The sequence below is a fragment of the Arsenicitalea aurantiaca genome (assembly GCF_003994485.1).
Lineage (GTDB): Bacteria > Pseudomonadota > Alphaproteobacteria > Rhizobiales > Devosiaceae > Arsenicitalea > Arsenicitalea aurantiaca.
The window spans coordinates 615099-668781 of sequence record NZ_RZNJ01000001.1; the positions used below are offsets into that span (position 1 = coordinate 615099).

Genomic DNA, 53683 nt, shown 5'->3' on the forward strand with positions numbered 1-53683 from the left:
TATCGCCTGGTTCGTCATGGCGCGTTCGCTTTTCGGGTTTCAGATCCGGGTCGTGGGCGCCGCGCCGCAGGCCGCGCGCTATGGCGGGTTTTCGGCCAACAAGACAATCTGGCTCGCCCTCATGGTCAGCGGCGGGCTCGCAGGGCTTGCGGGCATGCTCGAGGTCGCGGGCACCTTCCAGCGCATGGTGCCGGGCTTTCCGACCAATTACGGGTTTACCGCCATCATCGTTGCCTTTCTGGGCCGGCTGAACCCGCTCGGCATCATCTTTGCCGGGTTCGCAATGTCGGTTGCGGTGGTGGGCGGCGAGGTGGCGCAGACGACGATCGGGCTGCCCAATGCGGCCGTCGGCATCTTCCAGTCGATGATGCTCTTTTTCCTTCTCGCCAGCGACGTCCTCGTCCGTTACCGGTTCCGCCGGGTCGGCGCCCAGCCAGCGGGGAGCGCAGCATGACCACGGAAATGCTGATCGCGATCATCATTACCGTCATCGGGGCCTCGACGCCGATCCTGATCGCGGCGCTCGGCGAACTGGTCGTCGAAAAGAGCGGTGTGCTCAATCTGGGCGTCGAAGGCATGATGTTGATCGGGGCGGTCACCGGGTTTGCCGTGACCTTCACCACGGGCAATCCTTGGCTCGGCATTGCATGTGCCGCCTTTGCCGGCATGGCGTCCTCGATGATCTTTGCGTTCCTGACGCTATCGCTCTCGGCCAATCAGGTGGCCACGGGCCTCGCGCTCACCATTTTCGGCACGGGCTATTCATCCCTGTTCGGGCAGGCCTTCACCGGCAGACCGATTACCCCGTTCCGGTCGATCTTTCCGCCCGAACTCGCGACCGATCCTGTTCTGCGCCTCATCTTCGGGCACAGTCCTCTTGTCTATTTCTCCCTCATCATGGTCGTTGCGGTCTGGTGGTTCCTCACCCGCAGCCGGGCCGGGCTCATCCTGCGCGCCGTGGGCGAGAACGATCTTTCCGCTCATTCGATCGGATATTCGGTGATCGGGGTGCGCTATGCGGCCGTCGCCTTCGGCGGGGCCATGGCCGGTATCGCCGGCAGCTGCTTTCCGCTGCTGCTTACCCCGCAATGGGCCGAACGGATGACCGCAGGGCGCGGATGGATTGCGCTGGCGCTCGTCGTTTTCGCCGCCTGGCGTCCGTTCCGCCTCCTCGCCGGCGCTTATCTCTTCGGGCTCGTCATGACGCTCGAGCTCTATGCGAAGGCGTCGGGCGGCGCCTTCTCCTTCCTTCCCGCCGAGCTCTGGGCCTCGCTGCCCTATCTCGCAACGATCTTGGTGCTGGTCCTCATCTCGCTCCGGCGAGCGGGCCATTCCAATGCCCCGGCCTGCCTCGGCAAGCCATTCATGCCTGCCAGCTAACACTGATGTCATCCAGGGAGACGACCATGACAATCATCACCCGCCGCACGGCCCTCAAGATCGGCGGTGCCGGCCTCGCGCTGCCGCTGCTGGGCAGCCGCGCCTTTGCCCAGGACGAGCCGCTCAAGATCGGCTTCGTCAATGTCGGTCCGCGCGACGACAATGGCTGGACCTATGGCCACTATGTCGGAATGCAGGCGCTCGAAGAGGAATTCGGCGACCGGATCGAGACGACCTTCGTCGAGAACGTTGCCGAGGGTCCCGATTGCGAGCGCGTGCTGCGCGAACTGGCCCAGCAGGGCCACAAGCTGATCTTTGCGACCAGCTTCGGGTTCGGCGACTATGTCATCCGCGTCGCGCGCGAGTTCCCGGACGTGATCTTCGAGCACGCAACCGGTTACCAGCGTTCGGAGAACGTCGGTACCTACAATGCCCGCTTCCACGAAGGCCGCGCCGTGATCGGCACCATCGCCGGGCATATGACCGAGACCAACCTCATCGGGTATATCGGCTCGTTCCCGATCCCCGAAGTGAACATGGGCATCAACGCTTTCACGCTCGCGGCCCAGAAGGTCAATCCGGACATCGAAGTCCGCGTCGTCTGGCTCTCCACCTGGAACGATCCCGCTCGCGAAGCCGACGCGGCGCGTGCGCTGATCGATCAGGGCTGCGACATTCTCGTGCAGCATACCGACGGCCCGGCGGCCCTGCAGGTCGCTGAGGAGCGTGGCATCATTGGCGGCTTCGGCCAGGGTGCCGATATGAGCGCCTTCGCGCCCAATGCGCACCTGTCCGCCATCATCGATATCTGGGGCCCGCACTACATCGCGGCCACCCAGAAGGTGCTCGACGGTACCTGGGAGTCGGGTGACAGCTGGCCTGGATTGGCTGAAGGCGAAGTGGTCATCGGCGACTACAACGAGAAGATCCCCGCCGATGTCGTTGAAGCGGCAGAAGCCGTGCGTCTCGGCATCATCGACGGCTCGATCGATCCCTTCACCGGCCCGATCGTTGACAACACCGGCACCGAGCGCGTCGCCGAGGGCGAGACGATCGATGATGCGGGCCTCTGGGCGATGGACTGGTACGTGCAGGGCGTCCAGTCGTAGGACTGAAAGTACGATGAGGGGGGCGCCCCCCTCATCCGACCCCGCGGGCCACCTTCTCCCACAAGGGGAGAGGGAAGACGCGCGGGGCGCTCCCGGTCGACAACCCTCTCCCCTTGTGGGAGAGGGTGGATCGCGCGCAACGCGAGAGGGGTGAGAGGGGCGCCACATGCGTCCACGCACCCGACCCCACCGCCAGAAGCGGCACTAGAGTACAAGCATGACTGATTTCGCGATCTTCTGGGAATGGCTCAGCTTCGCCGCACGGTGGCTGCACGTGATCACGGCCATCGCCTGGATAGGCTCGTCCTTTTATTTCATCGCGCTCGACCTCGGCCTGCGTAAGACGCCGAGCCTGCCGCCGCTTGCCCATGGCGAGGAGTGGCAGGTGCATGGCGGGGGCTTTTATCACATCAACAAATATCTGGTTGCGCCCGATTTCCTGCCCGAACACCTGACCTGGTTCAAATGGGAAAGCTACGCGACCTGGCTTTCCGGGTTCACGCTGCTCGTCATCGTCTACTATGTCGGTGCCGACCTCTATCTCATCGACCGAAACGTTCTCGACGTGCCGCAGTGGGGTGCGATCCTGATCTCGATCGGTTCGATCGCCCTGGGCTGGGTACTTTACGACGCGCTCTGCAAGTCCCCGCTCGGCAACAGCCAGAACGGGTTGATGCTGATCCTGTTCGCCATCCTCACTGCCATGGCCTGGGCCTATACGCAGGTGTTCACCGGCCGTGCGGCAATGCTGCATATGGGGGCATTTACCGCCACGATCATGAGCGCCAACGTGTTCATGATCATCATCCCGAACCAGAAAAAGGTCGTGGCGACGCTGAAAGCCGGCGGCGTGCCGGACGCGATCTACGGGAAAATTGCCAAGCAGCGCTCGCTCCACAACAACTACCTGACGCTCCCCGTCATTTTCTTCATGCTCTCGAGCCACTATCCGCTGGCTTTCGCAACGCAGTACAACTGGCTGATCGCGAGCCTGATCTTCCTCGTGGGCGTCGTCATCCGGCACTATTTCAATACCCGCCATGCCCGTAAGGGCAACCCGCACTGGACCTGGGCAGTGGCTGTGGTGCTCTTTCTCGTCATCGCATGGCTCTCGACGGCGCCCAAATTTGACGCGGGCGCAAACAGTGTCGCTTCGGCCAGTGCGGAGCGGTTCATGCAGGCCAGCCATTTCGAGGCGGCGCGCGACACGGTCCTCACGCGCTGTTCGATGTGCCATACGGCCGAGCCCGTCTGGGACGGCGTCCATCAGGCGCCCAAGAACGTTCACCTCGATACCGAAGCGGCCATCGCCAATCATGCCCATGAGATCGTGATGCAGTCGGGCTGGTCGCACGCGATGCCGCCGGGCAATCTGACCGGCATGACCGATGCCGAGCGGGCGTTGCTGGTCGCCTGGTTCCGCGAAGGGCAGGGACGATGACCCGCACGCTACTGCGCGGGCGGGTGCTCGAATTTGTTGCGGAGCCGCAGGGGCCTGATGATCAGGCGAGCTATCGCCTGATCGAGGATGGCGCGATCCTGATCGAAAATGGCCGGATCGTGCAGACCGGGCCGTTCTCGACCGCGCTGGCCGAGAGCGCCGAGGTGATCGATCATCGGCCGCACCTCCTGCTGCCCGGCTTCATCGACGCCCATATCCATTTCCCGCAGATGCAGGTGATCGGTTCCTACGCCGCGGCACTGCTCGAATGGCTCGAAAAATACACCTTCATCGCCGAGCAGCGCTTTGCCGATCCCGAGCACGCGGAGCGGATCGCCTCCCGCTTTTTCGATGAGCTGATCCGGCACGGAACGACCACCGCGGCGGCCTATTGCTCGGTCCATCCGCAATCGGTCGATGCGTTCTTTTCAGAGGCCGGCAAGCGCAACATGGCCATGATCGGCGGCAAGGTCATGATGGACCGCAATGCCCCCGAGGCACTGCGTGACACGCCGCAGACAGGCTTCGATGACACCGTTCGCCTGATCGAGGCCTGGCATGGACGGGGCCGGGCGCATTACGCGATAACGCCCCGCTTTGCGATCACGTCGAGCCCGGAGCAGATGGAAATGGCCCAGGCGCTGGCCCAGTCCTATCCCGATTGCCACATCCAGACTCATCTCTCGGAGAATCTCGACGAGATCGCTTTTGCCAGGAGCCTCTACCCGAACCTGAGGGACTATACGGGCATCTATGAGCATTACGGCCTGCTCGGGCCGAAGACGCTGCTCGGTCATGCGATCCACCTCTCAGAGCGGGAGGTGAGCCTGCTCGCCGAAACCCGGTCGGTCGCGGTCTTCTGTCCGACCTCCAACCTCTTCATCGGTTCTGGCCTCTTCGATCTCGATCGCTTGCGGCGGGCTGACGTTCGGATCGCCGTTGCGACCGATGTCGGCGGGGGCACCAGCTACTCGATGTTGCGAACGCTCGACGAGGGTTACAAGGTCCTGCAGCTGCGCGGGCAGCGGCTGGATCCGCTCCGTTCGATCTATATGGCGACACTGGGAAATGCCCGTGCGCTGGGGCTCGAGGACGAAATCGGGACGTTGAGGGCTGGCTCGGCGGCGGACATCGTCGTTTTGGACGCGCGGGCGACCCCGCAGATGGACCTGCGGATGGAAACGGTCGAAACGCTGGCCGAAGAGCTGTTTCTGCTCCAGACCTGCGGCGACGACCGGGCAGTGCGGGAAACCTATGTGGCCGGCCGGCCGCTGAAGGGCATGCTCGCGCCCTGAGCCTTGCAGATCATGCAAATGACGCATTCCGGGCAGCGAAGGGCTTGAGCCGGGCGCGTCACTGTGTCACGACCCTGTTGCCGTACCGGCGGGGACGCCGGCGGGGTCATGCGCATCCAAGGAGTTTCGTGCCAATGCCCAACTATCTCGACAAGCGCGGCCTGAAGGTCGATGCGGCGCTCGCCGCTTTCGTGGAGACAGAAGCGCTGGCTGGCACGGGCGTCTCTGCCGAAGACTTCTGGTCCGGCCTCGAGAGCCTCGTTTCGCGCTTCTCACAACGCAATCGCGAACTGCTGAAGATCCGGGACCGCCTGCAGAGCGAGATCGACGACTGGCACCGATCGCACGGTCCCGCGACCGCGGACCTTGCGGGCTACGAGCAGTTCCTGCGCGACATCGGGTACCTCGTCGAGGAGCCCGGAGAGTTCACGATCGAAACTGAGGGTCTGGATCCCGAAATTTCCAGCCTCTGCGGTCCGCAGCTCGTCGTGCCCGTTTCCAATGCGCGTTACGCCCTCAACGCTGCCAATGCCCGGTGGGGCAGCCTCTACGATGCGCTCTACGGCACGGATGCCGTATCCCGCGATGGCGATCTCGCCCCCGGCCGCGGCTTCAACGCCGCGCGGGGAGCGGCGGTCGTTGCCCGCGCAGCGGAGTTCCTCGACGATAGCTTTCCTCTGGCCAAGGGCAGCCACCGGGACGTGACCGCTTATACCGTCCTCGATACGGCCGGTGTTGCGGCGCTCGTGCTCGATACGACGGCCGGTCCGACGACGCTCGCCGACAAGACCCAGTTCGCCGGTTATCGCGAGGACGGCGGGCGCGCAGGGATCCTGCTGGTGCATAACGGGCTCCACGCCGAACTCGTACTCGATCGGGAGAACCCGATCGGTGCGCACCACCCGGCAGGGCTTGCCGACATCGTGCTCGAAAGCGCGCTGACGACCATCCAGGATTGCGAGGATTCGGTTGCCGCCGTCGATGCGGAAGACAAGATCGGCGTTTACCGCAACTGGCTCGGGCTGATGACCGGCTCGCTCGTCGAGCGCTTCGAGAAGGGCGGCAAGACTGTCGAGCGGCGGCTGAACCCCGATCTCACCTTCACTGCGCCGGACGGAAAGCCGCTCGTTCTTAAAGGGCGCGCCCTGTTGCTCGTGCGGAATGTCGGGCATCTGATGACCACGCGAGCCGTGCTCGACGCCGAGGATCGCCCGATAGGCGAGGGCCTGCTCGACGCCGCGATCACCGTACTCTGCGCCAAGAGCGATCGCACCAATTCCCGCACCGGCGCGATCTATGTGGTCAAGCCCAAGATGCATGGGCCCGACGAAGTGGCGTTCGCCTGCGAGATCTTCGGTGCTGTCGAAGAGATGCTGGGGCTCAAGCCCAACACCGTCAAGATCGGGATCATGGACGAGGAGCGGCGCACCTCCGCCAATCTCAAGGCCGCAATCCATGCTGCGCGAGAGCGCGTCTTCTTCATCAATACCGGCTTCCTCGACCGGACCGGTGATGAAATTCACACCGCGATGGAAGCCGGCCCCGTGCTGCGCAAGGACGACATCAAGTCCGAGCGCTGGATTTCGGCCTATGAGGACCGCAACGTGCTGATCGGGCTCGCCTGCGGCTTTTCGGGCCGGGCGCAGATCGGCAAAGGCATGTGGGCGCGGCCTGATGACATGGCCGAGATGCTGAAGCAGAAGATCGGTCATCCGCGTTCGGGCGCCAATTGTGCGTGGGTCCCGAGCCCGACCGCCGCGACGCTCCATGCCCTTCACTATCATGCCGTCAATGTGTTCGAGGCGCAGAAGCGGCGGCATAACGAGCCGACCCCCGGTCTGGAGACGCTCTTTTCCATGCCGGTTCTCGATGCCACGACACTGGCCCACGACCAGATCGTGCGTGAACTCGAGAATAACGCGCAGGGCATTCTGGGTTATGTGGTGCGCTGGGTGCAACAGGGCGTAGGCTGCTCGAAGGTGCCCGACCTCAACAATGTCGCCCTCATGGAAGACCGTGCGACCTGCCGCATATCGAGCCAGGCGGTGGCGAACTGGCTGCGCCATGGGCTCGTCTCCAAGGAAGAGGTCACCGACACGTTCGAGAGGATGGCGAGCGTCGTCGACCAGCAGAACGCGGGCGATCCGCTTTACCGCCCGATGGCCGGCAACTTCCAGTCCGTCGCGTTTCAGGCGGCGCTCGATCTGGCGCTGCATGGAGCCGACCAGCCCTCGGGCTATACCGAGCCGATCCTCCATGCCCGGCGTGAAAAGGTGAAGGCCCGGGACGCCGTCTGACCGATTGCCCCTCCTCGCTCCGGGGAGGGGTCACTCCCTCAGATCATAAACCGGCAGGCTGATTGCGGTCGGCCGGGTGGGGTCGTGAAAGATTTCCATGAACGAAGGGACGAGGGTGGTCGTCGTGCCCGCAGGCTCGTCGGTGCCTGTGTTCCGGGCATAGCGCGGATGCGCTCCCGAAGAGATCTGCAAGCGCAGGGAATGGTCACGCTTGAAGCAATGGGCGGTGGCATGGAGCTTGAACTGCAGTCGCCAGATGTCGTCCGGCACGGCCGGCGCGGCCGACGTCATGCGTATGAAGCCGTCGCAGATGTTGGTCGATATGCCGTCCGGTGAGACGTCGCAGAGCTTCACGAAGAAATCGGCATTCGGGATGGATGCCCTCGCGTAAAGGGTCACCCGCACGTTTCCGATGACCGTCAGCGGCACGTTCAGCGGCTCGGAGGTATAGACCAGCACGTCCGCACGGGCTTCGAGCGTTTTCTGGTCAACTGGTCCTGCGCCGGTGAAGGCAAAGATCGCGCCGCCGAGATTGGGGGTCGGCCTGCGCGGATCATATCGGTAGCGATCGGGCTCCGACGCACGCACCGGGCGCCGCGACAGGACCTTGTCGGGATGGATGTGCCAGATCTGGTCGTCGGCGGGCCCCGGCGGGTAGGCGTCGAAGTCCCGCCATTCGTTCATGCCGGAAATCTCGAGCCGCACCGGCCTTTCGCGCAGGCCTTCCCGCTCACCCAGAAGGTGGGCCCGCATCCAGGTCAGCGTTTCCCGGATCGAGGCGCCCTGAAGCGCATTCGAGACGTGGTACCAGTTGCCGATCGTCAGGTAGGGCGTGTGCCCGCTATAGGTCAGCGTCTCGTAGTCACGCAGCAACTGGTCGACCATGAAATCGTACCAGCCCGAGATGAAATGGTTGGGCGGCGTGCGCGGCCCCAGCCGATGGGTGTGGTCCAGATCCTCCCAGAACGCGTCATTGCCGATGGCCTCCGTCATCCAGCGGCGCCAGAAGCCTACTTCTCGGCCCACCACGCGCTTGTCCGCATCGATGAGGGGAAGGGTCATGGAGGCTTTCTGTGTCCGCCGTTCGATGCCGCCCGAGAACATGCGCCGGGCGATGGTGGCGGGGTTTTTCCTCAGGCCCTCGACAGTCTGCAGCCAGCCCAGCCACAGCCCCAGATGGAAGGCCCCACCGGGAAAGACCACACTTCGAAACTCGGAGCTCGAAACCTTGGTCGCCATGGCGGCGCCCTTGGGGAGGGCATCGCAGATCGCCCATTGCGCATAGCCCAGATAGGATGGGCCGGTGGTGCCGAGCCGCCCATCGTAGAAGGGCTGGGCCTTGAGCCAGGCGAGGGTTGCAAGGCCATCGGCGCGTTCATTGGTCAGCGGATCAAACTCGCCCTCCGAGCTGCCCGTGCCCCTGCAGGCCTGCAGGACGACATTGAACCCGCGCTCGGCATAAGCCTCGGCGACGGTTGCAAAGCCCTTGGTGCCGTAGGGAACGCGCATGAGGAGGGTTGGATAATCGCCGGACTTTCGCGGACGATGGATTTCGGTGGAAAGCGAGATGCCGTCGGGCATCTTGACCATCTCCGTTTCGGGACGACGCGCCCGACCGGTCCGCTTGGGCAGATCGTAGAGCCGGGCTAGAAAATGGCTGGCAATGCTCATCGGGGCTCAGACGAAGTCGAAGGCGTCGACGTCGAACAGGCCCCTGTCCGTCATCTTCAGATGCGGGATGACCGGCAGCGCGAGGAAGGCGACCTGCAGGAAAGGCTCGGGGAGGGGGCAACCCAGATCACGGGCCGCGCTGCGAAGTGCCTCCAGGCCGTGGGCGACCGTTTCGAAAGGCTCGGTGCTCATGAGCCCGGCTATTGGCAAGGCCAGCTCAGCCGTGACCACTCCGTCATCGGCGACCGCGAAGCCGCCCCCCATCTCGATCAGCCTGTTCACCGCGACCGCCATGTCTTCATCACTGGCGCCAACGACGGTGATGTTGTGGCTGTCATGGCCGACCGAGGATGCAATCGCACCGCGGGTCAGCCCGAAGCCCGTAACGAAACCCCGGCCGACATTGCCGTTTCGCCCGTGGCGCTCGACCACGGCGACCTTGATGACGTCGGAGGCGAGATCCGGCATGAGGCCGGTCTCTCCCACTTCGAGCGTCGCGCTCTCGCGAAAGGTGAGGATGAGGCCGGGGCGGACCCCGATCACCGGGATCTCGTTGCGGCCGGGCCGGGGCGGCGTATCGAATGTGCGCGGTGTGACGGGTTTCGCCTTCATCGAGGACAGGCCGATAGGGGCAATGGAGCGGCGGGCATTGAACCGCTCCTGTGTCACCAGCCGCCCGCCCGCGACAACGTCCGAGACGGTGCAATCCTCCAGGCTGTCCAGCAGCACGATATCGGCTCGCCATCCGGGTGCGATGAGGCCACGATCCCGAAGTCCGAAGATGCGCGCTGCTGAGTGGCTTGCGGCGCGATAGACATGATGGAGCGGACAGCCCTTGGCGATGAGGCGCCTGATCGAGTTGTCGAGATGGCCTTCCTCGGCGATGTCGAGCGGATTGCGATCATCGGTGCAGAGCGCGACAAAGCTCGAACTATCGGCATCGAGGATTTCGGAGAGCGCGTCGAGGTCTTTGGAGACGGACCCTTCCCGGATCAGGATGGCCATGCCCTTGGCGAGCTTTTCGCGCGCTTCGGCGGCGCTCGTCGCTTCATGGTCGGTACGGATGCCGGCTGCGAGGTAGCCGTTGAGTGCGGTGCCCGAAAGCAGTGGGGCATGCCCATCGATGTGCCCGTCCTGGAAGGCTGCGAGCTTTGCGAGGATCCCCGGATCTCCAGCCAGCACGCCCGGAAAATTCATCATTTCGGCGAGCCCGAGCGCTTTGGGATGCTCGAGAAAGGGCAGGAGGTCGGCGATTTCGAGCGCTGCGCCGGAGGTTTCGAATCCCGTAGCCGGCACGCAGGACGAGAGATTGACCCTGATGTCCATCAGCGTGCGTTCGGCGCAGGCGAGAAACCAGGCAATGCCCTCCGCGCCGAGCACGTTGGCGATCTCGTGCGGGTCGCAGAGTGCGGTGGTGACCCCATGCGGCAGCACGCAGCGATCGAACTCCAGCGGCGTGATGAGCGAGGACTCGATGTGCAGATGCGTGTCGATGAAACCCGGAACCGCAAAGCGCCCCTTGCCCTCGATCACTTCGAGCCCTTCATAGCGCGCATGGGTGCCGACGATCCGATCGCCCACGATTGCGATATCCGTGCTTGTTATCGAACCCGTGACGACGTCGAGCAAGCGGACGTCGCGGACAACGCGCTCGGCCGGCTCACTGCCGGTTCCCGCCCTGATCATGCCGGCGAGGTCTTGGGGAGAAATCATCGTAAAATCCAGAGGCGACGCTATGCCCCCAGCGTCCGCCCTCACGTGCTCGTGGTCAAGCCCTGCTGGAACCCTACACAGGATTGTGGAGTTGAGCGGATGACACAAAAAGGGGCGTCACCATGGAAACTTACGATCCGAAAAAGAACACAACCGAGGTCCGGCAGGGCAACGCGCGACGGATGAACCTGCCGCCGCTGCTGATCGGGCTCGCAGCCGTGATCATCCTGTTTGCCATCATATTCTTCGTCTTCACGGCGAACACCCCGCCGACTGCCAACTGACGGTGCACCGAAAATGCCGAGGCTGAAGAAGGTCACGCGAGCTGAGCTCACGGTCGAGCGCAGACGGCGGGGCAAGGGCTACAGCTATCATGACTGTGATGGAAACCGGGTCGACGACCCGGCTTTTCTCGCCCGGGCGCGCGCGCTCGGCATTCCGCCGGCATGGAAATCGGTTCGCATTGCCCTTGCTCAGAATGCGCATATCCAATGCTGCGGCATCGATGATGCAGGACGGGTGCAATACATCTACCACGCCGACTGGGAAAAGAAGCGCAGCCTCAAAAAACATACGCGGCTTACCTTACTCACCCTCGCATTGCCTCGGGTGCGTCGGCGCATTGCCCGGGACCTGAGTGCGGAGGAGGGCAGCCAGGCTCTGGCGCTCGCGATCGGCGTGGCCCTCATCGACAGGACGGCAATGCGGGTGGGTCGCGAACGCTATCTCGAAGCGTCGGGGACCCGCGGTGCCGGTACGCTTTATGCGCGCGATGTCACAGTGGATGGATCTGAAATCTGCACGAGTTTTACGGCGAAGGGCGGCAAGGCAGCTCGATATTGCTTCGAAGACGCAAGGCTCGCCGCCGCCATTTCGCGCATCAAGACGCTGCCGGGCAAGCGGCTCCTGGTCTATCGCGATGACGCAGGGAAAGTGCGGCCCATCAAGACGGAATCCCTCAACGCCTATCTTCGCCAGATCGCGGGGGTGGACGTCTCTGCAAAGGATTTCCGCACGCTGCACGCGAGCGCCATGGCGGCGGAGGCTCTCGCGGCTCTCGAGCCCGGCGGATCGGAATCGGCTCGCAAACGGCAGATCGCGAGCGTCGCGCGGCAGGTGTCCGAATTCCTGCAAAACACGCCGATGATCTGCCGCAAAAGCTATATCGCGCCGTGCCTCTTCACGCTCTTCGATAAGGGGCGCCTTGCCGACCTCTGGAGTGCAGACGCTTCGGGACCTTCGGGATTGAAGCAGCGCGAGCGCAGGCTCGGCGCCGTGCTGGCAGCAATCGCCTAGCGGCCGCGTGCGGCGCGAGCGTCCCGCACCTGGGTCGCGTTCTTGAACACGGCTTCGATAACGTCCGCTGCAAGCGGGGGCGACAGTAGGTAGCCCTGGAAGATGTTGCACTGCATGCGGGTGAGAGCCGCAAGCTGCACATGGGTCTCGACGCCCTCGGCCGTCACGGCAATATCCATTGCGTGCGCGAGGCTGATGATGGCCTGGACGATCGCATTCGACACCCCGTCGGCAGAAAGCTGCGAGACGAAGGACCGGTCGATCTTGATCCGGTCGACCGGATAGCGCTTCAGATAGTTCAGCGAGGAATACCCCGTACCGAAATCGTCGAGGGCGATCTGGATGCCTGCGCTGCGGAACCGGCCGAGCGCTGCGGTGGTCGCCGGATCGTCCTCGATAAGTATGGATTCGGTGATTTCCAGCTCCAGGTCCGCTGGTGCCATCCCGGTTTCGGCGAGAAGCGACAGAACACGATCCGGGAAGTCAGGCCGCCGCAGCTGGGTCGGCGAAATGTTCACGGCGATCGTCATGCCCGGCCACTGGGCTCCCATTTCGCACGCGGCACGAAGGACGACCTCTCCGAGCTCATCGATCAGCCCTGCGCTTTCGGCAACCGGAATGAACCGCGCTGGAGAGACGGTGCCAAGCCGGGGATTGCTCCAGCGGGCGAGGGCCTCGGCCCCGCAGACAACGCCGCCGACCCGGTTGAAGAGAGGCTGGAACTCCACGCGCAACTGGTCGGTGTCGCGCAAGGCTTCACGCAACTCCGCTTCGATCGTCTGCCGGTCCTGCAGCACGTCGTTCATCGCCTCGGCGTAGATCACCGCCTGTCCGCGACCGGCTCCTTTGGCTTCATAGAGGGCAATATCCGCGCGTCGGGTGAGTTCGCGCCTGTCGATTCCCGGCTCGTCCGCGGCTGCAATGCCGATGCTCACACCCACGAAGGCTTCGCTGCCCAACACTTCGAAGGGTCGGCCGACAGCAGCGATCACCGCGTCGGCCAGCGACAGCGCGCCTTCGACGCCGCCCACGCTGCGGTGGATGATCGCGAATTCATCGCCCCCGAGCCGTGCGATCATGTCCTCGGAAGCGACCAGCTCGGCGAGGCGCTGCCCGACTGCGCGGATCAGATCGTCGCCGGCCTGGTGCCCGAGCGTGTCGTTCACCTGCTTAAAGCGATCAAGGTCGAGCAGCAGCACGACAAGCGTCTCGCCCTCCGGCGGCTCGGCCAAGAGCGACCGGCTCAGTACGCGATCGAAATATGCGCGGTTGGGCAGGCCGGTCAGCGGATCATGGCTGGCTTCATGATGCGCCTGACGCCGACCGCGTTCCAGGGCCTGCGAGGTGCGGCGCAGCCGGTCGATCAGGAGGAAAACGATGGCCGTGGCGACGAGAAATGCGATCGCCAGGACTGGGCCGGTCTGCTGCAGCATGATCGTGCCGGGCCGGTAGAGCGTCCAGTTGAGGAACGTTACGAACCGGCCGGAAGCGTTGCGGACCGGATATGCGGCGCGGTCGGCGCCTGCTTCCTCGGCCTGGGAGAAGCGCGGTGCATCGAGCATGTATTGTGCCGAGAGCCGGCCGGCGAACGCCGCGTCGAAGCTGACGAAACTGACGAGAAAATACTCGCTGCCCGAAACCTGCGGGATGGTGCGGGTGTCGGAGCGGATCGGCATGACGGACAGGACGCCGGGTTGGCCGGCAAGGTCAACGATGTCAACGATATGCGGGAGGACGGTATCTTCATTGCTGCGGGGTCTCTCCTGGGCCCCATTCAGGAGCATCCGGCGCAGCAGTTGCGCATGCTGGCGCACTATTAAGAGCTCGTCAGCGATTTCTTCGGGCGCGATCTCGACACCGCGCGCGCTGGCATAGATAGCAATGTCGTTGTCGTCGAGAACCAGAATGCGGTCATGGCCCAGATAGCCATGCATCCAGACGCCGAGATTGGCGTGCACCCACTCCCGGTCGAACCCGAGCCGCGTGTAGCCGACTGCCTGGTCCCAGAGGGCGAAGCTTTCCTGTCCGTGGGGGATCGAGCGCAGGTTCTCGGATATGGCGTTGGCGACCACCCGCGTCTGGCGGCTTGCCGAACGCGCATCGACCTCATCGGCTGACCAGAGGGCAAAGCCGATCACGACAATAGCCGTGGCAAGCAGCGTCGCCACGAGCGGGGCGAGTAACCCTGCCGTCAGCTGCCATTGCTTGATCTCGTTTGTCTTGGCCTGCATTGGCCTCCCTCAACGCAGCCAAAGAACAGCACTGTAGGGGGTGGGGACTTGCCGAGTGGTTACCGCAGACGATCGTGGGAACCGAGAGGGGCGCAGGCGGCTTAATTGCCAAGCGTCAGTAAGGATCTAACACTATGGACACGGGCAACGCCTACGGGTTCGTCGAAACCTATCTCCCACAGCACATCATCCTGATCCGGCTTGCGATTGCCGCGGTCCTCGGCGGCATTATCGGTTTCGAGCGGGAGCGCGTCCGCGGCGCTGCGGGCCTCAGGACACACATTCTCATTTCTGTCGGGGCGGCCCTGTTCACCATCCTAACCTTCGAAATCTTCCATACGATCGGCACGGATGCGCAGGCGGACCCGATCCGTGCCGTCGAGGCTGTAACGGCCGGGATCGCCTTTCTCGGCGCCGGCGCCATATTTCAGGCGCGAGGGTCGGTTCACGGCATTACCACCGGGGCTGGCATGTGGCTCGCCGGCGCCGTCGGCGTCGCGACCGCGCTGGGGCACTATACGATCAGCGCTGCGGTGGCGATCTTCGCCGTGCTGGTCCTGGCTGCCCTCCGCGCCTTTGCCCATCACGTCATTCGCGCGGATCCCCGCAATCCTGAGAAGGCCCCGACGGACCTTTGAGACCCTCCGGGAACCTGCGACCGACCTCGGATGTTTTTCGGGACAGGAGGATCTCAGCCATGCCAGCACAATCGAAAGCCCAGCAGAAGGCGGCCGGCGCTGCCCTGTCCGCCAAGCGCGGGGATACCAAGGTCAAGGATCTGCAGGGCGCTTCAAAGCAGATGTACAAATCCATGAGCGAAAAGGAGCTCGACGACCTCGCGAGCACCAAGCGCAAATCGCTTCCCGACAAAAAGGGCTAGTACGACCTCCACTGGGCCCTTTCTCCGCCCGCGCACCCAAATGCGCGGGCGGCTCTTCATTGTCGCCACGAAATCGTCCCTATCGGCTCTATCGTCACTGCGTCCGCGGACCTGAGCTAGACCCTAGCGGGTCTTGCCGTGGCGATGTATCAACGGGTTGGCACATGGGGGAAATTGTCGGGCATGGTCTTTCGCGCGCTGGTGACGGATCGGGACGAGGAGGGGCTCACCCGCAGCACGGTGCAGTGGGTCCCCGACGAGAAGATGCCGGCCGGCGACGTGCTCGTCGCCATCGAGTGGTCAGGTCTCAACTACAAGGATGCACTCTGCCTCGCTGGTCAGGGGCGGCTCGTGCGGGAGTATCCGCACATCGCGGGCATCGACTTTGCCGGGCGGGTCGTCGACAGCTCAGATGATCGCTATCGGCCTGGTCAGGCGGTGGCGCTGACCGGCTGGCACGTCGGGGAGCGCCGCTGGGGTGGTTTTGCAACCCGCGCGCGCGTCGCGGGGGACTGGCTCGTGCCGTTGCCCAAGCGGCTCGCCCCGCGCGAGGCGATGGTTCTGGGCACGGCAGGGTTCTCGGCGATGCTGGCGATCAACCGGCTCAAGGACGCTGGCATCACCATGCATTCGGGCGATGTGGTCGTCACCGGGGCAGGCGGTGGGGTCGGATCCATGGCCGTGATGCTGCTCGCCCGGCTTGGCTACAATGTCGTTGCCGTCTCGGGCCGGCCAGAACTCTACGACGAGATCAAGCGGCTTGGCGCGCACCGGATCATCGGGCGGGAGGAAATGCTGGTCGAGAGCGGCAAGCCGCTCGACAGCAGCCAGTGGTCCGCCGCCATCGACAGCGTGGGCGGACCGCTCCTCGGACAGGTTCTCAAGAAAATCAAACCCGGCGGTGTGGTCGCTGCAGTCGGCAATGCGGGGGGAATGGACTGGCAGGGGTCGGTTGCGCCCTTCATCCTGCGCGGCCTCTCTCTTTTCGGGATCAATTCCGTCGACCAGCCCTATGATGTCCGTGTCGAGGCCTGGGAGCGTCTTGCGAGCCTCTACCTGCCGACAGTCTATGGTCCGCTGGTGAGGGAGGCGGTGCTGGGCGAGCTCGAAGATCTGGCCGCCCTGACGCTTTCTGGAGGCGTCGGCGGTCGCGTGGTCGTCAATCCGCGCGATGACACACGATAGGGGGTGTTGATGATCGGCCGGCTCAACCATGTTGCGATCGCCGTTCCGGACCTTTCGGCTGCCATGAGACGATATCGCGATCTGCTCGGTGCGGATGTGGGCGAAGCGACCACGCTCCTGGAGCACGGCGTCAGGATCGCCTTTGTGACACTCGAAAATTCGGTAGTCGAGCTTATGGAGCCCCTCGATGGCGCCTCGCCGATCGCCCGGTTTCTCGAAAGGCGCCCACAGGGCGGGCTGCACCATATCTGTTACGAAGTGCCCGACATCGCCTCGTCGCTGGAGGCGATGAAGGATGCCGGAGTGCGCGTACTCGGCCCGGTGCGCGTCGGGGCACATGGACGGCCGGTGGTTTTTCTCGATCCGGCCGATTTCGACGGGGCCCTTATCGAACTCGAGGAAGTTCGGCCAGAGCTGCAGCCCGCCTGACTATCCGAAGATCTGCGAGGCAAGGGCGACGAAGCGCGTCCCGCGTTCCTCGAAATTCTTGAACTGGTTGTAGCTCGGTGCGCCCGGCGACAGGATCACCGCGTCAAAACGGTTCTTGAGCGTCCCGAGCGTCAACATGCCCTCTTCGAGGTCTGCAGCGGCGATGACCTCGATATGGGGCGCAGCAGAGCGGGTCGCCTCTGCGAGCCGGGCGCCGGTAACGGGAAGGCAGACGAGCGTCGTCACCCCGTGCGGCGCGAGGAGCGTGGCCAGCTCCGCATAATCCTGCTGGCGTTCGTGGCCGCCCCCGATCAGCGCGATGCGATAGCCGCGATAGGCGGCAAGCGCCGCTTTGGTCGCTTCCGGCGTCGTCGCTATGGAATCGTTGACGAAGACCAGCCCGCCGATCCGGTGCTCCTCGAGGCGGTGGGGGAGGGGCGCGAACGCACCGACACCCGCGACGATGCCATCGAGCGTCGCGCCCGCGGCGATGGCAAGCCGGGCGGCAAGTCGTGCATTGCCCAGGTTGTGCGCTCCACGCAGCCGCGATCCGGCGACGGTATCAACGATCACCTCGTCAACGGCAGGCGCCAGCGGGCGCAGGGCGCGGACGGGGCCGAGATCGGCGGCAATCCGGGCCAGAAGCCCGTCCTGTTCTCCAAGAGCGAGCTCCACTGGGCCGCGCGTGAAGAGGTTGAGCTTGTCGGCGTAGTAGCGCTCGACGCTGCCATGCCAGTCCACATGTTCGGGGTAGAGATTGGTGAGCCCCGCAAGGTCGGGCGAGAAAGCGATGTCGGCAGTCTGATACGAGGAGAGCTCGAAGACGATGGTGGGATGCTTGTCGGCGATCTCGAGCGGCGCCAAGCCCACATTGCCGGCAAGGCCCGTATCGACACCGGAATGATGGAGCATCAGCTGGGTCAACGTTGCCGTGGTGGATTTGCCCTTGGTGCCGGTGATCGCGATCACCTGCCGACCGGCCCGGTAGCGCTCGCCCCAAAGATTGAGGTTGGACGTGACCGGGATGCCGGCCTCGCGTGCTGCAGCAAAGAACGGCTTGTAGAGCGGCACGCCGGGGCTTTTGACGATCAGCGCGAGGGCGCCTCGTGCAACGAGCCGGTCAGCTTCATCGGGCGCGATCTGGGTAGCATCATCGATGTCGGCTGCGCCGCTGTCGACGGTGACGAACACCTGGGCGGCGGGCGCCTGGCGGGACAGGTACGCACGGGTCGACCGCGCTTCCCGGCCCGCTCCATAAAGCAGGACGGGTCCGTTAAGCTGCATCGAGACCCATCCGGGATGCGAGAGATGAAGGCACGAGGTGGTCCGGACTGTCCGCCATCAGCTCCTCATAGGCGCGCTCGAGCGCCGGCCTGCCGTAGTGAGTCAAGAGATCGCCCTTAAGTCTTGAAACAATGACGTCATCTGCCCATTCCGCTTGCTCGGAAAGCCGATATAGGCAGGCTGCAGCCTCGAGGATTTCTCCCACGCACTCCCATGGCTTCTGCCCGGCTAGGCCGGTCAGCTCGCGATAGGCCGCTTCCTTATCCGCGTCATCGAGGAGATTTCGCCCGAAAATGCCGAGAAGGCGCGGTTTTTCCATGGCGGGCGCAAGAATGAGGAAGACGAAGTGGCATTTCGGGCAATTGCCGCACCAAAGGGGGCCATCATGTCCCGACAGGCGGAAATTGCGGTTGCAGCTGGAAAATACGCGGTCGAACCGCGTCTCTCTGGCAAAGATCGCGGCGATGCGCGCCTCGGAAAAAGGCCGGAGGAGAGAAAAATAGCCCAGACCTCCTCCCGTCGCATCCGACAGCACACCAGCGATCAGCCGCTCGAAATCGAGCGATTTCGAGTGCTGATGATTGGCCTCGCGACCATCGAACACGACATTTCCCTCGCTCGCGGACCGCTCGTTGGAGAGGATGATGCGATCATAGGAATAGAGAAGTGCGACGAGGCTCGCGATCATCGAGTTGATCGCGGTCGAGGGCACGTGACCGTTGTAAAAGCCGGGGGTGCCGGAGAGACGGATCATCTCCGGATCGAGGGTTCGGGTGACGTAAAGCGGGGGCAGGCCGATCTTTTCGATGGACGTCAGGATTGGCCCCTTGGGATTGACCGCGAAGGGCGTGAAGGGAATTTCGGCACTTTCGAGCAGCTGCACGCTGACCAGAGAATCCTTGCCGCCCCCGATCGGAAGCAGTGTGCGCGCTGCAAGTTTTGGCGCGGGGACGGGCGCCGCCGCCGCATCGGGGGTCTCGAGCGCGATCTGGCCGAACCGCTTCAACCCGTTGCGGGCATAGAATTCGCCGAGACCGTTCTCGTAGATATCGAGGATGAAGGCGCGCTCGGAGGGCGTCAGCCCGATGGTGGGGGCGGATATGGTGAAGGGGGCCAGAAGCTTGAAATAGCTCACCCCGAGGACGAGCGCCGTGAGGTTGAGAATCCGGCCGAACGCCTCAGTGTGCGCGTTTTCGGCGTTCCAGCCCGGAGGGAAAGCGAGGCGCTCTTCGAAATGAAGGTCCCCCAGCGCATAGCCAAAGCGTGCAATCCCGAGCTCTGCATCGAAATGCGGCGCAAAGACCGTAAACACGGTCGGAACGGGCGCGTTCATCTAATAAATCCTCAGCTGCAGTCGCAGCACGATATCGGTGCTGAGGCGCTGAAAACCAAACTCCCGCATGGTGCATGACCAGGCCGAGCCATGCCGCTCGACCTTGAAAAGGTTGTAACGCGCTGGATCGTCACCGGCCTGGACGCTCTGCGCCGCCGCCGCGGCGGCAACCCCGACCACCGGCACGTCGCCGGTCTTGCCCGGTACCGCATAGATCGAGGATTTGTGGGTGTGCCCGTGCAGGATGAGCTCGGCGCCCTGCTGGGCGATCACCTGGCGGAAGGTGCGCGCGCCCCATAGCCCAAGCCGGGGGTGGCGCAGCTCTAGATTGGGCGGGTGATGGATGAGGACGACGCGGAAATAGCCCGCTTCGCCAAGCAGCGAGAGACAACGCGAAAGGCGCTCGGCCTGGGCATCGTCGAACTCGCCCCGTGCCATCAGCGGCGCCGTGGGCACCGCGCTCGAGCAGACGATGACCGCAAGCTCGCCATGCCGACGCACGAAGGGGAAGGGCGACTTGTCCACGGTCTCGCCGCGGGTATAGGGGCCCCAGCGATCGAGCGCCTTCTCCAGCGCCCCGCGCACATAGGCGTCGTGATTTCCCGGCGATACACAAACCGATCGCGGGTCGCCCACGGTCTGGAGCCAGTTGTAGGCCGTATTGATCTCGGCATCGAGGGCGAGATTGGTGAGGTCGCCCGTGACTGCGGTCACGTCCGGGCGGTGCTCGCGCATGTGCCGGACGAGATTGGTCAGCCCTTCGCCGCTCATCGCCTTTTCGCGATTCATCCGCCAGTTGAGGTAACCGGTGACACGCTTTGAAAAGAGTGCCCGGAGCGGGACAGGCGGAAGGGGCGCCAGATGGATATCGGAAATATGGGCGAGCGTGGTCATCACTGGCGTAATGCCATGCGTCGGGGACGGAGATAAAGGGCAATCGGCAGTGGTGGCGATTTTGTCCCCGTGCCGCAGCGTCGTGCTAGCGTATGGGCCCAAGGAGACTCCACCCATGCAGATGACCCGCTGGCAACGCTTGCGCACCAAGGCCTTCCTCACCGCCATCGGCATCAAGCGGCGCATGACGCTGGGCACGCGCGTCATGCTGGTGGATGGCGAGCGCATCTACCTCATTCGCCACACCTACATTCCGGGTTGGCAGTTCCCAGGGGGCGGAGTCGAGCCCGGCGAAACCGTGGAAGAGAGCGCGCGTCGCGAAGTGCTCGAAGAAACGGGGCATCGCCCGACCGGTACGCTCGATCTCTTCGGGCTCTATCACAACACCAGCGCGATCACCAATCGCGACCACGTGGCCTTCTTCGTCTGCCGAGACTTCGAGGAGGCCTTCCCGTTCAAGGCTAACGCAGAAATCGCACAGTTCGGATGGTTCGACCGGCGCGCCCTGCCCGAGGGGCTGACGCCAGCGACGTCGCAGCGGATCGACGAGGTGTTCGACGGGGCGCCAAGACGCGACGTCTGGGGGTATTGAGGCGCCCCGGCGCTGTGCCGGGACGCCTGAAGATCAGTCGAGGAAGGGCAGTTCGGGCCCGATCGGAATGATCCGATGAGGATTGATGGTGGTGTGGCTCCAGTAGTAATGGGTGCGGATATGGTCGAGATCGACCGTTTCCTTGACCCCAGGCACTTCGTAAAGCGCCTTCAGATAGTGCGAAATGTGCTCGTAATCGGCGATCCGACGGCGATTGCACTTGAAATGCCCGACATAGACGGCGTCGAACCGCACCAGCGTCGTGAAGAGCCGCCAGTCCGCCTCGGTGATGGTGTCGCCGGTGAGATAGGGCGTCTCGCCGAGCAGGCCTTCCACCCAGTCGAGCGCATCGAAGAGCGCAGTGACGGCCTCGTCATAGGCCTCCTGGCTCGTCGCAAAACCAGCCTTGTAGACGCCGTTGTTGATGTCGTCATAGACCCGAGCGTTGATCTCGTCGATGCGGGCCCTCAGCGGTTCTGGGTAGTAATCATCCTCATTGCCGGTCAGGCCATCAAAGGCCGAGTTGAACATGCGGATGATCTCGGCGCTTTCGTTCGAGACGATGGTCTTGCGCTTCTTGTCCCAGAGGACCGGGACGGTGACCCGGCCGGTATAATCGGGATCGGCCTCGGTATAGACCTGCCAGAGATAGTCTTTGCCGTTGACGGCGTCGCCCGTCGAGCTCTCGCCGGTAAAGGTCCAGCCCGTCTCGTCGGGCATCTTGGCATCGACGATGGACACATCGATGAACTTTTCGAGGCCCTTGAGCTTACGGAAGATGAGCGTCCTGTGTGCCCATGGGCAGGCGAGGGACACATAGAGATGGTAGCGCCCAGCCTCGGCCTCGAAGCCCCCTTCGCCCGAGGGGCCGGGGGCGCCATCGGGGGTCACCCAGTTGCGAAATCCCGAAACGCTGCGCTTGAAACGGCCGCCGGTCTTTTCGGTATCATACCACTGGTCGGACCATTTCCCGTCGATCAACTGTCCCACTGCCTGTCCTTTTATGCTGCTCTGACTTGTCGTTATGCAGCCCTATTTAAGGGGTGGGATGGCAAATCCAACCGGGGCTTTGTGGCGGTCTCGAAAACAGAGTGTTGCCGATGATTTTCCCTTGGACGAGTCGGGACGCCGATGCTATTGCGAAAAAAGGCGTGGAGGCGCCCAGGATGAACAAGGTTTCCATGACGAGCCGACGACCCTAGCAGGTCCTCTTTTTCCGGCACCCTTTCGGGCCGCCGGACGTTTGTCACTGCGCCATGTTCAGGATCTCCCGATGCTTACCCCCTCCCTTCAGGCGGCGAATGCAGCCGCTGCGCTCCCGCCGCTCGGCTTGCCCACCGTTCGCCTCGCGACCAGCGATGACGATGCGTTCGTTGACGATCTGCAGGCGATTGCCTTTGGTCCCGGACGCTTTGCGCGTACGGCATTCCGCGTCCGTGAACGGTTCCCGATCGATCCGGGGCTGAGCCTCATCGCCGAAGTCAACGGCGTGCCCTGCGGTTCGGTCTGGATGACGCCGATCAGCGTCGGCGGCGTCGACGGCTATCTGCTCGGGCCACTCGCAACCCATCCCAATTTCCGCAAGCGCGGCGCAGGCAAGCTGCTTGCGCGCGAGGTTGTGCGGCTGGCCATGAGCCGGGGCGATGGTCGCTTCGTGCTGCTCGTCGGTGATTTCGATTACTACGGGCCTCTGGGCTTCGTCCGTGTGCCCGAGGGGCGGGTGATTTTCCCCGGGCCCGTTGATCCTACGCGCGTTCTTCTGCACTCTGACGATCCGAGCCTGGTGGACAGGCTCGAGGGGCCCATCGCCGCCTTCGGGGCCGGATCACGGAGCTGAACGGGTGCGTCTCGACGACTCCGGTATCACGCGGCTCTCGCGCCGCCTGCTGAGCAGGCCCGAGATGATCGGGCCCGATACCGCGCTCATGCCCGACTGGATGCCGGATAGTGCCTTCGACCGCCCCCCGGTCGAGGCTGCCGTGCTGATCGGGCTCGTCAGGCGCGAAGCCGGATTCACCGTGCTCTATACCGAGCGGTCGAGCACGCTGAGGGCGCATTCGGGGCAGGTGGCGTTTCCGGGCGGGAAGATCGACCCAGAGGACGAGGACGCCGCGGCGGCCGCCTTGCGCGAGGCCCATGAGGAGGTGGCGCTCGCGCCGGAAGAAGCCCGGATTCTGGGCTTTCTGCCACATTATTTCACCGGGACGAATTATCTGATCACGCCCGTCGTTGCGCTCGTGGAGCCATCAGCGCCCTTCGTGCCCAATCCGCGGGAGGTGAGCGACGTTTTCGAGGTTCCGCTGGCGCGGCTGGCGCGGCTCGAGACCTATGGCACCTTTCGTATCATGCGTGGCGGGCAGGAGCGGACGAGCTATCAGATCGACCATGACGGCCACAGGATCTGGGGGATCACGGCCAATCTCACCCGGCGCTTCCGTGATCTGGCGCTTGCTGCGGAGCTCGTGCCGTGAGGGAGCCCGACCCCCGACTTGCAGGGGCTTCCTGGCTGACTGCGCCGGAGGCGCGGGCGGTCTTCACCTTGCTCGATGGAGAAGAGGGCCGCACGCGGGCGGTGGGCGGGGTGGTTCGGGACACGCTGATCGGACGGGCGCGGACGCAGCCGGACGTCGATCTGGCGACCGAACTCCTGCCCGACGAGGTCGTGGGGCGCGCAGAAGCTGCTGGAATTGCTGCATTTCCGACAGGAATTGCACATGGGACGGTGACACTGAAGTCGGGGAACTTCCTCGCAGAAGTCACGACGCTCCGCGAGGATGTCGAGACCGATGGGCGGCATGCGGTCGTGCGGTTCGGGACCGATTGGGTGCGGGATGCCGAGCGGCGGGATTTCACGATGAACGCGCTTTATGCCGACGCGGCGGGACGGCTCTACGATCCGCTCGGGGGGCTCGAGGATCTGGCGGCGGGGCGGGTGCGGTTCGTAGGGGATGCGGACCGGCGGATCGCGGAGGATAGGCTCCGAGTCTATCGCTTCTTCAGGTTCGCGGCGGGGTATGGGACGCCCTTCGGCGTTGAAAACGAAGGGTTTTCTGCCGTGGCGCGGGCGGCGGGGACGCTCGGGGGGCTTTCGGCCGAACGCGTTGGCGCGGAGATGAAGCGGCTCCTGACGCTGCCGCGGATCGGGTGGGTTCTGCGGCTGATGGAGAGCATCGGCATCATCGCTCTCGGGGCAGAAAGGCTAGCGTGCGCAGAGGCTTACGAGGAGGGTAACCCGGCTCCAACACTGGCGGGGCGGCTGGCGATTTTCCTCGATGCGATGGGGGAAGGGGGGCTGCGGCGAGCGTGGCGGCTCTCCAATGCGGAGCTGCTCGAAGCAGGTCAAGTTCTTGAAACCATTGATCTTCTGGCTCGCGGCGCGGTCGATGAGGCGCGGTATCGGTTTCCGCAGGCGATCGGTGATGCGGTGCGGCTGCTCTGCCTGCGCCCGGGCGCGGATGCGGGCGCAATAAACCAGCAAGTCTTTGAGAGAAAAGGGATTTCCGTCCCGAGATTTCCGGTATCGGGGGGCGATATGGTCCGGATCGGCGTGTCGCCGGGCCCTGAAATGGGGCGGATCCTGCGAAAACTCGAGCAGAAATGGATAGAGAGCGGCTTCACGCTTGAGCGCGAAACGCTCATCAAATTTGCAGTGAAATTACACGAAATTTGAAAACTTGCACCGCCGGCACGCTGGCCGGCGGCACAGCCCGTTTCTTCCGGCCGGTCAGTGCCGGTTATCCCCGGCCTCGTGCGTGCGTTCCTTGATCCGCTCGACCATCTCGGGGCGAATCACGGTCTCGCCATGGGCGACGCGCAAATGTTCGGCGGCGCGCTTGACGACCTCGGCACTCTCTTCCGCTTCGGTGTGCCAGCTGCAGCCGGGCACGAGCGACCCGCATTCGAACTGCTTCATGGAAACCTCCTATGCGTTGGTGTGCCGAATGACCCGGCACACTGGATCAAGCCCCGGCGGGCCGGATCGTTCCGCCCGCGGGACGAGGAGACATGAAGGCAGGCCAGTGGGGCAGGGGCGACTATTCCCACCTGACCTCGGGCGGCATGGAGGAGAGAATCGAATTGACGTTGCCGCCGGTCTTCAGCCCGAACATGGTGCCCCGATCATAGAGCAGGTTGAACTCGACATAGCGGCCGCGCCGGACGAGCTGCTCGTGCCGGTCCGCCTCGGTCCATGGCGATTCGAAATTGGCGCGCACGAGGCGGGGATAGATATCGGCGAAGCTCCGCCCGACCGACTGGGTGAAGGCGAAGTCGGCATCCCAGTCGCCCGAATTGTGGTGATCGTAGAAAATGCCGCCAATGCCGCGCGGCTCCTTGCGGTGGGGGAGGTAGAAGTACTCGTCGCACCAGGCCTTGTACTTCTCGTAGCTGACCCCGGCATGGCCCGTGCAGGCGGCCTCCATCGCCTCGTGGAAGGCGATGGTGTCGGGATCGTCCTGGGTGCGGCGCCGCTCGAGCACGGGGGTGAGGTCGGCCCCGCCGCCGAACCATTGCCTGCCGGTGACGACCATGCGGGTGTTCATGTGCACCGCCGGCACGTTGGGGTTCCAGGGGTGCACGATGAGCGAGATGCCCGAAGCCCAGAAGCTCGCGCCTTCCTCCGTGCCCGGCATCTGGCGGGCGAATTCGGGCGAGAACTGGCCGTGGACGGTCGAGATGTGGACGCCCGCCTTTTCGAAGACGCGTCCGTGGAGCATGGACATTTCGCCCCCGCCGCCCGGCGCGCCGGTGTGATCGGTGCGGCTCCAGGGTTCGCGCACGAAGCGGCCGGGCTCGCGATCGGCATGGGGGCCCGCGACGGCATCCTCGAGCTCTTCGAGGCGTGCGCAGATGGTGTCGCGCAGCGCCCTGAACCATGTGGCGGCACTGGCTTTCTTGTCTTCGATATCCTGGGGGAGGGTCATGACAATCCTTGAAACAAATCGGTCTGGCGTCCGGCTTCGCCCACTACCATCGCTGCGGCGAGGGCAACATTGATCGAGCGCAAGTCGGACCGCATCGGGATGCGGATGCGGGCATCGGCGCGGGCCGCGACATCATCGGGCACGCCGGCGCTTTCGCGGCCCACCATGAGGACATCGGCGGGCGCATAGGAAAAGGCATAGGCGGACGTCTCTGCCCGCGTGGTGAGAAGGACGAGTCGGCGCCCTTCGGCCTCGCACCAATCCGAGAACCGGGCGAAGCTCACATGCTCGACGAGTGCGACGTGGTCGAGATAGTCGAGCCCGCTGCGCCGGAGGGCCTGGCGGGAGAAGGGAAAGCCGGTCGGGTGGATGACGTGCACCTCGATCCCCATACACGCGCCAAGGCGCAGCAGGGTGCCGGTGTTCTGGGCGATATCGGGCTGATAGAGGGCGAGAGCCAGGGGCATCGTCTTCTCGGGAGAGCCGGTGGAGGAGGGGGCCGCCCCTTGCACCGCATGCGGGCCGCCCGAGGGAGTGGGTATAGTGTCGCAGATAAGGCAAGTCACCCTTTGGCAGGCTGGACAAGTCATAAGGAGAGTGCAAAAAGAACGCCAAATCGCGCGGCGCCTGGGGCGAGCGCTGGCCTATGGCTGCCTTTCGGCCCGGCCGGATGCGAGCCGAAACGCCGATCACTCATCGTTCGGGGATATACTAGAGTGGCAACGCAATCTGATACTGCCAATACCCATACACCCAAGGCGTCGCGGCGCGACTTCCTCTACGTCGCCACGGGCGCCGTCGGGGCAGTGGGCGTGGCCGGAGCCGTCTGGCCGCTGATCAACCAGATGAACCCGGACGCCTCGGTGCTGGCGCTCGCGCAGGTCGATTTCGACGTGTCCTCGATCGCCGAGGGTTCGTCGGTGACCATCATCTGGCGCGGCCTGCCGGTCTTCGTGCGGCACCGTACCGCCGCCGAGATCGAAGAGGCACGCGCGGTGCCCCTGAGCGAACTCAAGGACCCCGAGAGCGACGACCAGCGCGTCAAGGAAGGCCATGAGCAGTGGCTGATCATGATCGCCAACTGCACCCATCTGGGCTGCGTGCCGGTCGGGGAATCGGGCAATTACGATGGCTGGTTCTGCCCCTGCCACGGGTCGCACTACGACACCGCCGGGCGCATCCGCCAGGGCCCCGCGCCGACCAATCTCGTGGTTCCGGAATACGAATTCTTGTCCGACACCATGGTTCGGATCGGCTAAGGGGGCAAACTCAGATGTCATCGCACGAATCCAACTACAGCCCCACCGGTCCCGTCGAAAGATGGGTGGATGAGCGGCTGCCGCTGGTCAGGTTCGCCAAAGAGCACCTGATGGACTTCCCCACCCCGAAGAACCTCAACTACTGGTGGACCTTCGGGGCGATCCTCGCGATCATGCTGGTGGTGCAGATTGTCACCGGCATCGTGCTCGCGATGCACTACACCCCGCATATCGATCTCGCCTTCGACTCGGTCGAGCACATCCGCCGCGACGTCAATGGCGGGCGCATCATCCAGGCCACCCACGCGGTGGGCGCCTCGATGTTCTTCGTTGCGCTCTACATCCACATCTTCCGCGGGCTTTATTTCGGCTCCTACAAGGCGCCCCGCGAGATCCTCTGGATGCTCGGCGTCATCATCTTCATCCTCGTGATGGCCATCGCCTTCATGGGCTACGTGCTGCCCTGGGGCCAGATGAGCTTCTGGGGTGCGACGGTGATCACCAACATCTTCTCGGCAGTGCCGGTTGCCGGTGAGCCCCTGCTGCAGCTGCTGCGTGGCGGCTTTGCGGTGGACAACCCGACGCTCAACCGCTTCTTCTCGCTGCACTACCTGCTGCCCTTCGTCGTGGCCGCAGTGGTCGTGCTGCACATCTGGGCGCTGCACGTGCCGGGCAACAACAACCCGATCGGGGTGGACGTGAAGTCCAGCCGCGACACGGTGCCCTTCCATCCGTACTACACGATGAAGGACCTGTTCGCGATCGTGGTGTTCTTCATCCCCTTCGCATGGTTCGTGTTCTTTGCGCCGGACATCCTCGGGCACCCGGACAACTACATCCAGGCCAATGCCCAGATCACGCCGGCGCACATCGTGCCCGAATGGTACCTGCTGCCCTTCTACACGATCCTGCGTGCCATCGACTTCAACGTGCTGTTCATCGACAGCCGCCTCGGTGGCGTGATCGCCATGGCCGGTTCACTCGTGATCCTGTTCTTCCTGCCCTGGCTCGACCGGTCGCGGGTGCGCTCGGGCACGTTCCGGCCGATGTTCAAGATCTTCTACTGGCTGTTCGTGGTGAACTTCCTCGTGCTCACCTATCTGGGTGCGCAGCCGGCCGAGGGCATCTACGTGCTGCTCGCCAAGATCTCGACGGCCTACTACTTCGCCTACTTCCTGATCATCCTGCCGCTCCTGTCGCGCATCGAGACGCCCCGGCCCCTGCCGGCCAGCATCTCCGAGAGCGTGCTCGGCAAGGCCCATTAAGCGACGACGAGGCAAACGGAATGTTCAAGTTCAAAACCATTCTGGCAGCTCTTGTCGGCGCGATGGCGCTGGTGGCTCCGGCCACCGCCGCCGAGCCCGGCGGGCCGCTGGTGCCCAAGCAGAGCTGGACCTTCGCCGGTCCGTTCGGCACCTATGACGAGAACCAGCTGCAGCGCGGCTTCCAGGTCTATCGGGAAGTTTGCGCGAGCTGCCACGGCATGCGGCTGATCGCCTTCCGCAACCTCTCCGAGCCGGGTGGCCCCCGCTTCTCGGAGGCGCAGGTGCGAGCGCTGGCGGCCGAGTATCAGATCGTCGATCCGGCAGCCGAAGGCGGCGTGCGCCCCGGCGTCCCTGCCGACCGCTTCCCGACCCCGTTCGCCAACGAGCAGGAAGCCCGTGACGCCAATGGCGGGGCCTATCCCCCCGACTTCTCGGTGATCGCCAAGGCACGCGGCATCTACGAGCCGTTCCCCAACTGGGCGTTCAACTACTTCACCGGCTATTCCGAAGGCGGCCCAGACTATATCCACGCGCTGCTGATGGGCTATCGTGAGCCGCCCGAGGGCATCGAGCTGCAGCCGGGCCAGTACTACAACGACTATTTCCCGGGGCACCTGATCTCCATGGCGCCGCCGCTGCAGGACGGTCTCGTCACCTATGAGGGCGAGGGCGTTCCGGAAACGCTCGACCAGTATGCCACGGACCTCTCGGCCTTCCTGATGTGGACAGCCGAGCCCCATCTGGTGGCACGCAAGGAAGCCGGCTTCCGGGTGATCACCTTCCTCATCCTGTTTGCGGGCCTGCTCTACTTCGTCAAGAACAAGCTCTGGGCCAATGTGAAGCACCGCAATCCCTCGCCCGACGACGTCGAGCGCGACGCACGGGCCTGAGGACCGGACCAGAAGAGTGCGAGAAGGGGCCCTGTGGGGCCCCTTTTCAATTCGTGAAGGCTCCGAGGGCCGGGGCCTCTTGCAGGCGCGGCGGGAGGCGGGCACACTTCTGCCCGATCCGCGTGCTCAAAGCGGGGCCAACGGGGAATCGGAAAGGGATATCGATGTCGGTTGCCAGAGTTGCCTTCACCGCTATCGGGCTCGCCATGACGGTGGCGCGCAACCCGGTGCTGCGGGCCGGGATCCGGGCCGCGGCAACCAATCCGCGCACCCGAGCCATGGTGACCGAGGCGGCGCTCGGCGCGGCCTACACCGCCGGAGTGGTCGCGCGCCGCATCGTTCCGCGCAAGCGGATCGACTGAGGGGACGGGCAAAACCGGCATCCGCGAGCGGCTCGGCCCTTGCGTGTGGGCCCATCATGAGGTCAATTCGCTCCGGATCTTCAACCGACCGGACCGACCCATGCCGCTTGATCTCAAGGCCCTCGTGCGCTCCATTCCCGACTATCCGAAAGCCGGAATCCTCTTTCGCGACATCACGACGCTGATCGAGCATCCCGAGGGGTTCCGGGAGGCGGTCGAGCGGCTGGCCGAGACCCATCGCGGCGCGGGGATCACCCATGTCGCGGGGATCGAGGCGCGGGGCTTCATCTTCGGGGCGGGCGTCGCCATCGCGCTCGGGGTGGGGTTCGTGCCGGTGCGCAAATCGGGCAAGCTGCCCGGAGAGACCATCGGGCAGAACTATGCGCTCGAATATGGGGTCGACACCATCGAGATCCATGCCGACGTGCTGGGGGCGGGCGACAATGTGCTGCTCATCGACGATCTGATCGCGACGGGCGGAACGGCGGTCGCGGCAGCGGGCCTGTTGCGCCGGACGGGCGCAAGGGTGGCGCATGCGGGGTTCGTGATCGACCTCTTCGATCTCGGCGGGGCCGAGAAGCTGCGCGCGATGGATGTCGCCGTCGAGGCGTTAATCCCTTTCGAGGGGCACTGAGCGGAGAGAGCGTGCCCGCGGTTCAGCGCGGCGTGCAGGTGAGGATTTCGCGATCGGGCGAGGTCAGCGAGAGCAGCGGGCCGCCATTGGCGTCGGTGGTGAGGCGCGCCGCCTCGATGCCGGCATTGGCAAGCAAATTGCCGCTCGTGAACATGACGCCGTCGGCATAGAGCTCGGCGGTGCCGGTGCCTGAGGCGGTGGAGCCAAAATTTGCCGAGGCATAGGCGTAATTGCCCGCGATGATGCTGAGGAGCCCGGCCTTCGCGCCATCGACATTGGCCCGGCAGCCCCAATTGCCGCGGTATTCCTGGGCGTGTGCCAGGCCGGGGGCGACGGAGAGGGCGATGAGGGCGATCAGCAGGCTCGTGCGGCGCATGGCACTTCCGAATCGGTTAGCGACGCAGCAACTTTCCCACGAACGGCAGGCGGGTCAACGCCAGATATGCCCGCTCGCCGAGGCCGGGCCGGTAATCGCGCAGCTTTGAAAAGCCGACGAGCTCGGCGTGATAGACCTGCAGCCCGTCCTGATTGACAGCATCGAGGCGGTTGAAGAGCAGCCCCCAGCCCGGAATGGAATTCGAGGGGCGCTTGTCGGTGACGGTGAGGGTGTAGCGAACGGTGTCGCCGGGGCGGACGGGGGCCGTGAAATCCATGCGGTTGACGCCGGGGGATGGGCCAGAGACGCCGGGCTCGAGGCCCTCCGCGCGCAGGCGCTCCTCCTCTGCAAAGAGCGCGTCGACCATCTTGCGGTGCCCGATGCTGACGGTGTGCCAGCCGGAGGCGACGAGGCCGCCAAAGGGGCCATGGCGGGCGAGCTCGGGATCGGCGTGCAGATATTGCGGATCGTAGGCTTTTGCGAAGGCGAGGATCTCGGCTTCGGTGAAGGTGTGGGTGCCCAGATCGTGCGGCTCGTCGATGACGATGTCCTCGAACCAGCGGGTCATCGGGGCGCCCCCATATGGCCCGAGGGGAGATCATAGGGCTGCTGCGGGGTGGGGCGGGGCTCGCCATCGCCGGACGGGCGGGTCGCGACCATGCTCGAGAGCGTCATGGTCATCACCGGTTCGCCCTTCTGGTTGGATACGGCGATGGCGAGGGTCATGATGCCCCAGTCCGGATGGCTCGCCGAGCGGCGGAGCCCGGTGATCGTCGCGGTGCCGCCGATGGTGTCGCCCACCATGACGGGGCGGCGCCATTTGAGGTCGGTGAAGCCGAGCCCGCCCATGGCGGCGATCTGGCCGAGGAAGGTATCCACCAGCATGCGCAGGGTGAGCGCGCCCGTCTGCCAGCCGCTGGCGGCGAGCCCGCCGAGGAGGGAGGCCTTCGCGGCCTTCTCGTCGAGGTGGAAGGGCAGGGGATCGAATTCGCGCGCGAAGGCGATGATCATCTCACGGCTGACAGCCGTCTCGCCGAGCGTGATCACCTCGCCCTCGGCAAGATCCTCGAAATGGCGCCGGCCTGCGGTGACGGGGTTCATGGCTCAGGTGTTGAACTTGAACAGCATGACGTCGCCGTCGCGCACGACATAGTCCTTGCCTTCGTCGCGGGCCTTTCCGGCCTCCTTGGCCGGGACCTCGCCGCCGAGCGCGACGTAATCGTCATAGGCGATGGTCTGGGCGCGAATGAAACCGCGCTCGAAATCGGAATGGATGACGCCTGCTGCCTGCGGGGCGCGGGTGCCGGAAGTGATCGTCCAGGCGCGGGCTTCCTTGGGTCCGGCGGTGAAATAGGTCTGAAGCCCGAGCAGCGCGTAGCCGGCGCGGATGAGCTTGTTGAGGCCGGGTTCCTCGAGCCCGATCGAGGAGAGGAACTCGGCCTGCTCCTCGTCCGAGAGCTGGGCGAGCTGGCTCTCGATCTCGGCAGAGATGACGACGGCGCCCGCGCCATTGGCCTCGGCATAGGCCCGGACCTTCTCGGTCATCGCATTGCCGTCGGCCGCGGAGCCTTCGTCGACATTGCAGACATAGAGCACGGGCTTGGCGGTGAGGAGCTGCAGTTCGCGGAAGGGCTTCTCCTCCTCCTCGGACCGCTCGACGTGACGGGCGGGGCGGCCGTCGCGAAGGACGGCGAGGCTGCGCGCGATGAGATCGAGGGCGACCTTGGCGTCCTTGTCGTTCTGCTTGGCCTTCTTCTCGAGGCCCGACACACGCTTTTCGAGGCTTTCGAGATCGGCGAGCATCAGCTCGGTCTCGACGATCTCGGCATCGGCGAGCGGATCGACCCGGCCCGAGACGTGGATGATGTTGGGATCCTCAAAGCACCGCAGCACGTAGATGACCGCGTCGCACTCGCGGATATTGGCGAGGAACTGATTGCCGAGGCCTTCGCCCTGGCTTGCGCCTTTGACGAGCCCGGCAATGTCCACAAAGCTCATGCGGGCGGGGATGACGGAGGCGGATTTGGCGACCCTGGCGAGCGTGTCGAGGCGCGCATCGGGCACCGAGACCTCACCCACGTTCGGCTCGATGGTGCAGAAGGGGAAATTGGCGGCCTGGGCGGCGGCAGTGCGGGTGAGGGCGTTGAACAGGGTCGACTTGCCGACATTGGGCAGGCCGACGATGCCGCATTTGAAACCCATGGGGTGTCTCCAAACCTTTGTTGCCGCTGCACGTCGTGCGGAGGGGCGGCGATGTCAATGTGGCGGCCGGGATCAGCCGGACTTGTCGCCGAGAAGCTTCTTGAGCATGGCGGCCATCGGGCCGGACTGGGGCGGCTCGACCTGGGCAGGCCGGGGCCGGGCGGCCCGGACGTGGCTCTGGGCAGGCCGCGCGGGTTTTGCCGGGGATTCTTCGCCGCCGGCAAGGGCGAGCTTGTTCATGAAGCCCGATTCATTGCCCTCGAGCAGGAGGCCGATATTGTCGGCGAGTGCCTCGAGGAGGGGATCGAGCCAGTCCGCATCGGCCTTGGCGAAATCGCCCAGCACGTGGCGGTTGACCAGCTCCTTGTGGCCCGGATGCCCGATGCCGAGCCGGACCCGCCGGTAGCCGACGCCGATCTGCGGATCGATCGAGCGCAGACCATTGTGCCCGCCATTGCCACCGCCGGTCTTGACGCGGACCTTGCCGGGGGCGAGGTCGAGCTCGTCATAGATGACGGTGACCGCGGACAGTTCGAGCTTGTAGAACTTGACCGCGGAGGCGACGCTGTCGCCCGAGCGGTTCATGAAAGTCTGCGGCTTCAGCAGCAGGACACGCCGACCCTCGACCTCGCCTTCGGCGAGGAGGCCGGAGAATTTCTGGCGGAAGGGAGAAAAGGTGTGCTGGCGGGCAATGGCATCGATCGCCATGAAGCCGATATTGTGCCGGTTGGCGCGATACTGGTCCCCCGGATTGCCGAGGCCAACGAGCAGATGCATCGGGCGTCTCCGGTATACAGGGGCGGCCCGGAGGCCGCCCCCGCAAAAGGCTTACTCTTCGTCCCCGCCCTCTTCGCCTTCGGCGCCGCTCTCGGACGACTTCAGGGCAGAGGGTGCAACGATGGTCGCGACGGTGAAATCGCGGTCCTTGATGGTCGGCTCCACATTGCGCGGCAGCTTGACCGCGGAGATGTGGATCGAATCGCCGATCTCGGTGCCGGTGAGATCGACGCGGATCTCTTCGGGGATCGCATCGGCCGGGCAGGAGAGCTCGACGGTGTGGCGCACGATGTTGAGCGTGCCGCCGCGCTTGAGGCCGGGGCTCTGCTCTTCATTGTCGAAATGCACGGGCACTTCGACGTCGATCCGCGAGCCGGCGGTGACGCGCAGGAAGTCGACATGCATGGCAAAATCACGCACGGGGTCGAGCTGGTAATCGCGCGGGATCACCTGGTGCTTCTCGCCGTCCACGTCGACGGTGATGACGTGGGAGAGGAAGCCGCCTGCATAGATGCGCTTCATGGCATCCTTGTAGGCGATCGAGATGGTCAGCGGGGGCTTCTTGTCGCCGTAGATCACGGCGGGGATCAGACCTTCGCGACGCAGTGCCCGAGCGGCCCCCTTGCCCACTCCGCTCCGCGCCTTTGCATTCAATTCGGCAGCCATTGGATATCCATTCCGGTTGGTGCGACCCATGCTCTCATAGATCGCGCGCCCGTCCTCCAGGGGTGACGAGCGCTTCATGGGCGGGGTGTATAGAGCAAGGGGACCTGTTAGGGAATAGTCAAAGCGAAAGGCGCCGCAGCACGGGACATTAACCATCCCTGCGGCGATGGACCGCCCGGGCTTGCCAAAGCAAGACGGCGGTAACATGTGGGGCCCATCGTGACGTCAAACGGGTCGCGTCAGGGCTCACCAACATGACTATCTCGCCTCTCAACGCCAGGGCTCCATCCTTGCTGCGCCGCGTCTCGGGGCGGCTCGTCGTGCTCATCATGCTGGGGCTGGTGCTGGCCAACAGCGCGCTCTTTCTCTTCAGCCTGTCGCGGCTCGCAGAAGCCACGGACTGGGTGACCCATAGCCTCAAGGCGCAGCGGCTGACGAGCGAGACGCTGACCGAGCTCGTGAACGCCGAGACCGGCCAGCGCGGCTACATCATTACCGCCGACAACCGCTATCTCGAGCCTTATCACCAGGCGCTGCTGCGGCTCGATGCGACGCTCGAAGCACTGAGGCAGACCGTTTCGGACAATCCCGACCAGACCGCCCGCATGCAGCGGGTCGAGGCGCTGGTGGCCGAAAAGCTCGCCGACCTCGATGGCATCCTTACCGCCTTTGCCGGGCGCGACCGCGCCGCCGCGACCGCGCTGATCGCCGAGGACAATGGGCGCATGGTGATGAACGCGCTGCGCACCGCGCTCAGCGAAATGGAAGCGGAAGAAGCGCGGCTTCTGGCCGAACGCCAGGACGTCTATCGGCTCGCCGAATACTCGACCTACGCCACCGGCGGCACCTTCGTGCTCGCGGCGCTGGTGCTGCTCGGGGTGATCTACTTCTTCATGCGGCGCGAACTGGCGCGGCGCAACGCGGCGGCGACCGAGATCGCGAGCTATGCGGATTCGCTCGATGCGAACATGCGGATGCTGGAGCGGGAGCGGAAGCTCATCGGCATGGTCAACGAGGCGAGCAATTTCCTGCAGAGCTGCAATTCGCTCGATGAGGTCGGCAAGCTCAGTGGCGTCTTCCTCAAGACGCTCTTCCCCAATCACAGCGGGACGCTCTCGCTCTATGCGGCCTCGCGCAACCAGCTGGTGGTGCTGGGCCGCTGGGGTGATGTGAGCGACGTGGAAGTGTTCCTGCCCGACGATTGCTGGGCGCTCCGGCGCGGGCAGACCCATGAGCATGAGGAAGGTGGGCATGCGCCGCTCTGCGAGCATTTCGGCAGCACGGCCCATGACGACACCATCTGCGTGCCACTGGTGGCGCAGGGGGAGACGCTGGGGCTTTTGAGCCTGACGCGCCGCGCGGCGGGCGAAGGCCAGGACATCGGGCATGTGGAGATGGTGGCGCGCCAGCTGGGGCTGACGCTGGCCAACATGCGCCTGCGCGAGACGCTGAACGAGCAATCGATCCGCGATCCGCTGACCAATGCGTTCAACCGCCGCTATCTCGAAGTGGTGGCCAACAAGGAACTGGCGCTCGCCGCGCGGTTCAACCGCTCGATGGCCGTGGTGATGCTCGACATCGACCATCTCAAGCGGTTCAACGATCTGCACGGGCATGCGGCGGGCGACGTGGCGCTGGTGGCTGTGGCCGACTATCTGCAGAACCACATCAGGCAGGGCGACTGGATGTTCCGCTATGGCGGGGAGGAGTTCGTGCTGCTGCTGCGCGAGGCGGACCGGGAGGATGCCGAGGCCAAGATCGCCGAACTGATCGCGGGCATCGCGGCGCTGCCGCTCTCGCATGGCAACCAGATCCTGCCGCGGGTGACCGTCTCGATGGGCGTGGCCCTGCACCAGGGCGCGGGCGCGGATCTCGAGGACCTGATCGAGACGGCCGATGCGGCGCTCTATGCCTCCAAGACCGCCGGGCGCAATCGCGCGACGTTCGCCGAGGACATCAAGCGGGCCGAAGTGGCCTGAGAGCCTAGTCGAAAAGGCTGGAGACGGATTGCTCGCTTGCGGTGCGGGCGATGGCCTCGCCGATCAGCGGGGCGATCGAGACGCGCCGGATGTTGGGCGCGGAGCGCACGCCATCGGTCTCGGCGATGGAATCGGTGATCACCAGTTCCTTGAGCTTGGAGCCGGCGACCCGCTCATGGGCGGAGTTGGAGAGCACGCCATGGGTGATGTAGGCGGAAACCTCGCGCGCACCCGCCTTCAACAGCGCCTCGGCGGCGTTGACCAGCGTGCCGCCCGAATCGACGATGTCGTCGATGAGGATGCAGGCCTGGCCCGAGACGTCGCCGATGATGTTCATGACTTCCGAGACGCCGGCGCGGGGGCGGCGCTTGTCGACGATGGCGAGATCGGCCCCGATGCGCTGCGCGATGGCGCGGGCGCGGGCGACGCCGCCGACGTCCGGGGAGACGATCATCAGCTTGTCGGTATCGTAGTGCTGGCGGATGTCGCGCACCATGACCGGGGCCGAATAGAGATTGTCGGTGGGGATATCGAAGAAGCCCTGGATCTGGGCGGCGTGCAGGTCGAGCGTCACCACGCGGTTGACGCCGGCCTCGGTGATGAGGTTGGCGACCAGCTTGGCCGAGATCGGCGTGCGGGGCGTGGATTTGCGATCCTGCCGGGCATAGCCGTAATAGGGGATGACGGCGGTGATCCGGCGGGCCGAGGAGCGGCGGAGCGCGTCGCTGAGAATCAGCAGCTCCATCAGGTTGTCATTGGCCGGATAGGAGGTGGACTGCAGGATGAAGACGTCCTCGCCGCGGACGTTCTCGTGGATCTCCACGAAGATTTCCTTGTCGGCGAAGCGCTTGACGGTGCAGTCGGTCAGCGGCAGCTCGAGATAGTCCGCGACGGCTTCGGCCAGGGCGCGGTTGGAGTTGCCGGTGACCAGTTTCATCGTGCGAACCTCGCTCGTCGTGCCGGCAAGCTGCCCGCATCCCGTTGTCGCGGCCTTGTTATATCGGGGCGTGCCGGGGTGCAACGAGGCATTTGCAGGATCGTCACAATTGCCTAGTCGGGCGGTCAGCGGCGCAGGATGACGGCGATCTGGCGGCCGGTGGTCGTGCCTTCATGGGTGGCGCGGCGATGGGAGAAGAAGCGCGGGTCGGCATAGGTGCAGAGCGCAAGGTCGGTGACCTGCGTGACGCCGGCCATGGCGAGGCAGTCGCCGACGAAGCCCGGCAGATCGAAGTGCGGCCGGCCGCCTGGGGGGGTAAAGACGCGGGCGAGCGCCGCGGGATTGCGGGTGCGGAGGGCGGCGACGAAATCGTCTCCCACCTCGTAGCTCGGCCCCGAGATGGTAGGGCCGATGGCGGCGGTGATGCGGGCCGGGTCGGCGCCGAGCGCAGCCATGGCCTCGACCGTGTTCCCGACGATGCCGTCGACCGCGCCCTGCCAGCCGGCATGGGCGGCACCGATGATGCCGGCCTCGGGGTCGGCGAGGAGGATGGGCGTGCAGTCGGCGGTGAGGATGCCGAGCGCGATGCCGGGGCGGTCGGTGACCATGGCGTCGCCCTCGGGACGCGCGCCGGGGGCGGGGACTTCGACGAGCGTGACGACGCGGGCCGAATGGACCTGGCGCTGGCCGGCGAGGCGATCGGGGGCGAGCCCGAAGGCGAGGGCGACGCGGCGGCGGTTCTCGGCGACGAGGGCCGGATCGTCGGCGCTGTTCTCGGTGACGTTGAGGCTCTCGTAGACGCCCCCGGAGACACCGCCCTCACGGGTGAAGAAGCCATGGGCGATGCCGGGGAGCGCCGAGAGCGCCGGGGCGGCGATGAAGGGAGCGGCGCTCATCTGAAGCCGATCGGGTCGAGCCCGGCGCTGGTCGCGCAGAAGGCCTTGAAGAGCGTGCCCATGTCGTCGGGCCCGATGAGGCGGCGGAGCGCGGCGGCAATGGGCTCCTGCTGGTCGGGATTGGCCTTGGAAAGCGCTACGGCGCGCTCGACGACGCCGAGCCGCTGGAGGAACGCGCTCTGGGTGACGAGCGGGTGGACGGTAAGCCCGACCGCAGCGGCGGAGCGGGCGAGCACCTCGAAATCGACATGGGCGGACAGATCGGCTTCGCCCGGGCGCTCGAGCGGATCGGCGAAGCGGTGGCGGTGGAGGGCCTGGAGCGTTTCGCCGGGTTGGGTGCGCTCATAGCCGTAATCGATGGCGAGAAGGGCGCCGCCCTGTGCCGCGATGCGCTGGCCGAGGCGGGTGACGACATCGATGCCGGCGAGGTTGATCTCGTAGACCGCGCCGACCGGCGCGTCGCGCAGTGCCTGGGGGAGGGCATTGTCGGGCGTGAGGGCGGGGGCAAGGCCGAAGGCGCGGCGGCCATCGCGCAGGCCGACGAGGCGCTCGTGCCAGCCATCTTCGGCGCGCACGAACTGGCGGATGGGGAGGGCATCGAAGAATTCGTTGGCGATGACGAGAAGCGGATCCTCGCTCACCGCCTCGATGCTGTCGGCCCAATAGGGATGGTACTGGCCGAGCCGGCGCTGCTGCTGGGCGCGCAGGGCGGGATTGGCCTCGTAGAGCTGCAGGTGCAGCGCATCGGCAAAGCCGGGAGCGCGTGTGGCGACGCGCAGCGCATCTTCCATCAGCGTGCCGCGGCCGGGACCGAGCTCGAGGAGGGTAAAGCTGCGCGGCTCGCTCATCTGCTGCCAGAGATTGACGAGGTAAAAGCCGATCACCTCGCCGAACATCTGGCTGATCTCGGGGGCGGTGACGAAGTCGCCCGCGGCTCCGAGCGGGTCGCCGTCGCTGTAGTAGCCGGCACGCGGATGGGTGAGGCAGAGCCCCATATAAGTGGCGACCGAAATCGGGCCGTTGGCGGCGATCTGGGCGTCGATCAGCCGGCCGAGATCGGCGGTGGCGGTGGGCTCAGACAATGACGCGCTTCCTCGACATGGCGATGAGGACGAGCCCGCCGATGACGAGCGGCAGGCTCAGCACCATGCCCATGGTCAGCCAGCCGCCATAGAGGTAGCCGATCTGCGCATCGGGCAGGCGGACGGTTTCGATAAGAATGCGCGAGACGCCGTAGCCGATGCCGAAGATGCCGGCAACGAAGCCCGGACGGCGCAGGGCGTAGCGGACGTGAGTGAAATAGCGGATGACGAGGAAGAGGAGGAGCCCCTCGAGGATCGCCTCGTAGAGCTGGCTGGGATGGCGCGGCACATCGCCCCCCATGGGGAAGATGACGCCCCAGGGCAGGGTGGTTGGCGCTCCGAAGAGTTCGCCATTGATGAAGTTGGAGACCCGCCCGAGAAAGATGCCGATGGTCGCGACGGCGGCCAGGAGGTCGAAGGCCGAAAGGATGTTGCCCTTGTGGCTGCGGGTGAAGAAGGCCACCGCGACCATGAGCCCGACCATGCCGCCATGGAAGGCCATGCCGCCTTCCCAGAGCGCGAGCGCCTCGAGCGGGTTCTGGGCATAATAGGCGGGATTGTAGAAGAGGACGTAGGCGAGCCGGCCCCCGATGATGATGCCGATCACCGCCCAGAAGGCGAAATCATAGATGGCGGGCGCAGGAAAGGGCGGGCGATTGTCGGCCCAGAGCGTGGTGCGTCGCAGGAGCGACCAGCCGTACAGGGCACCGAGGCCGATGCCGGCGAGATAGGCCAGGGCATACCAGCGGATGACGATGGGCCCGATGGCAAAGGCGACCGGATCGATGTCGGGGAAGGGCAAGAGGCGGTCTCCGGGAGATTTTGCGGACCATGCCCCTGAGGTCCGGGTCTGGTCAAGCGGGGCGGCAATCCTTACATAGGGCGCCAATGGCCGGCGTCCAGCCGGCGCGAGGACAGGAAGGGCGCGCCATGAACCAGGGCAGCAGGATTTTCGACGATTTGGGCCGGCTGATGAACGACGCGGCCGGAATGGCCGACGGCGTGCGCCGCGAGGTGGAGACCGCCGTGCGCTCTCAGGCCGAGCGGTTCGTAATGGACATGGATCTGGTCAAGCGCGAGGATTTCGACGCGCTGCGCGAGCTGGTGCTGGCGCAGGGCGAGGAGATCGCCCAGCTGCGCGCCGAGCTGACCGCGCTCAAAGGCAAATCGGGCACAGAAGCGGTCGGCTGAGACGGTTCACCACTATTAGGCGGGCGCCGCAGGGGCCCGCCACGGCGTCGTGCGGGCTGAGGCTCCGGCGCAGCGGCGGGCCCATGGCGTCGCGCCGCAAAACGTGAAAGGGCGCAGCCGGCGCCCGGCCCGAAATGGGGCAACAGGGGCTGTGCAAAGCCGGCGTCCTTAAGGACTTGTTAACGATACCGGCCGGATCATCCACAAGAGAAATCGGTGCTTCGCGGCATGCGCGGTGCCCTGAATCAGCGGCCCGGTGTAGGGTCCCCCGACATCACGATTCGGCGCGCTACTGAAAAGGCGGGCCGAGGCACAGTAAAAGCGTCTCGTTTTTCGGATCCCGAGGGACCGGAACCTGCAAACCCACTGCGCAAGCCAGGACGATTATATGTCACTTCTGCTCCTCGAGCCCGATCGCACGGTTCATCCGGTCGACATCATCGAGCACATCGCCGCGATCAACGACTGGAACTTCGAGCGGCAGGACGCCGACGAGATTTCTATTTCGGTGCGGGGCGCGTGGAGCGACTATCATGTGTCGTTCAACTGGATGGAAGATCTGGAGTCCCTGCACATCGCGTCGGCCTTTGATCTCAAGGTGCCCGAGCGGCGGCGCGCCGAGATCAAGCAGCTGATCGCGATGATCAACGAGCAGCTCTGGATCGGGCATTTCGACATGTGGAACAATGAGGGCGTGGTGCTGTTCCGCAACTCGCACCTGCTGACCGGAGGGGCCGAGGTTTCGCCCCAGCAATGCGAGGCGCTGCTGCGCTCGGCGACCGATGCGTGCGACCTCTATTACCAGGCCTTCCAGTTCGTGGTCTGGGCCGGCAAGAGCGCGGCCGATGCGCTCAGCCACGTCATGTTCGAAACGGTAGGCGAAGCTTGACACTCTCGGAGATCGGGCCGGTCGTCCTTCTGGGCGCCGGGAAGATGGGCCTCGCCATGGCGCGGGGCTGGATCGTGGGCGGACTGCCGCCGAGCCAGCTGGTGCTGGTGGATCCGCAACCTTCGGCGGACGCCGAGGCGTTGGCGCAAAGTCATGGCATCCGCCTGCAGGACACTGCCGAAGGCGTCCTCATCCACGTGCTGGTGCTGGCGGTGAAGCCGCAGATCATCAGCCAGGTGATGGCAGAGGTTCGCGATGCGGTGGGGCCGCACACGCTCGTCATTTCGATCGCGGCGGGGATTTCGCTCAAGCAATTGGGGCAGGGGCTGGGGACCGAGCGGGTGATCCGCGCCATGCCCAACACGCCTGCCCAGATCGGCAAGGGCATTACCGGCGCGGTGGGGGGCGACCGGCTGATGCCGAGCGATATCGGCACGGCGGGCGCGCTGCTCGGCGCCGCGGGGCAGGTGTTGTGGTTCGAGCGCGAGCAGAAGCTTGACGCGGTGACCTCGGTATCGGGGTCCGGGCCGGCCTATGTGTTCCACCTCGTCGAAGCGCTGGCGGCAGCAGGTGTGCGCCAGGGGCTCGAGGCCGGCGAGGCGATGCTGCTGGCGCGCCAGACGGTCATCGGGTCGGCAGCCCTGATGGAGGCCGATCCGGCGCCGGCCCAGCAATTGCGCGAGAACGTGACCTCGCCCAAGGGCACGACGGCGGCGGCGCTGGCGGTGCTGATGGGACCCGAAGGGCTCGAAGCGCTGATGGACCGGGCGGTGACCGCCGCATGCCGGCGCAGCGAGGAACTGGGACGCAGCTGATGGCCGACACCATAAGCTATGCCGAGTTCGAGGCGGTCGACATTCGCACCGGAACGGTGGTGGAGGCGCGGCCCTTTCCCGAGGCGCGCAAGCCGGCGATCATCCTGATGATCGATTTCGGACCGGAAATCGGGATCAAGAAATCCTCGGCGCAGATCACGGTGCACTATACCCCCGAGGCGCTGGTCGGCCGGCAGGTGATGGCGGTGGTCAACTTTCCGCCGCGCCAGATCGGGCCGCTGAAATCGGAAGTGCTGACGCTCGGGTTCAGCGACGAGAACGGGGCGATCGTGCTCGCGGGCGTCGAGCGGCCGGTGCCGAACGGGCAGAAGCTGCTCTAAGGGTTCGGCTGGCGGGCGACGACGCCCGCACGCTCAGAGATTTTCGGTCAGCTTCAGCCGTTCCAGCATGCCGCGATCGGCAGGATCGACCATGCCGACGAAGAATTTGAGGATCATCCGGCGCGCTTCGGGCGGCAGCCCCGCAATGGCGGGCTCGATGCGGCGCGTCTGGGTTGCCGAGAGCACTTCGAAGAATTCGCGGCCTTTCGGGGTGGCGTAGAGGAGGCGCTGCCGGCGATCGGTGGGGCCGGTGCGCTGCTCGATATAGCCATTGTCGATGAGCTGGCGCAGGACGCGCGCGAGGCTCTGCTTGGTGATCTTGAGGATGTCGAGGAGGTCCGCGACGGGCATGCCGGGCCGCAAGTTGACGAAGTAGAGCACGCGGTGATGGGCGCGGCCGAAGCCCTGCCGCTCGAGCAGCGCATCGGCATCGCCAACGAAGTCGCGATAGGCAAAGAAAAAGAGGCCCATGACGTCGAGCGGCATGTCGGCGGGGGCAGTCTCCGGGATCGCCGCAGACGTGGAATTTATGTCAGCCTTGTTGACATTTATTTTTGGCAATGCCATGGTGATCCAATCAAGACGCGTCGAAAGCCTTATCCCAAAGCCGTTCCGGTTTGCCAAGGGCGGGTGGCTGGGGCACACTCGGCGCAAGCAATTCACGGCGGGCCAAAGGCCCGCACCTAGACCCACGGGAGAGGAATATGGCAGGCGTGCCCATGGACCAGCGCGATGGCTGGATCTGGTTCGACGGTGAGCTCAAACCCTGGAAGGACGCCAAGGTGCATGTGCTGACCCATGGTCTGCACTATGCGAGCTGCGTGTTCGAGGGCCAGCGGGCCTATGGCGGCGAGGTGTTCAAGCTGCGCGAGCATACCGACCGGCTGATCGCCTCGGCGCGCGACCTCGATTTCACCATCCCCTACAGCGCCGACCAGATCGACGAGGCGTGCCGGCAGGTGTTGGCGGCCAATGAGCTGACCGACGCCTATATGCGCCCGGTGGCGTGGCGCGGCTCGGAGACCATCTCGGTGCCGGCGCGCGAGAACACGGTGCACCTCGCCATCGCGACCTGGGTGTGGCCGAGCTATTTCTCGACCGAGGAGAAGCTCAAGGGCATTCGCCTCATGTGGGCGAAGTGGAAGCGCCCGAGCCCAGAGACCATTCCCTGCAAGGCCAAGGCGGCCGGGCTCTACATGATCTGCACGCTCTCCAAGCACGCAGCGATGGATGCGGGCTATGCCGATGCGCTGATGCTGGACTATCGCGGGCTCGTGGCCGAGGCGACGGGGGCGAACGTGTTCTTCGTCAAGGGCAATGAGATCCATACCCCGACGCCGGACTGCTTCCTCGACGGGATCACGCGCCGCACGCTGATCGGGCTCGCCAAGGCCAATGGCTACACGGTGATCGAGCGGCACATCAAGCCGGACGAGCTGGGGCAGTTCGAGGAGTGCTTCCTCACCGGCACTGCGGCGGAAGTGACGCCGGTCTCGGAGATCGGGGATTACCGGTTCACGCCCGCCAAGGCCTGCCGGACGCTGATCGACGCCTATGCCGAGGCCGTGCAGCCCAAGCGCGCCGCCGCCGAATAGCGGGTGAATCTTCGCATGTGATGGCCCTCTCCCGGGATCGGGGGAGGGCTTTTTGTCGTCTGGTCAGTCCCAGCGGGCGCGGCGGGCGTCGTCCTCGCCTTTGGCTTCGACCCAGCGGGCGCCGTCGCCGGTCTCTTCCTTCTTCCAGAAGGGGGCGTCGGTCTTGAGGGTATCCATGATGAACTCGGCGCCGGCGAAGGCATCGCCGCGATGGGGCGCGAGGGTCATCACCTGGACGATCGGCTCGCCCGGCAGCATGCGGCCATGGCGGTGGAGGATCTCGGCGGCAATGAGCGAGAAGCGCGCGATGGCGGCGTCGCGGAGCCGTTCGAGTTGCGCCTGGGCGAGGGCCTCGTAGCATTCGAGGGTGAGGGCGGTGACCGGATCGTCACTCGTGCGGCGGACGAGGCCGGTGAAGGTGACCGCGGCGCCGGCGCCCTCGGAGGCGGCGAGGAAACGATTGGTCTCGGCGCCCGGATCGAAGGGGGAGACGAGGAGGCGGACGGTCATCTCAGCCCCCGGTCATGGGCGGGAAGAGGGCGAGAGTGCGCGCCGAGCCGAGCGGGGCATCATGCTCGACGAGCTCGGTATCGAGGGCGGCGCGGATGAGGTGCGGGCGCTCGAAGGCGGCATCGGTCACCTCGTCACGGGTGCGCAGATGGGCGATGAGCTCGCCGACCGTGGTGACGCCGGGGGGTAGCTCGATCTCCTCCTCGGCGCGGTCGAGGCGTTCGCGCAGCCAGGCGAAATAGAGGATCTTCATGGCCGCTCCTCCTCGAAATGGCGCCAGGCGCCGGCGAAATACTGCGCGCCGGTGACGACGGTGAGGAGCGCCGCGATCCAGAGGATGAGCGCGCTGACGAGATCGAGGCCAGCCATGAGGGGCTCGAGCAGCACGACGACGATGGCAACGAGCTGGGCGGTGGTCTTCCACTTGGCGAGCGCGGTGACGTGGACGGTCACGTTGCGGGCGCCGAGGAACTCGCGGAGGCCAGAGATGAAGATCTCGCGGGCCAGGATGAGATTGGCGGCGACGAGATCCCAGGCCGAAAAGCTGCCATCCCAGCAGAGGGTCAGGAGCAGCGCGCCGACGAGGAGCTTGTCGGCGATGGGGTCGAGCATGCGCCCGAGCGCGGACGTCTGGTTGAGCCGGCGCGCGAGATAACCATCCACCCAGTCGCTGGCGGCGGCGATGATGAAGAGCACCATGGCGGCGGCGCGCAGGCCGGGATCGCCGGTGACCAGCATCCAGACGATCACCGGAATGGTGAGGATGCGGGCGACGGTTATGACATTGGGCAGGGTGAGCTGGGATGATCTGGCCATGGGGGGAAGAAGCCCGTTTTGCCCTTCCGGGTCAAGGCTTGGTCTGCTTGCCGGAGGTGAGGAGCGGGGCCGCCCCAGGATGCGGCCCCGCCTTCGGCGTCAGCTTGCGGCCTTGCGCCCCTGCGCGACGCGGCGGGCGGCGACGGCCTCGGCGAGGTGACCCACGGTCGCGACGGTCGTCTCCCAGTCGATGCAGCCATCGGTGATCGACTGGCCGTAGACCAGCGGGCGGCCCGGAACCAGATCCTGCCGGCCGGCAACGAGATTGCTCTCGATCATCATGCCGATGATGCGGCCGTCGCCGCTTGCGACCTGGCCGGCGACGTCAGCGACGACGGCGGGCTGATTGGCCGGATCCTTGCGGCTGTTGGCGTGGCTCGCATCGATCATGACGGTGGGGTTGATGCCGGCGGCGGCCATCTCGGCGCAGGCGGCTTCGACGCTTGCGGCATCGAAATTGGTGGTCTTCCCGCCGCGCAGCAGGATGTGGCAATCCTCGTTCCCGGCCGTCGAGGCGATGGCGGAGCGGCCGGTCTTGGTGACGGCGAGGAAATGGTGGGGCTGGCTCGCCGAGCGCACGGCATCGATCGCGATGCGCACATTGCCATCGGTGCCGTTCTTGAAGCCGACCGGGCAGGAGAGGCCCGAAGCGAGCTCGCGATGGATCTGGCTTTCGGTCGTGCGCGCGCCGATCGCGCCCCAGGAGACGAGGTCGGCGAAATATTGCGGGGTCGCCATGTCGAGGAATTCGCAGCCGGCGGGCAGGCCCATGTCGTTGATCTCGAGCAGGAGGCTCCGCGCGAGGCGCAGGCCATTGTCGATGGCGAAGCTGCCATTGAGCTCGGGATCGTTGATCAGCCCCTTCCAGCCGACGGTCGTGCGGGGCTTCTCGAAATAGACGCGCATGACGATCTCGAGGGTATCGGCGTGCCGGCGGCGGAGGTCGACGAGCCGGCGGGCATAGTCGATGGCGGCGGCGGGATCGTGGATCGAGCAGGGGCCCACGACCAGCATCATGCGGTCGTCACGGCCCTGCAGGATGTTGTGCAGGGCATGCCGGGAACTGATGACGGTGCGGGTGGCCGCATCGGTACGCGGGAACTCCTCCATCACTTCCTGGGGGGTGCGCAGTTCGCGGATCGAATTGATCCGGAGATCGTCGGTGGATTTCAACATGGCTTTCGGCTCCTGGGGTGGGCCTACCGGCGGCATGAAAAAAGCCGCCAGGTGGGCTGGCGGCTGGTCGGGTGCTTTGGTCTTTTGTCGTCAGATCAAGCGTGTCCCTCCGTCCGCCGGCGGCTCGGATAACCAAAATACCAGAACGAATAGGTGGCGGATGCAAAGGACATGGACGAGGTTGTAGCGGAAGGATCACCGGATGGGAAGCGCGAATATTGCGCGCTCAATGGCAACGCACGGTTCTTAATGCCGGGATCACTCCACTCGGTTGAAATGATCGTAGACGATCTGCGCCATCTGGTCGGAAATGCCCGGAATTCCGGCGAGATCGGCGAGCGAGGCGCGCGAGACCGCCTTGGCCGAGCCGAAATGGTTAAGGAGGGCGCGCTTGCGCGTAGGCCCGATCCCCTCGATCTCGTCGAGCGGATTGCGGCTGATCTCCTTCTTGCGCTTGGCGCGATGGGTGCCGATGGCGAAGCGGTGCGCCTCGTCGCGCAGGCGCTGCACGTAATAAAGCACCGGATCGCGATGGGGCAGCATGAAGGGCTCGCGGCCTTCCATGTGGAATTTCTCGCGACCGGCATCGCGCTCCTCGCCCTTGGCGATGCCGACGAAGAGGACTTCGCGCGGCAAGTTGAGCTCGGCAATGACCTCGCGAACAGCGTTGAGCTGGCCGGCGCCGCCATCGATGAGGACGAGGTCCGGCCAGTCCGGCATGCCCGTGCCGGCATCCTCGGCATCGGCGTCGCTTTCGGCGGCAAGGCGCGAGAAGCGGCGGGTCAGGACTTCGCGCATCATGCCGAAATCGTCGCCCGGCGTGATCGAGGTGTCCTTGATGTTGAAGGTTCGGTAGTGCTTCTTGGAGAGCCCTTCGACACCGGCGACCACCATGGCGCCGACGGCATTGGTGCCCGAGATGTGCGAGTTGTCGTAGACCTCGATGCGGCGGGGCGGGGCGTCGAGCCCAAAGGCTTCCGCAACGCCCTCGAGTAGGCTGCGCTGGCTCGCGCCTTCGGCAAGCTGACGCCCCAGCGCCTCGCGGGCATTGTTGAGGGCGTGGTTGACGAGATCGCGCTTTTCGCCGCGACGGGGCATCTGCACGGTGACCTTGCCGCCGGCGCGGCTCGTCAGCGCTTCCTCGAGCAGGGTCTGCTCCGACATCTCGTGCGAGACGAGGATGAGCCGGGGCGGGGTGCGGTTCTCGTAGAACTGGCCGATGAAGGCCTCGAGGACTTCCGCATCGGTCAGTTCGGCATCGGCGCGCGGCCGGAAGGCATGATTGCCCCAGTTCTGGAAGGCGCGGAAGAAGAAGACCTGCACGCAGAACTGGCCGCCTTCGTGATGGATGGCGAAGATATCGGCTTCCTCGACGCTGCGCGCGCTGACATCGCCCTGGCTCTGGATGAGGGCGAGGGCGCTGAGGCGGTCGCGCAGGAGCGCGGCGCGTTCGAAATCGAGGGCTTCGGCCGCCGCATTCATGTCGCGCGCCAGATGATCCTGCACCGATTTCGACTTGCCCGAGAGGAAGTCGCGCGCCTCGGTGACGAGCTCGGCATAGTCCGCGTGGCTGATCTCGCCGGTGCAGGGGCCCGAGCAGCGCTTGATCTGGTGGAGGAGGCAGGGGCGGGTGCGTGCCGCGTAGAAACTGTCGGAGCAATTGCGGAGGAGGAAGGCCTTCTGCAGCGCGGTGATGGTGCGCTTGACGGCGGTGGCGGAGGCGAAGGGGCCGAAATAATGGCCCGGGCGCCGGCGCGAGCCGCGGTGCTTGAGAAGTTCGGGGGCCTCGTGGTCGGTGGCGATGAGGATGTAGGGGAAGCTCTTGTCGTCGCGCAGCAGGACGTTGAAGCGGGGCTTCAGCCGCTTGATGAGGTTGGCCTCGAGCAGCAGCGCCTCGCTCTCGGTCTCGGTGCGCGTGAACTCCATGGCATGGGTCGCCACGATCATGCGCTGAATGCGGACCGGGAGGCCTTCGGGGCGGGTATAGTTGGTGACGCGCGATCTGAGGCTGCGGGCCTTGCCCACATAGATGACGTCGCCTGCCGCATCGAGCATGCGATAGACGCCCGGCGCGCTCGGCAGGGTGCGGACGAATTCGCGGATCAGATCTGGCCCGGAGCGGGCGGGGGCGTCGGTCATTTTCGTGGCGTTGGTCCGTTGCGCTCGGCCCATTCGAGATGCTCGCCGCCATCGAGGGCGAGCATCTGGCCGGTCATGGCGCGGGCGGCGAGGATATAGAGCACGCCTTCGGCGATGTCATTGGGGGTCGCGCCCTGGCGCAGGGGCAGGCGGGCGACGGAGCGCTCGAAATCGGCCTGGCTCTGATGGGTGTTCTTGAGGGTGGGACCCGGGCCTATGGCATTGACGCGGATCTGCGGCGCGAGGGTCTGGGCGAGCGTGCGCGTCGCGGCCCAGAGGGTGGATTTGGAGAGCGTGTAGCTGAAGAAATCGGGCGACAGGTGCAGCACGCGTTCATCGATCATGTTGATGATGTTGCCCGAAACGCCCTTAGGCAGCTGCGCCGCGAAATCGCGGGCAAGGAAGACGGGCGCCTCGGCATGGATCGCAAAATGGGTATCCCAGAGCGCCGGATCAAGATCGGCGACGGTGTCGGGCTCGAAGACCGAGGCATTGTTTACGAGCACGGTGAGGGGGCCGACTCGGGTGGCGGCTTCGGCGACGAGGTGGCCGCGTTCGGCACGGCTCTCAAGATCGGCGCGCACGATGGCGGCGCGACCGCCCGCCGCCTCGATCTCGGCGACCAGCGCGCGGGCTGGCTCGGCGGAGGCGCGATAATGGATGGCAACGCCGTAGCCCGCTTCGGCGAGGCGGCGCGCAATGGTCGCTCCGATGCGATTGGCCGCGCCGGTGACGAGCGCGTTGCGGGGCGGCGGGGCGGTATCCTTGCTCATCGGGTCGGGCAGATCCTGGTCTCTGGGCGTGGTGGGAGCGGTGCGCTCTGGGGCTTGTCGGGGGCGGCGGAGCGGGCGGTGATTCACGGCGCGGACGCCTTGCGTACTCTAGCGCCTCGCGCGAGGCTTGACAGCATCCACACAGCTCCTCCAGAAGCGGATCGATCACATGGATGTGCCCCGGGGCACGCGGACCGACGGGGCGGGAGCCGGCGGCGCCGACCGCTGGCTTTCCCGGTTTTCGGGACGCAGTCATGACCAAATCGGGCGGATCGGGCAGCGCTACGGGCGGAGCGGGACCGCGCGTGGACAATGTGGGACGCGGCATTGCGCTCACCGTGATCGCGATCCTGATCTTCGGCACGCAGGATGCGGTGGCCAAGATCCTCGTGCAGGACTATTCGCCCTTCCAGATCACCATGATGCGCTATTGGGCGTTCGGGCTCTTCGCGCTGTTCCTCGTCAGCCGGCAGGCGCCGCTGCGGCGGGCGTTCGCCTCCAAGGCGCCGGGCATACAGGTGGCGCGGGCGCTGCTGCTGGTGGGGGACCTCTGGCTTTTCGCGATCGCCAACCAGGTGGTGCCGCTGGCCGAGTTGCAGGCGATCTCGCTCGTCTATCCGCTGGTGGTGACGATCTGCGCGATCCCGATCCTCGGGGAGAAGGTGGGGCTCTTCCGGTTCGTCGCGGTGGGGGTGGGGTTTCTCGGTGCGATGATCATCGTGCGGCCGGGCGGGCTGCCGCTCGACTGGGGGACGCTGAGCGCGATCGCCTCGGCGACCTTCTATGCGCTCTATATCTGCTTTACCCGCAAGGTCGCGCACCGGGACAGCACGGCGACCTCGATGGCCTATGTGGGGGTGATCGGGCTCGTGCTGACGAGCGCGGTGGGCGTGTTCTTCTGGCAGGACATGGATCTGCAGGGGTGGCTGCTGACGGGCTATGTGATGATCACCTCGTGCGTGGCGCACTGGCTGATCGTGGTGGCGCTCGGGCATGCCCCGGCAAGCGCGGTGCAGCCCTTTAACTATACGGCGCTGCCCTGGGGGATCGTGCTCAGCTATCTGGTGTTCGGGCATCTGATCGACGCGATCTCGCTCATCGGGGCGGTGATCATCGTGGGGGCGGGGCTGGTGGTGATGGCGCGGGAGCGGGCGCGGATCAGGACCGACCGCGCCGCTCGACCCAGCCGAGCAGAAGAAGAAGCGCCCCCACACTGAAAAAGATCACGCCGAGCGGTGCGGCGGAAAGCGTGAGCAGCACCGCGAGCGCGCCCAGAAACCCCTCGCCCAGCGCGGGGAGGAGGAAGAGGAGCGTGGCGGGCAGCGTGCCGAGGGCGAAGAGGCCGAGCCCGAGGATGAGGAGGCCCCGGCCCCAATGGATCTTGTCGAACATCGCCTGATGCTAGCGCGCGGGCCCGGCCGGGGCCAGAGCCTCAGGTGAAGCGGCTGGCGAGCCAGACCCCGCCGCCCGCCGTGATCGCCGTCAGGAACGTGCCCCACGCCATGTCCACGATGGCGACGGTGGGGGTAAAGCCGCGCATGGTGGAGAGGTTGGTGAGGTCATAGGTGCCGTAGGCGACGAAGCCGAGCACCGCCCCCAGCATCAGCGCGCGCACCCAGTCGCCATCGGCGGGCGCGGCGACGAGGATGACGACGCCCAGCACATAGGCGAGGTAGAAGGCCGCGGCGATGACGAAATTGGGCTGCGCCAGCATCAGATCGCCCAGTTCCCGCCGATAGAAGCGGTTGCCCATGCTGGAGAGCCAGACATAGTCGATGGGAAAGAAGATGAGTGCGCAGCAGGCGTAAAGGATCAGGTATTTGGTCACGAGGCGGCCTCTGGGTGGAGGGCGCGCCGGGTGGGGCCCTTCGTCGCATCTCTACGCGCCGAGGGCCGCCGAGGATCACCGCCGCGTGGTGAAGCGTCCGAAGACGTACACGAGCCCGCCCATGCCGATGAGCGCCAGGGGCGCGATGGCGAGGGCGGAGATGAGATTGGGATCGAGGTGCTGGCCGGGCGTGGCGAGCTGGGCGAGCCCAAAGCGCTCGAGCGCTATGAGGCCGAGGCCGGCGAGCATGAGGGTATAGGCGAGGCGGATATGGGGTTTCATGGCGGGGGTCCGAAAGCGTGACCGACATGAAATGGCGTCGCCCCGCGCCCGCTTCAAGCCGGCGGAAAGCGAAAAACGCCGCCCCGGAGGGCGGCGCGAAGGCCTCAGCGATTGACGCAGAAGGAGGCGTTGGAGCTGCCGACGCAGAAGCCGGGCGCCGGACGATAGGGCCGGTGCGGGCGGTAATGCGGACGGCGCGGATAGTAATCGCGATAGACCGGGTGCCGGTCGCGATAGACGGGCGCGGGCCGATAGACCGGCGGACGCACGACGACCGGAGGCCGGACGACGGCGGGCGGGCGCTGATAGCCGCCACCGCTGCGCGAGAGATAGCTCGAGGACACCCAGCCATCGGGGCCGGACTTGTTCACATAGCACCAGGAGCCCTGGCAGTAATCGATATTGACGCGCTCGCCGCGGCGCAGGACGTCGACGACGCCATAGCCGGTGCCCGGACCAGTCCTCACATTGACATTGCCGGTGGCGGTGGCAGGAACGGCGAAGGCGGCCGAGGCGGTGCCGAGAATTGCGGCAGTCGCAATGCCGAATACGGCAAGCTTCTTTCTCAAAGACATCTTGGGACACTCCCTGAATGATTATTGGCGTTCAACGACCCCCATGGGCATAGGGTTGCCGAACCCGCCTGAACGCAGGATGAACCGGGATGATCTTTGCGTGAGGAGCGCGCAGAATGGGGGCCGCGCGGGCCCCCAAAAAAGCGATCAGAGTTTTGTGGCGGCGTTGTCGCCGAAATCGGGCGCCTTGCCGGTGACGGCGGCGAAGGCCATCTTGGCGGCCGCGACGACGCGGTTGGGGCTGTCCCAGAGCTCGCCATTCTTGGGCGTAACGGTGAGGAGGCGGATCGAGGGATCGTTCTCGTCCTCCCACCAGGCCTTGTCGAAATCGGACCAGAGATCCTTGATCTTGGCGCGATCGTTGGAGAGCTTCGCCTCGCCCGAGATCACCACGTATTTGTGCCCGCCGCTATCGACCCAGGCGCAAGAGACGGTGGGGAAGCGCTCGATCTCGCCATTCTTGTGGCCCTCGACATCGACGAGGAAATGAATGGCATGCTCCTCGCGCCGCACGCGGGCCGAAAGCGGCCGGCTCTGCTGCTGGGTGCCATCCCAGGTGGTGAACATGCAGATGTCGATCTTCTTGGCGAGCTCCCAGATCCGGTTTTCGGTCTCGGCCGGGGTGGGCTGGTCGTCGTCGTGATGGTCCTTGGCCATGTGATGGCTCCTTTCCGTGTGGAGGAGCCGAACGGGCGAGGGGGGTGGTGGGTTGCGTGCTACTGATCAGCCGCCAATACTTGAACAATTTCATCAAGCTGACCCTGTGCCAAAGATATATGTGAGTTCGAATACTTTGGCTTGAGTAACTTCACCCGAGTAGTCATATCTGGGTGAGTTATAGGAATGTTTTCCTCATCATGCACGAACAAAATCGTGGACAACAGTTCCAGTTCGCTGGCGGTCTTGCCAGAAAACTTGTTCCAAACCCGGTCTGCTTCACTTCGAATGTCATGACGCAAATTTTCAATAAGTGCAGCGCTATTATCAGTAGATTTGATAGAATAAGAATTATCATAGGCGTTGTATTTTACATCGATGACGTCGGAGTTGCTCAATATATCAATTGTTGAGGCCAATTCTCGTGAGAACGCGCCATAAGTGTAAAACGAAAACTCGAAACCGGTGTCGATTTTTCCAATGCTAGTGAGAATATGCATTAACTTCTGAGCAGCTTTTTTTCCTAGTCCGCCTTTCATGCCATGCTGAAGAGCAAGATATGCCACCAATCCCTGACCGCGCTGCTGTTCCACGATAGACCCCCGGTTAGACCGACTCGATTTCCGATCTCATCGAATCGGAGTGCGAGTCTGACACGTAAAGCCGCTTCTGCTTAAGGGGCCGTAAAGATTTTACCACCCCTGAAAGCTCAAGAAGTGGCTTAATGTGTGCACGACCGCTATCTCTCACCAAAACCTGGACGTCAGCGGCGAAAGACTTATCCTCGCGCCAAACGTAATGAGGTACCTTGGCGCATAT

The 53683-nt window shown here is 65.1% G+C and carries 62 protein-coding genes (2 of these 62 only partly in view); 28 read left to right on the forward strand and 34 right to left on the reverse strand.

Annotated features, from left to right (window positions below; translation table 11 throughout):
* The 6 genes from EMQ25_RS02955 to EMQ25_RS02980 form a co-directional block, all read left to right on the forward strand.
* Positions 1–454 carry the end of an ABC transporter permease gene (locus EMQ25_RS02955; RefSeq protein WP_204569834.1) on the forward strand. 629 nt of this gene lie to the left of the window's left edge, so the window shows 454 of its 1083 coding nt (coding positions 630–1083); its start codon lies off the left edge, out of view; the stop codon is at positions 452–454.
* Positions 451–1380: an ABC transporter permease gene (locus tag EMQ25_RS02960; RefSeq protein ID WP_244606446.1), complete on the forward strand. Its 930-nt coding sequence runs from the start codon at positions 451–453 to the stop codon at positions 1378–1380. The genes EMQ25_RS02955 and EMQ25_RS02960 overlap by 4 nt, the downstream gene beginning before the upstream one ends.
* A gap of 26 nt (positions 1381–1406) precedes the next feature.
* A complete protein-coding gene (locus EMQ25_RS02965; protein ID WP_127187051.1) occupies positions 1407–2489 on the forward strand; it encodes a BMP family ABC transporter substrate-binding protein in 1083 nt (360 codons plus the stop codon).
* A gap of 217 nt (positions 2490–2706) precedes the next feature.
* Positions 2707–3930 carry a urate hydroxylase PuuD gene (locus EMQ25_RS02970; protein WP_127187052.1) on the forward strand — a complete coding sequence of 408 codons (1224 nt, stop codon included), beginning with the start codon at positions 2707–2709 and terminating at the stop codon, positions 3928–3930.
* A complete protein-coding gene (guaD, locus tag EMQ25_RS02975) occupies positions 3927–5225 on the forward strand; it encodes a guanine deaminase (RefSeq protein WP_127187053.1) in 1299 nt (432 codons plus the stop codon). The genes EMQ25_RS02970 and guaD overlap by 4 nt, the downstream gene beginning before the upstream one ends.
* A 134-nt stretch (positions 5226–5359) precedes the next feature.
* Positions 5360–7522, forward strand: coding sequence for a malate synthase G (locus EMQ25_RS02980; RefSeq protein ID WP_127187054.1), 2163 nt, complete (start codon positions 5360–5362; stop codon positions 7520–7522).
* Between the two features lie 30 nt (positions 7523–7552).
* Here EMQ25_RS02980 and EMQ25_RS02985 read toward each other — a convergent pair whose 3' ends face one another.
* Both EMQ25_RS02985 and ade read right to left on the reverse strand, forming a co-directional pair.
* Positions 7553–9193: a CocE/NonD family hydrolase gene (locus tag EMQ25_RS02985; protein ID WP_127187055.1), complete on the reverse strand. Its 1641-nt coding sequence runs from the start codon at positions 9191–9193 to the stop codon at positions 7553–7555.
* A gap of 6 nt (positions 9194–9199) precedes the next feature.
* Positions 9200–10906 (reverse strand): adenine deaminase, encoded by a 1707-nt coding sequence (ade, locus tag EMQ25_RS02990; RefSeq protein WP_127187056.1) that lies wholly within the window; start codon positions 10904–10906, stop codon positions 9200–9202.
* A gap of 122 nt (positions 10907–11028) precedes the next feature.
* Between ade and EMQ25_RS17965 the strand changes: the two genes are divergently transcribed.
* Complete coding sequence (locus tag EMQ25_RS17965; protein WP_158625936.1) at positions 11029–11190, forward strand: hypothetical protein; 162 nt, start codon at positions 11029–11031, stop codon at positions 11188–11190.
* A 13-nt stretch (positions 11191–11203) separates the two neighbouring features.
* The gene (locus EMQ25_RS02995; protein WP_127187057.1) at positions 11204–12202 is read left to right on the forward strand and encodes a DNA topoisomerase IB; all 999 of its coding nucleotides are present in this window, start codon (positions 11204–11206) and stop codon (positions 12200–12202) included.
* Here EMQ25_RS02995 and EMQ25_RS03000 read toward each other — a convergent pair.
* Entirely contained in the window at positions 12199–14433 is a 2235-nt protein-coding gene (locus EMQ25_RS03000; protein WP_127187058.1) for a putative bifunctional diguanylate cyclase/phosphodiesterase, read from the reverse strand. The genes EMQ25_RS02995 and EMQ25_RS03000 overlap by 4 nt on opposite strands.
* A gap of 134 nt (positions 14434–14567) precedes the next feature.
* Between EMQ25_RS03000 and EMQ25_RS03005 the strand changes: the two genes are divergently transcribed.
* The 4 genes from EMQ25_RS03005 to mce all read left to right on the forward strand — a co-directional run bounded on the left by EMQ25_RS03005 (position 14568) and on the right by mce (position 16927).
* Positions 14568–15071 carry an MgtC/SapB family protein gene (locus EMQ25_RS03005; protein WP_127187059.1) on the forward strand — a complete coding sequence of 168 codons (504 nt, stop codon included), beginning with the start codon at positions 14568–14570 and terminating at the stop codon, positions 15069–15071.
* A gap of 59 nt (positions 15072–15130) precedes the next feature.
* Entirely contained in the window at positions 15131–15313 is a 183-nt protein-coding gene (locus tag EMQ25_RS03010; protein ID WP_127187060.1) for a DUF3008 family protein, read from the forward strand.
* 183 nt (positions 15314–15496) lie between these two features.
* Complete coding sequence (locus tag EMQ25_RS03015; RefSeq protein WP_127187061.1) at positions 15497–16498, forward strand: acrylyl-CoA reductase family protein; 1002 nt, start codon at positions 15497–15499, stop codon at positions 16496–16498.
* Positions 16499–16507: 9 nt separating this feature from the next.
* Positions 16508–16927 (forward strand): methylmalonyl-CoA epimerase, encoded by a 420-nt coding sequence (gene mce, locus EMQ25_RS03020; RefSeq protein WP_127187062.1) that lies wholly within the window; start codon positions 16508–16510, stop codon positions 16925–16927.
* Here the strand turns inward: mce and murD are convergent, their stop codons facing one another.
* The 3 genes from murD to EMQ25_RS03035 are packed head-to-tail and all read right to left on the reverse strand — an operon-like array spanning position 16928 to position 20438.
* On the reverse strand, positions 16928–18211 hold the full coding sequence (gene murD, locus EMQ25_RS03025; protein ID WP_127187063.1) for a UDP-N-acetylmuramoyl-L-alanine--D-glutamate ligase: 1284 nt from the start codon (positions 18209–18211) through the stop codon (positions 16928–16930).
* Positions 18201–19544, reverse strand: a complete 1344-nt coding sequence (locus EMQ25_RS03030; RefSeq protein WP_127187064.1) for a MurL-like N-terminal domain-containing — start codon at positions 19542–19544, stop codon at positions 18201–18203. The genes murD and EMQ25_RS03030 overlap by 11 nt, the downstream gene beginning before the upstream one ends.
* Positions 19545–20438 carry a metallophosphoesterase family protein gene (locus EMQ25_RS03035; RefSeq protein ID WP_244606477.1) on the reverse strand — a complete coding sequence of 298 codons (894 nt, stop codon included), beginning with the start codon at positions 20436–20438 and terminating at the stop codon, positions 19545–19547.
* Positions 20439–20553: 115 nt separating this feature from the next.
* Here EMQ25_RS03035 and EMQ25_RS03040 point away from each other — a divergent pair, with 115 nt between their 5' ends.
* Positions 20554–21030, forward strand: coding sequence for an NUDIX domain-containing protein (locus EMQ25_RS03040; RefSeq protein WP_244606447.1), 477 nt, complete (start codon positions 20554–20556; stop codon positions 21028–21030).
* Positions 21031–21063: 33 nt separating this feature from the next.
* Here EMQ25_RS03040 and EMQ25_RS03045 read toward each other — a convergent pair whose 3' ends face one another.
* On the reverse strand, positions 21064–22020 hold the full coding sequence (locus tag EMQ25_RS03045; protein WP_127187067.1) for a glutathione S-transferase family protein: 957 nt from the start codon (positions 22018–22020) through the stop codon (positions 21064–21066).
* Between the two features lie 283 nt (positions 22021–22303).
* Between EMQ25_RS03045 and EMQ25_RS03050 the strand changes: the two genes are divergently transcribed.
* Genes EMQ25_RS03050 through EMQ25_RS03060 form a run of 3 tightly spaced genes read left to right on the forward strand, consistent with a single transcriptional unit; the run spans position 22304 to position 24700 of the window.
* Positions 22304–22867: a GNAT family N-acetyltransferase gene (locus tag EMQ25_RS03050; protein WP_127187068.1), complete on the forward strand. Its 564-nt coding sequence runs from the start codon at positions 22304–22306 to the stop codon at positions 22865–22867.
* 4 nt (positions 22868–22871) lie between these two features.
* Complete coding sequence (locus EMQ25_RS03055; RefSeq protein ID WP_204569837.1) at positions 22872–23501, forward strand: CoA pyrophosphatase; 630 nt, start codon at positions 22872–22874, stop codon at positions 23499–23501.
* A complete protein-coding gene (locus EMQ25_RS03060; protein WP_127187069.1) occupies positions 23498–24700 on the forward strand; it encodes a CCA tRNA nucleotidyltransferase in 1203 nt (400 codons plus the stop codon). Before EMQ25_RS03055 ends, EMQ25_RS03060 begins: the two co-directional genes overlap by 4 nt.
* 54 nt (positions 24701–24754) lie before the next feature.
* Here EMQ25_RS03060 and EMQ25_RS03065 read toward each other — a convergent pair whose 3' ends face one another.
* From EMQ25_RS03065 to EMQ25_RS03075, 3 genes are all read right to left on the reverse strand, one after another.
* Complete coding sequence (locus tag EMQ25_RS03065) at positions 24755–24943, reverse strand: DUF1059 domain-containing protein (protein WP_127187070.1); 189 nt, start codon at positions 24941–24943, stop codon at positions 24755–24757.
* A 121-nt stretch (positions 24944–25064) separates the two neighbouring features.
* Positions 25065–25952, reverse strand: coding sequence for an oxygen-dependent coproporphyrinogen oxidase (gene hemF, locus EMQ25_RS03070; protein WP_127187071.1), 888 nt, complete (start codon positions 25950–25952; stop codon positions 25065–25067).
* The gene (locus tag EMQ25_RS03075) at positions 25949–26419 is read right to left on the reverse strand and encodes a tRNA (cytidine(34)-2'-O)-methyltransferase (protein ID WP_127187072.1); all 471 of its coding nucleotides are present in this window, start codon (positions 26417–26419) and stop codon (positions 25949–25951) included. The genes hemF and EMQ25_RS03075 overlap by 4 nt, the downstream gene beginning before the upstream one ends.
* A 249-nt stretch (positions 26420–26668) precedes the next feature.
* On the opposite strand from EMQ25_RS03075, the gene petA reads away from it, so the two are divergent.
* The 5 genes from petA to EMQ25_RS03100 all read left to right on the forward strand — a co-directional run bounded on the left by petA (position 26669) and on the right by EMQ25_RS03100 (position 30362).
* On the forward strand, positions 26669–27211 hold the full coding sequence (gene petA, locus EMQ25_RS03080; RefSeq protein ID WP_127187073.1) for a ubiquinol-cytochrome c reductase iron-sulfur subunit: 543 nt from the start codon (positions 26669–26671) through the stop codon (positions 27209–27211).
* A gap of 14 nt (positions 27212–27225) precedes the next feature.
* Positions 27226–28476: a cytochrome b gene (locus EMQ25_RS03085; protein ID WP_127187074.1), complete on the forward strand. Its 1251-nt coding sequence runs from the start codon at positions 27226–27228 to the stop codon at positions 28474–28476.
* 20 nt (positions 28477–28496) lie between these two features.
* Complete coding sequence (locus EMQ25_RS03090; protein ID WP_127187075.1) at positions 28497–29366, forward strand: cytochrome c1; 870 nt, start codon at positions 28497–28499, stop codon at positions 29364–29366.
* A 164-nt stretch (positions 29367–29530) separates the two neighbouring features.
* On the forward strand, positions 29531–29728 hold the full coding sequence (locus EMQ25_RS03095) for a hypothetical protein (protein WP_127187076.1): 198 nt from the start codon (positions 29531–29533) through the stop codon (positions 29726–29728).
* Between the two features lie 100 nt (positions 29729–29828).
* Complete coding sequence (locus tag EMQ25_RS03100; RefSeq protein WP_127187077.1) at positions 29829–30362, forward strand: adenine phosphoribosyltransferase; 534 nt, start codon at positions 29829–29831, stop codon at positions 30360–30362.
* A gap of 22 nt (positions 30363–30384) precedes the next feature.
* Here the strand turns inward: EMQ25_RS03100 and EMQ25_RS03105 are convergent, their stop codons facing one another.
* From EMQ25_RS03105 to EMQ25_RS03130, 6 genes are all read right to left on the reverse strand, one after another.
* Positions 30385–30738, reverse strand: coding sequence for a hypothetical protein (locus EMQ25_RS03105; protein WP_127187078.1), 354 nt, complete (start codon positions 30736–30738; stop codon positions 30385–30387).
* A 16-nt stretch (positions 30739–30754) separates the two neighbouring features.
* Positions 30755–31306, reverse strand: a complete 552-nt coding sequence (locus EMQ25_RS03110) for a MaoC/PaaZ C-terminal domain-containing protein (RefSeq protein ID WP_127187079.1) — start codon at positions 31304–31306, stop codon at positions 30755–30757.
* Entirely contained in the window at positions 31303–31839 is a 537-nt protein-coding gene (locus EMQ25_RS03115) for a MaoC family dehydratase (RefSeq protein ID WP_127187080.1), read from the reverse strand. Before EMQ25_RS03115 ends, EMQ25_RS03110 begins: the two co-directional genes overlap by 4 nt.
* 3 nt (positions 31840–31842) lie before the next feature.
* Entirely contained in the window at positions 31843–32940 is a 1098-nt protein-coding gene (gene ychF / locus EMQ25_RS03120; protein WP_127187081.1) for a redox-regulated ATPase YchF, read from the reverse strand.
* A 72-nt stretch (positions 32941–33012) separates the two neighbouring features.
* Entirely contained in the window at positions 33013–33717 is a 705-nt protein-coding gene (gene pth / locus EMQ25_RS03125) for an aminoacyl-tRNA hydrolase (RefSeq protein WP_127187082.1), read from the reverse strand.
* A gap of 51 nt (positions 33718–33768) precedes the next feature.
* Positions 33769–34383 (reverse strand): 50S ribosomal protein L25/general stress protein Ctc, encoded by a 615-nt coding sequence (locus EMQ25_RS03130; protein ID WP_127187083.1) that lies wholly within the window; start codon positions 34381–34383, stop codon positions 33769–33771.
* 254 nt (positions 34384–34637) lie between these two features.
* Here EMQ25_RS03130 and EMQ25_RS18470 point away from each other — a divergent pair, with 254 nt between their 5' ends.
* Positions 34638–36362 carry a diguanylate cyclase gene (locus EMQ25_RS18470; protein ID WP_127187084.1) on the forward strand — a complete coding sequence of 575 codons (1725 nt, stop codon included), beginning with the start codon at positions 34638–34640 and terminating at the stop codon, positions 36360–36362.
* Between the two features lie 4 nt (positions 36363–36366).
* Here EMQ25_RS18470 and EMQ25_RS03140 read toward each other — a convergent pair whose 3' ends face one another.
* The 4 genes from EMQ25_RS03140 to lgt all read right to left on the reverse strand — a co-directional run bounded on the left by EMQ25_RS03140 (position 36367) and on the right by lgt (position 40079).
* Positions 36367–37299: a ribose-phosphate pyrophosphokinase gene (locus EMQ25_RS03140; protein WP_127187085.1), complete on the reverse strand. Its 933-nt coding sequence runs from the start codon at positions 37297–37299 to the stop codon at positions 36367–36369.
* A gap of 125 nt (positions 37300–37424) precedes the next feature.
* On the reverse strand, positions 37425–38195 hold the full coding sequence (gene pgeF, locus EMQ25_RS03145) for a peptidoglycan editing factor PgeF (protein ID WP_127187086.1): 771 nt from the start codon (positions 38193–38195) through the stop codon (positions 37425–37427).
* A complete protein-coding gene (locus tag EMQ25_RS03150; RefSeq protein ID WP_244606448.1) occupies positions 38192–39277 on the reverse strand; it encodes a class I SAM-dependent methyltransferase in 1086 nt (361 codons plus the stop codon). The genes pgeF and EMQ25_RS03150 overlap by 4 nt, the downstream gene beginning before the upstream one ends.
* Positions 39270–40079 (reverse strand): prolipoprotein diacylglyceryl transferase, encoded by an 810-nt coding sequence (gene lgt / locus EMQ25_RS03155; protein WP_127187087.1) that lies wholly within the window; start codon positions 40077–40079, stop codon positions 39270–39272. Before lgt ends, EMQ25_RS03150 begins: the two co-directional genes overlap by 8 nt.
* A gap of 128 nt (positions 40080–40207) precedes the next feature.
* Between lgt and EMQ25_RS03160 the strand changes: the two genes are divergently transcribed.
* The 4 genes from EMQ25_RS03160 to EMQ25_RS03175 all read left to right on the forward strand — a co-directional run bounded on the left by EMQ25_RS03160 (position 40208) and on the right by EMQ25_RS03175 (position 42513).
* Positions 40208–40468, forward strand: coding sequence for an accessory factor UbiK family protein (locus tag EMQ25_RS03160; RefSeq protein WP_127187088.1), 261 nt, complete (start codon positions 40208–40210; stop codon positions 40466–40468).
* A gap of 388 nt (positions 40469–40856) precedes the next feature.
* On the forward strand, positions 40857–41357 hold the full coding sequence (locus EMQ25_RS18320) for a type III secretion system chaperone family protein (protein ID WP_127187089.1): 501 nt from the start codon (positions 40857–40859) through the stop codon (positions 41355–41357).
* Complete coding sequence (gene proC / locus EMQ25_RS03170; RefSeq protein WP_127187090.1) at positions 41354–42172, forward strand: pyrroline-5-carboxylate reductase; 819 nt, start codon at positions 41354–41356, stop codon at positions 42170–42172. The genes EMQ25_RS18320 and proC overlap by 4 nt, the downstream gene beginning before the upstream one ends.
* Positions 42172–42513, forward strand: coding sequence for a tRNA-binding protein (locus EMQ25_RS03175; protein ID WP_127187091.1), 342 nt, complete (start codon positions 42172–42174; stop codon positions 42511–42513). The genes proC and EMQ25_RS03175 overlap by 1 nt, the downstream gene beginning before the upstream one ends.
* 33 nt (positions 42514–42546) lie before the next feature.
* Here the strand turns inward: EMQ25_RS03175 and EMQ25_RS03180 are convergent, their stop codons facing one another.
* Positions 42547–42999, reverse strand: a complete 453-nt coding sequence (locus EMQ25_RS03180) for a MarR family winged helix-turn-helix transcriptional regulator (protein WP_244606449.1) — start codon at positions 42997–42999, stop codon at positions 42547–42549.
* Between the two features lie 218 nt (positions 43000–43217).
* Between EMQ25_RS03180 and EMQ25_RS03185 the strand changes: the two genes are divergently transcribed.
* Positions 43218–44108, forward strand: a complete 891-nt coding sequence (locus EMQ25_RS03185; protein WP_127187092.1) for a branched-chain amino acid aminotransferase — start codon at positions 43218–43220, stop codon at positions 44106–44108.
* Positions 44109–44171: 63 nt separating this feature from the next.
* On the opposite strand, the gene EMQ25_RS03190 is transcribed toward EMQ25_RS03185, so the two are convergent.
* The 6 genes from EMQ25_RS03190 to EMQ25_RS03215 all read right to left on the reverse strand — a co-directional run bounded on the left by EMQ25_RS03190 (position 44172) and on the right by EMQ25_RS03215 (position 49522).
* Positions 44172–44618 carry a molybdenum cofactor biosynthesis protein MoaE gene (locus tag EMQ25_RS03190; RefSeq protein ID WP_127187093.1) on the reverse strand — a complete coding sequence of 149 codons (447 nt, stop codon included), beginning with the start codon at positions 44616–44618 and terminating at the stop codon, positions 44172–44174.
* Position 44619: 1 nt separating this feature from the next.
* Positions 44620–44871, reverse strand: a complete 252-nt coding sequence (moaD, locus tag EMQ25_RS03195; RefSeq protein WP_127187094.1) for a molybdopterin converting factor subunit 1 — start codon at positions 44869–44871, stop codon at positions 44620–44622.
* Entirely contained in the window at positions 44868–45434 is a 567-nt protein-coding gene (pgsA, locus tag EMQ25_RS03200) for a CDP-diacylglycerol--glycerol-3-phosphate 3-phosphatidyltransferase (protein ID WP_127187095.1), read from the reverse strand. Before pgsA ends, moaD begins: the two co-directional genes overlap by 4 nt.
* A 99-nt stretch (positions 45435–45533) precedes the next feature.
* Positions 45534–46610, reverse strand: coding sequence for a 3-deoxy-7-phosphoheptulonate synthase (locus EMQ25_RS03205; RefSeq protein ID WP_127187096.1), 1077 nt, complete (start codon positions 46608–46610; stop codon positions 45534–45536).
* A gap of 258 nt (positions 46611–46868) precedes the next feature.
* Positions 46869–48782, reverse strand: a complete 1914-nt coding sequence (gene uvrC, locus EMQ25_RS03210) for an excinuclease ABC subunit UvrC (RefSeq protein WP_127187097.1) — start codon at positions 48780–48782, stop codon at positions 46869–46871.
* A complete protein-coding gene (locus EMQ25_RS03215) occupies positions 48746–49522 on the reverse strand; it encodes an SDR family oxidoreductase (RefSeq protein ID WP_127187098.1) in 777 nt (258 codons plus the stop codon). Before EMQ25_RS03215 ends, uvrC begins: the two co-directional genes overlap by 37 nt.
* 254 nt (positions 49523–49776) lie before the next feature.
* On the opposite strand from EMQ25_RS03215, the gene EMQ25_RS03220 reads away from it, so the two are divergent.
* A complete protein-coding gene (locus tag EMQ25_RS03220) occupies positions 49777–50739 on the forward strand; it encodes a DMT family transporter (RefSeq protein ID WP_158625938.1) in 963 nt (320 codons plus the stop codon).
* On the opposite strand, the gene EMQ25_RS03225 is transcribed toward EMQ25_RS03220, so the two are convergent.
* From EMQ25_RS03225 to EMQ25_RS03255, 7 genes are all read right to left on the reverse strand, one after another.
* The gene (locus EMQ25_RS03225) at positions 50681–50914 is read right to left on the reverse strand and encodes a hypothetical protein (RefSeq protein ID WP_127187100.1); all 234 of its coding nucleotides are present in this window, start codon (positions 50912–50914) and stop codon (positions 50681–50683) included. The genes EMQ25_RS03220 and EMQ25_RS03225 overlap by 59 nt on opposite strands.
* 40 nt (positions 50915–50954) lie before the next feature.
* Positions 50955–51350, reverse strand: a complete 396-nt coding sequence (locus EMQ25_RS03230) for a DUF2177 family protein (protein ID WP_127187101.1) — start codon at positions 51348–51350, stop codon at positions 50955–50957.
* Positions 51351–51425: 75 nt separating this feature from the next.
* Complete coding sequence (locus EMQ25_RS03235; RefSeq protein WP_127187102.1) at positions 51426–51632, reverse strand: hypothetical protein; 207 nt, start codon at positions 51630–51632, stop codon at positions 51426–51428.
* A gap of 104 nt (positions 51633–51736) precedes the next feature.
* Positions 51737–52207, reverse strand: coding sequence for an SH3 domain-containing protein (locus EMQ25_RS03240; RefSeq protein WP_127187103.1), 471 nt, complete (start codon positions 52205–52207; stop codon positions 51737–51739).
* Between the two features lie 147 nt (positions 52208–52354).
* On the reverse strand, positions 52355–52864 hold the full coding sequence (locus tag EMQ25_RS03245) for a pyridoxamine 5'-phosphate oxidase family protein (RefSeq protein ID WP_127187104.1): 510 nt from the start codon (positions 52862–52864) through the stop codon (positions 52355–52357).
* 59 nt (positions 52865–52923) lie between these two features.
* Complete coding sequence (locus tag EMQ25_RS03250) at positions 52924–53457, reverse strand: hypothetical protein (protein WP_127187105.1); 534 nt, start codon at positions 53455–53457, stop codon at positions 52924–52926.
* A gap of 13 nt (positions 53458–53470) precedes the next feature.
* Positions 53471–53683, reverse strand: partial view of an HD domain-containing protein gene (locus tag EMQ25_RS03255; RefSeq protein ID WP_127187106.1) — the 3' portion only. Its footprint extends 1071 nt past the window's final position; 213 of the gene's 1284 nt are visible here — the last part of the coding sequence; its start codon lies beyond the right edge, outside the window; the stop codon is at positions 53471–53473.

What these genes read in the sequence shown, in the direction of transcription:
- EMQ25_RS03215 (WP_127187098.1), bottom strand. Translation starts at nt 49,522, where the DNA reads ATGAGCAAGGATACCGCCCCGCCGCCCCGCAACGCGCTCGTCACCGGC.
- EMQ25_RS03130 (WP_127187083.1), bottom strand. Translation starts at nt 34,383, where the DNA reads ATGGCTGCCGAATTGAATGCAAAGGCGCGGAGCGGAGTGGGCAAGGGG.
- EMQ25_RS03115 (WP_127187080.1), bottom strand. Translation starts at nt 31,839, where the DNA reads ATGAACCCCGTCACCGCAGGCCGGCGCCATTTCGAGGATCTTGCCGAG.
- murD (WP_127187063.1), bottom strand. Translation starts at nt 18,211, where the DNA reads ATGCAGCTTAACGGACCCGTCCTGCTTTATGGAGCGGGCCGGGAAGCG.
- EMQ25_RS02965 (WP_127187051.1), top strand. Translation starts at nt 1,407, where the DNA reads ATGACAATCATCACCCGCCGCACGGCCCTCAAGATCGGCGGTGCCGGC.
- pth (WP_127187082.1), bottom strand. Translation starts at nt 33,717, where the DNA reads ATGCATCTGCTCGTTGGCCTCGGCAATCCGGGGGACCAGTATCGCGCC.
- EMQ25_RS03205 (WP_127187096.1), bottom strand. Translation starts at nt 46,610, where the DNA reads ATGTTGAAATCCACCGACGATCTCCGGATCAATTCGATCCGCGAACTG.
- EMQ25_RS03085 (WP_127187074.1), top strand. Translation starts at nt 27,226, where the DNA reads ATGTCATCGCACGAATCCAACTACAGCCCCACCGGTCCCGTCGAAAGA.
- EMQ25_RS03245 (WP_127187104.1), bottom strand. Translation starts at nt 52,864, where the DNA reads ATGGCCAAGGACCATCACGACGACGACCAGCCCACCCCGGCCGAGACC.
- EMQ25_RS03225 (WP_127187100.1), bottom strand. Translation starts at nt 50,914, where the DNA reads ATGTTCGACAAGATCCATTGGGGCCGGGGCCTCCTCATCCTCGGGCTC.
- EMQ25_RS18320 (WP_127187089.1), top strand. Translation starts at nt 40,857, where the DNA reads ATGTCACTTCTGCTCCTCGAGCCCGATCGCACGGTTCATCCGGTCGAC.
- EMQ25_RS03030 (WP_127187064.1), bottom strand. Translation starts at nt 19,544, where the DNA reads ATGAACGCGCCCGTTCCGACCGTGTTTACGGTCTTTGCGCCGCATTTC.
- EMQ25_RS03160 (WP_127187088.1), top strand. Translation starts at nt 40,208, where the DNA reads ATGAACCAGGGCAGCAGGATTTTCGACGATTTGGGCCGGCTGATGAAC.
- ychF (WP_127187081.1), bottom strand. Translation starts at nt 32,940, where the DNA reads ATGGGTTTCAAATGCGGCATCGTCGGCCTGCCCAATGTCGGCAAGTCG.
- EMQ25_RS03090 (WP_127187075.1), top strand. Translation starts at nt 28,497, where the DNA reads ATGTTCAAGTTCAAAACCATTCTGGCAGCTCTTGTCGGCGCGATGGCG.
- EMQ25_RS02985 (WP_127187055.1), bottom strand. Translation starts at nt 9,193, where the DNA reads ATGAGCATTGCCAGCCATTTTCTAGCCCGGCTCTACGATCTGCCCAAG.
- pgeF (WP_127187086.1), bottom strand. Translation starts at nt 38,195, where the DNA reads ATGAGCGCCGCTCCCTTCATCGCCGCCCCGGCGCTCTCGGCGCTCCCC.
- ade (WP_127187056.1), bottom strand. Translation starts at nt 10,906, where the DNA reads ATGATTTCTCCCCAAGACCTCGCCGGCATGATCAGGGCGGGAACCGGC.
- EMQ25_RS02960 (WP_244606446.1), top strand. Translation starts at nt 451, where the DNA reads ATGACCACGGAAATGCTGATCGCGATCATCATTACCGTCATCGGGGCC.
- EMQ25_RS03180 (WP_244606449.1), bottom strand. Translation starts at nt 42,999, where the DNA reads ATGCCGCTCGACGTCATGGGCCTCTTTTTCTTTGCCTATCGCGACTTC.
- hemF (WP_127187071.1), bottom strand. Translation starts at nt 25,952, where the DNA reads ATGACCCTCCCCCAGGATATCGAAGACAAGAAAGCCAGTGCCGCCACA.
- EMQ25_RS03110 (WP_127187079.1), bottom strand. Translation starts at nt 31,306, where the DNA reads ATGACCCGCTGGTTCGAGGACATCGTCATCGACGAGCCGCACGATCTG.
- EMQ25_RS02970 (WP_127187052.1), top strand. Translation starts at nt 2,707, where the DNA reads ATGACTGATTTCGCGATCTTCTGGGAATGGCTCAGCTTCGCCGCACGG.
- EMQ25_RS03240 (WP_127187103.1), bottom strand. Translation starts at nt 52,207, where the DNA reads ATGTCTTTGAGAAAGAAGCTTGCCGTATTCGGCATTGCGACTGCCGCA.
- EMQ25_RS03010 (WP_127187060.1), top strand. Translation starts at nt 15,131, where the DNA reads ATGCCAGCACAATCGAAAGCCCAGCAGAAGGCGGCCGGCGCTGCCCTG.
- EMQ25_RS03035 (WP_244606477.1), bottom strand. Translation starts at nt 20,438, where the DNA reads ATGACCACGCTCGCCCATATTTCCGATATCCATCTGGCGCCCCTTCCG.
- EMQ25_RS03140 (WP_127187085.1), bottom strand. Translation starts at nt 37,299, where the DNA reads ATGAAACTGGTCACCGGCAACTCCAACCGCGCCCTGGCCGAAGCCGTC.
- EMQ25_RS03015 (WP_127187061.1), top strand. Translation starts at nt 15,497, where the DNA reads ATGGTCTTTCGCGCGCTGGTGACGGATCGGGACGAGGAGGGGCTCACC.
- EMQ25_RS02980 (WP_127187054.1), top strand. Translation starts at nt 5,360, where the DNA reads ATGCCCAACTATCTCGACAAGCGCGGCCTGAAGGTCGATGCGGCGCTC.
- EMQ25_RS02995 (WP_127187057.1), top strand. Translation starts at nt 11,204, where the DNA reads ATGCCGAGGCTGAAGAAGGTCACGCGAGCTGAGCTCACGGTCGAGCGC.
- EMQ25_RS03105 (WP_127187078.1), bottom strand. Translation starts at nt 30,738, where the DNA reads ATGCGCCGCACGAGCCTGCTGATCGCCCTCATCGCCCTCTCCGTCGCC.
- EMQ25_RS03190 (WP_127187093.1), bottom strand. Translation starts at nt 44,618, where the DNA reads ATGACCGTCCGCCTCCTCGTCTCCCCCTTCGATCCGGGCGCCGAGACC.
- EMQ25_RS03100 (WP_127187077.1), top strand. Translation starts at nt 29,829, where the DNA reads ATGCCGCTTGATCTCAAGGCCCTCGTGCGCTCCATTCCCGACTATCCG.
- EMQ25_RS03075 (WP_127187072.1), bottom strand. Translation starts at nt 26,419, where the DNA reads ATGCCCCTGGCTCTCGCCCTCTATCAGCCCGATATCGCCCAGAACACC.
- EMQ25_RS03050 (WP_127187068.1), top strand. Translation starts at nt 22,304, where the DNA reads ATGCTTACCCCCTCCCTTCAGGCGGCGAATGCAGCCGCTGCGCTCCCG.
- EMQ25_RS03000 (WP_127187058.1), bottom strand. Translation starts at nt 14,433, where the DNA reads ATGCAGGCCAAGACAAACGAGATCAAGCAATGGCAGCTGACGGCAGGG.
- EMQ25_RS03095 (WP_127187076.1), top strand. Translation starts at nt 29,531, where the DNA reads ATGTCGGTTGCCAGAGTTGCCTTCACCGCTATCGGGCTCGCCATGACG.
- EMQ25_RS03175 (WP_127187091.1), top strand. Translation starts at nt 42,172, where the DNA reads ATGGCCGACACCATAAGCTATGCCGAGTTCGAGGCGGTCGACATTCGC.
- mce (WP_127187062.1), top strand. Translation starts at nt 16,508, where the DNA reads ATGATCGGCCGGCTCAACCATGTTGCGATCGCCGTTCCGGACCTTTCG.
- moaD (WP_127187094.1), bottom strand. Translation starts at nt 44,871, where the DNA reads ATGAAGATCCTCTATTTCGCCTGGCTGCGCGAACGCCTCGACCGCGCC.
- pgsA (WP_127187095.1), bottom strand. Translation starts at nt 45,434, where the DNA reads ATGGCCAGATCATCCCAGCTCACCCTGCCCAATGTCATAACCGTCGCC.
- EMQ25_RS03065 (WP_127187070.1), bottom strand. Translation starts at nt 24,943, where the DNA reads ATGAAGCAGTTCGAATGCGGGTCGCTCGTGCCCGGCTGCAGCTGGCAC.
- guaD (WP_127187053.1), top strand. Translation starts at nt 3,927, where the DNA reads ATGACCCGCACGCTACTGCGCGGGCGGGTGCTCGAATTTGTTGCGGAG.
- EMQ25_RS03220 (WP_158625938.1), top strand. Translation starts at nt 49,777, where the DNA reads ATGACCAAATCGGGCGGATCGGGCAGCGCTACGGGCGGAGCGGGACCG.
- EMQ25_RS03005 (WP_127187059.1), top strand. Translation starts at nt 14,568, where the DNA reads ATGGACACGGGCAACGCCTACGGGTTCGTCGAAACCTATCTCCCACAG.
- EMQ25_RS18470 (WP_127187084.1), top strand. Translation starts at nt 34,638, where the DNA reads ATGACTATCTCGCCTCTCAACGCCAGGGCTCCATCCTTGCTGCGCCGC.
- uvrC (WP_127187097.1), bottom strand. Translation starts at nt 48,782, where the DNA reads ATGGGCCGAGCGCAACGGACCAACGCCACGAAAATGACCGACGCCCCC.
- EMQ25_RS03235 (WP_127187102.1), bottom strand. Translation starts at nt 51,632, where the DNA reads ATGAAACCCCATATCCGCCTCGCCTATACCCTCATGCTCGCCGGCCTC.
- EMQ25_RS03185 (WP_127187092.1), top strand. Translation starts at nt 43,218, where the DNA reads ATGGCAGGCGTGCCCATGGACCAGCGCGATGGCTGGATCTGGTTCGAC.
- EMQ25_RS03040 (WP_244606447.1), top strand. Translation starts at nt 20,554, where the DNA reads ATGCAGATGACCCGCTGGCAACGCTTGCGCACCAAGGCCTTCCTCACC.
- EMQ25_RS17965 (WP_158625936.1), top strand. Translation starts at nt 11,029, where the DNA reads ATGGAAACTTACGATCCGAAAAAGAACACAACCGAGGTCCGGCAGGGC.